Annotated in this window: 44 protein-coding genes (2 of these 44 only partly in view); 24 read left to right on the top strand and 20 right to left on the bottom strand. The window is 35.8% G+C overall.

The window, feature by feature from the left end:
- The 3 genes in view from SFA27_RS09360 to SFA27_RS09350 are tightly spaced (at most 36 nt apart) and all read left to right on the top strand, a layout consistent with a single transcriptional unit that may run on beyond the window.
- A protein-coding gene (locus SFA27_RS09360) for a Tex family protein (RefSeq protein ID WP_407297873.1) crosses the window boundary here: on the top strand, positions 1 to 1,060 show its end. 1,064 nt of this gene lie to the left of the window's left edge; only the last 1,060 of its 2,124 coding nucleotides appear in the window; its start codon lies beyond the left edge, outside the window; it ends in the stop codon at positions 1,058 to 1,060.
- Between the two features lie 2 nt (positions 1,061 to 1,062).
- Entirely contained in the window at positions 1,063 to 2,337 is a 1,275-nt protein-coding gene (locus SFA27_RS09355) for a PD-(D/E)XK nuclease family protein (RefSeq protein WP_407297871.1), read from the top strand.
- 36 nt (positions 2,338 to 2,373) lie between these two features.
- Complete coding sequence (locus tag SFA27_RS09350; RefSeq protein ID WP_407297869.1) at positions 2,374 to 3,012, top strand: HAD family hydrolase; 639 nt, start codon at positions 2,374 to 2,376, stop codon at positions 3,010 to 3,012.
- A gap of 108 nt (positions 3,013 to 3,120) precedes the next feature.
- On the opposite strand, the gene SFA27_RS09345 is transcribed toward SFA27_RS09350, so the two are convergent.
- The 3 genes from SFA27_RS09345 to SFA27_RS09335 form a co-directional block, all read right to left on the bottom strand.
- Complete coding sequence (locus tag SFA27_RS09345) at positions 3,121 to 4,692, bottom strand: M20/M25/M40 family metallo-hydrolase (RefSeq protein ID WP_047377483.1); 1,572 nt, start codon at positions 4,690 to 4,692, stop codon at positions 3,121 to 3,123.
- Positions 4,693 to 4,859: 167 nt separating this feature from the next.
- Entirely contained in the window at positions 4,860 to 6,008 is a 1,149-nt protein-coding gene (locus SFA27_RS09340) for a carboxypeptidase-like regulatory domain-containing protein (protein ID WP_407297867.1), read from the bottom strand.
- Positions 6,009 to 6,213: 205 nt separating this feature from the next.
- Positions 6,214 to 6,390, bottom strand: coding sequence for a histone H1 (locus SFA27_RS09335; RefSeq protein ID WP_047377485.1), 177 nt, complete (start codon positions 6,388 to 6,390; stop codon positions 6,214 to 6,216).
- A gap of 380 nt (positions 6,391 to 6,770) precedes the next feature.
- Here SFA27_RS09335 and SFA27_RS09330 point away from each other — a divergent pair, with 380 nt between their 5' ends.
- Positions 6,771 to 8,255, top strand: coding sequence for a M1 family aminopeptidase (locus tag SFA27_RS09330; RefSeq protein ID WP_407297865.1), 1,485 nt, complete (start codon positions 6,771 to 6,773; stop codon positions 8,253 to 8,255).
- Between the two features lie 102 nt (positions 8,256 to 8,357).
- Here the strand turns inward: SFA27_RS09330 and SFA27_RS09325 are convergent, their stop codons facing one another.
- Positions 8,358 to 9,779: a PLP-dependent aminotransferase family protein gene (locus SFA27_RS09325; protein ID WP_407297863.1), complete on the bottom strand. Its 1,422-nt coding sequence runs from the start codon at positions 9,777 to 9,779 to the stop codon at positions 8,358 to 8,360.
- A gap of 117 nt (positions 9,780 to 9,896) precedes the next feature.
- Between SFA27_RS09325 and SFA27_RS09320 the strand changes: the two genes are divergently transcribed.
- From SFA27_RS09320 to SFA27_RS09310, 3 genes are all read left to right on the top strand, one after another.
- Complete coding sequence (locus tag SFA27_RS09320; protein WP_407297861.1) at positions 9,897 to 10,412, top strand: hypothetical protein; 516 nt, start codon at positions 9,897 to 9,899, stop codon at positions 10,410 to 10,412.
- Between the two features lie 189 nt (positions 10,413 to 10,601).
- Entirely contained in the window at positions 10,602 to 11,519 is a 918-nt protein-coding gene (locus tag SFA27_RS09315; RefSeq protein WP_047377488.1) for a helix-turn-helix domain-containing protein, read from the top strand.
- Between the two features lie 88 nt (positions 11,520 to 11,607).
- Positions 11,608 to 12,813 (top strand): MFS transporter, encoded by a 1,206-nt coding sequence (locus tag SFA27_RS09310; RefSeq protein ID WP_407297858.1) that lies wholly within the window; start codon positions 11,608 to 11,610, stop codon positions 12,811 to 12,813.
- 106 nt (positions 12,814 to 12,919) lie between these two features.
- On the opposite strand, the gene sph is transcribed toward SFA27_RS09310, so the two are convergent.
- Positions 12,920 to 14,494, bottom strand: a complete 1,575-nt coding sequence (gene sph, locus SFA27_RS09305) for a sphingomyelin phosphodiesterase (protein ID WP_407297856.1) — start codon at positions 14,492 to 14,494, stop codon at positions 12,920 to 12,922.
- 246 nt (positions 14,495 to 14,740) lie between these two features.
- Between sph and SFA27_RS09300 the strand changes: the two genes are divergently transcribed.
- Both SFA27_RS09300 and SFA27_RS09295 read left to right on the top strand, forming a co-directional pair.
- Positions 14,741 to 15,217 carry a MarR family winged helix-turn-helix transcriptional regulator gene (locus SFA27_RS09300; protein WP_264517704.1) on the top strand — a complete coding sequence of 159 codons (477 nt, stop codon included), beginning with the start codon at positions 14,741 to 14,743 and terminating at the stop codon, positions 15,215 to 15,217.
- Complete coding sequence (locus tag SFA27_RS09295; RefSeq protein WP_264517703.1) at positions 15,214 to 16,056, top strand: universal stress protein; 843 nt, start codon at positions 15,214 to 15,216, stop codon at positions 16,054 to 16,056. The genes SFA27_RS09300 and SFA27_RS09295 overlap by 4 nt, the downstream gene beginning before the upstream one ends.
- A gap of 29 nt (positions 16,057 to 16,085) precedes the next feature.
- Here SFA27_RS09295 and SFA27_RS09290 read toward each other — a convergent pair whose 3' ends face one another.
- Together SFA27_RS09290 and SFA27_RS09285 are read right to left on the bottom strand one after the other, a co-directional pair.
- Positions 16,086 to 16,682 (bottom strand): Crp/Fnr family transcriptional regulator, encoded by a 597-nt coding sequence (locus SFA27_RS09290; RefSeq protein ID WP_047377492.1) that lies wholly within the window; start codon positions 16,680 to 16,682, stop codon positions 16,086 to 16,088.
- A 105-nt stretch (positions 16,683 to 16,787) separates the two neighbouring features.
- A complete protein-coding gene (locus tag SFA27_RS09285) occupies positions 16,788 to 17,096 on the bottom strand; it encodes a winged helix-turn-helix transcriptional regulator (protein ID WP_407297853.1) in 309 nt (102 codons plus the stop codon).
- Positions 17,097 to 17,262: 166 nt separating this feature from the next.
- Between SFA27_RS09285 and SFA27_RS09280 the strand changes: the two genes are divergently transcribed.
- Both SFA27_RS09280 and SFA27_RS09275 read left to right on the top strand, forming a co-directional pair.
- Positions 17,263 to 17,865, top strand: a complete 603-nt coding sequence (locus SFA27_RS09280) for an FMN-dependent NADH-azoreductase (protein ID WP_047377494.1) — start codon at positions 17,263 to 17,265, stop codon at positions 17,863 to 17,865.
- A 155-nt stretch (positions 17,866 to 18,020) separates the two neighbouring features.
- Positions 18,021 to 18,437: a RidA family protein gene (locus SFA27_RS09275; RefSeq protein WP_407297850.1), complete on the top strand. Its 417-nt coding sequence runs from the start codon at positions 18,021 to 18,023 to the stop codon at positions 18,435 to 18,437.
- Here SFA27_RS09275 and SFA27_RS09270 read toward each other — a convergent pair.
- A complete protein-coding gene (locus SFA27_RS09270; RefSeq protein WP_407297848.1) occupies positions 18,434 to 19,753 on the bottom strand; it encodes a M20 family metallopeptidase in 1,320 nt (439 codons plus the stop codon). The two genes, SFA27_RS09275 and SFA27_RS09270, sit on opposite strands and share 4 nt — an antisense overlap.
- A 464-nt stretch (positions 19,754 to 20,217) precedes the next feature.
- Between SFA27_RS09270 and SFA27_RS09265 the strand changes: the two genes are divergently transcribed.
- The 4 genes from SFA27_RS09265 to SFA27_RS09250 are packed head-to-tail and all read left to right on the top strand — an operon-like array spanning position 20,218 to position 25,737.
- The gene (locus SFA27_RS09265) at positions 20,218 to 20,664 is read left to right on the top strand and encodes a hypothetical protein (RefSeq protein WP_407297846.1); all 447 of its coding nucleotides are present in this window, start codon (positions 20,218 to 20,220) and stop codon (positions 20,662 to 20,664) included.
- Positions 20,661 to 22,736 carry a GMC oxidoreductase gene (locus SFA27_RS09260; protein WP_407297844.1) on the top strand — a complete coding sequence of 692 codons (2,076 nt, stop codon included), beginning with the start codon at positions 20,661 to 20,663 and terminating at the stop codon, positions 22,734 to 22,736. The genes SFA27_RS09265 and SFA27_RS09260 overlap by 4 nt, the downstream gene beginning before the upstream one ends.
- A gap of 4 nt (positions 22,737 to 22,740) precedes the next feature.
- Positions 22,741 to 24,192, top strand: coding sequence for a ferritin-like domain-containing protein (locus SFA27_RS09255; RefSeq protein WP_407297842.1), 1,452 nt, complete (start codon positions 22,741 to 22,743; stop codon positions 24,190 to 24,192).
- 18 nt (positions 24,193 to 24,210) lie between these two features.
- Positions 24,211 to 25,737 (top strand): peroxidase, FMP-type, encoded by a 1,527-nt coding sequence (locus SFA27_RS09250; RefSeq protein WP_407297840.1) that lies wholly within the window; start codon positions 24,211 to 24,213, stop codon positions 25,735 to 25,737.
- Positions 25,738 to 25,806: 69 nt separating this feature from the next.
- On the opposite strand, the gene SFA27_RS09245 is transcribed toward SFA27_RS09250, so the two are convergent.
- The 5 genes from SFA27_RS09245 to gndA all read right to left on the bottom strand — a co-directional run bounded on the left by SFA27_RS09245 (position 25,807) and on the right by gndA (position 32,115).
- On the bottom strand, positions 25,807 to 26,445 hold the full coding sequence (locus SFA27_RS09245; RefSeq protein ID WP_047377500.1) for a TetR/AcrR family transcriptional regulator: 639 nt from the start codon (positions 26,443 to 26,445) through the stop codon (positions 25,807 to 25,809).
- 702 nt (positions 26,446 to 27,147) lie between these two features.
- On the bottom strand, positions 27,148 to 27,786 hold the full coding sequence (locus tag SFA27_RS09240; RefSeq protein ID WP_047377663.1) for a TetR/AcrR family transcriptional regulator: 639 nt from the start codon (positions 27,784 to 27,786) through the stop codon (positions 27,148 to 27,150).
- A gap of 679 nt (positions 27,787 to 28,465) precedes the next feature.
- Positions 28,466 to 29,176, bottom strand: coding sequence for a 6-phosphogluconolactonase (gene pgl / locus SFA27_RS09235; RefSeq protein WP_264517696.1), 711 nt, complete (start codon positions 29,174 to 29,176; stop codon positions 28,466 to 28,468).
- Positions 29,177 to 29,203: 27 nt separating this feature from the next.
- Complete coding sequence (gene zwf / locus SFA27_RS09230) at positions 29,204 to 30,685, bottom strand: glucose-6-phosphate dehydrogenase (protein ID WP_047377664.1); 1,482 nt, start codon at positions 30,683 to 30,685, stop codon at positions 29,204 to 29,206.
- A gap of 11 nt (positions 30,686 to 30,696) precedes the next feature.
- Positions 30,697 to 32,115, bottom strand: coding sequence for an NADP-dependent phosphogluconate dehydrogenase (gndA, locus tag SFA27_RS09225; protein ID WP_407297836.1), 1,419 nt, complete (start codon positions 32,113 to 32,115; stop codon positions 30,697 to 30,699).
- A gap of 249 nt (positions 32,116 to 32,364) precedes the next feature.
- On the opposite strand from gndA, the gene SFA27_RS09220 reads away from it, so the two are divergent.
- The gene (locus SFA27_RS09220) at positions 32,365 to 32,724 is read left to right on the top strand and encodes a hypothetical protein (RefSeq protein ID WP_047377503.1); all 360 of its coding nucleotides are present in this window, start codon (positions 32,365 to 32,367) and stop codon (positions 32,722 to 32,724) included.
- A 165-nt stretch (positions 32,725 to 32,889) separates the two neighbouring features.
- Here SFA27_RS09220 and SFA27_RS09215 read toward each other — a convergent pair whose 3' ends face one another.
- Positions 32,890 to 33,645, bottom strand: coding sequence for a response regulator transcription factor (locus SFA27_RS09215; RefSeq protein ID WP_407297834.1), 756 nt, complete (start codon positions 33,643 to 33,645; stop codon positions 32,890 to 32,892).
- 796 nt (positions 33,646 to 34,441) lie between these two features.
- On the opposite strand from SFA27_RS09215, the gene SFA27_RS09210 reads away from it, so the two are divergent.
- From SFA27_RS09210 to SFA27_RS09200, 3 genes are read left to right on the top strand one after another with little or no spacing between them, the layout of a single operon-like run.
- A complete protein-coding gene (locus tag SFA27_RS09210) occupies positions 34,442 to 38,953 on the top strand; it encodes a fibronectin type III domain-containing protein (RefSeq protein WP_407297832.1) in 4,512 nt (1,503 codons plus the stop codon).
- Between the two features lie 51 nt (positions 38,954 to 39,004).
- Positions 39,005 to 41,827, top strand: a complete 2,823-nt coding sequence (locus SFA27_RS09205) for a T9SS type B sorting domain-containing protein (protein ID WP_407297830.1) — start codon at positions 39,005 to 39,007, stop codon at positions 41,825 to 41,827.
- A gap of 49 nt (positions 41,828 to 41,876) precedes the next feature.
- Positions 41,877 to 42,314 carry a hypothetical protein gene (locus tag SFA27_RS09200; RefSeq protein WP_047377506.1) on the top strand — a complete coding sequence of 146 codons (438 nt, stop codon included), beginning with the start codon at positions 41,877 to 41,879 and terminating at the stop codon, positions 42,312 to 42,314.
- A gap of 85 nt (positions 42,315 to 42,399) precedes the next feature.
- Here SFA27_RS09200 and SFA27_RS09195 read toward each other — a convergent pair whose 3' ends face one another.
- Both SFA27_RS09195 and SFA27_RS09190 read right to left on the bottom strand, forming a co-directional pair.
- The gene (locus SFA27_RS09195; RefSeq protein WP_407297828.1) at positions 42,400 to 43,680 is read right to left on the bottom strand and encodes a helix-turn-helix transcriptional regulator; all 1,281 of its coding nucleotides are present in this window, start codon (positions 43,678 to 43,680) and stop codon (positions 42,400 to 42,402) included.
- A gap of 837 nt (positions 43,681 to 44,517) precedes the next feature.
- Entirely contained in the window at positions 44,518 to 45,885 is a 1,368-nt protein-coding gene (locus tag SFA27_RS09190) for a helix-turn-helix transcriptional regulator (protein ID WP_407297825.1), read from the bottom strand.
- Between the two features lie 267 nt (positions 45,886 to 46,152).
- Between SFA27_RS09190 and SFA27_RS09185 the strand changes: the two genes are divergently transcribed.
- The 3 genes from SFA27_RS09185 to SFA27_RS09175 all read left to right on the top strand — a co-directional run bounded on the left by SFA27_RS09185 (position 46,153) and on the right by SFA27_RS09175 (position 51,375).
- Complete coding sequence (locus SFA27_RS09185) at positions 46,153 to 49,158, top strand: reprolysin-like metallopeptidase (RefSeq protein ID WP_407297823.1); 3,006 nt, start codon at positions 46,153 to 46,155, stop codon at positions 49,156 to 49,158.
- Between the two features lie 361 nt (positions 49,159 to 49,519).
- Complete coding sequence (locus SFA27_RS09180) at positions 49,520 to 50,755, top strand: PKD domain-containing protein (RefSeq protein ID WP_407297821.1); 1,236 nt, start codon at positions 49,520 to 49,522, stop codon at positions 50,753 to 50,755.
- A 212-nt stretch (positions 50,756 to 50,967) separates the two neighbouring features.
- Positions 50,968 to 51,375 (top strand): lipocalin family protein, encoded by a 408-nt coding sequence (locus tag SFA27_RS09175; RefSeq protein WP_407297819.1) that lies wholly within the window; start codon positions 50,968 to 50,970, stop codon positions 51,373 to 51,375.
- A 183-nt stretch (positions 51,376 to 51,558) separates the two neighbouring features.
- Here SFA27_RS09175 and SFA27_RS09170 read toward each other — a convergent pair whose 3' ends face one another.
- The 4 genes from SFA27_RS09170 to SFA27_RS09155 all read right to left on the bottom strand — a co-directional run bounded on the left by SFA27_RS09170 (position 51,559) and on the right by SFA27_RS09155 (position 55,802).
- Positions 51,559 to 52,725: an iron-containing alcohol dehydrogenase gene (locus tag SFA27_RS09170; protein ID WP_047377510.1), complete on the bottom strand. Its 1,167-nt coding sequence runs from the start codon at positions 52,723 to 52,725 to the stop codon at positions 51,559 to 51,561.
- A gap of 67 nt (positions 52,726 to 52,792) precedes the next feature.
- Positions 52,793 to 53,668: an AraC family transcriptional regulator gene (locus SFA27_RS09165; RefSeq protein WP_407297816.1), complete on the bottom strand. Its 876-nt coding sequence runs from the start codon at positions 53,666 to 53,668 to the stop codon at positions 52,793 to 52,795.
- A gap of 109 nt (positions 53,669 to 53,777) precedes the next feature.
- Entirely contained in the window at positions 53,778 to 54,107 is a 330-nt protein-coding gene (locus SFA27_RS09160; protein WP_264517683.1) for a helix-turn-helix domain-containing protein, read from the bottom strand.
- A gap of 267 nt (positions 54,108 to 54,374) precedes the next feature.
- Positions 54,375 to 55,802: a helix-turn-helix transcriptional regulator gene (locus SFA27_RS09155; protein ID WP_407297814.1), complete on the bottom strand. Its 1,428-nt coding sequence runs from the start codon at positions 55,800 to 55,802 to the stop codon at positions 54,375 to 54,377.
- A 651-nt stretch (positions 55,803 to 56,453) separates the two neighbouring features.
- Between SFA27_RS09155 and SFA27_RS09150 the strand changes: the two genes are divergently transcribed.
- Positions 56,454 to 57,233 carry a hypothetical protein gene (locus SFA27_RS09150; RefSeq protein WP_264517681.1) on the top strand — a complete coding sequence of 260 codons (780 nt, stop codon included), beginning with the start codon at positions 56,454 to 56,456 and terminating at the stop codon, positions 57,231 to 57,233.
- Between the two features lie 67 nt (positions 57,234 to 57,300).
- Positions 57,301 to 57,671: the 5' portion of a transposase gene (locus SFA27_RS09145; protein WP_264517680.1), read on the top strand. The gene runs 52 nt beyond the window's last position; 371 of the gene's 423 nt are visible here — the first part of the coding sequence; it begins with the start codon at positions 57,301 to 57,303; its stop codon lies off the right edge, out of view.

The following is a 57,671-nucleotide window of genomic DNA, read 5'->3' as shown; positions in this document are numbered from 1 at the left end:
GGCAATGAAAAAGATTCGTTCTATGGTGAATGCTTATAATATTGAAGCGATCTCTATCGGGAACGGAACAGCAAGCCGTGAAACAGAATTTTTCATCAAAAAGATTGCTTTCGATAAGCCGCTGCAGGTTTTTGTAGTTTCAGAAGCCGGAGCTTCAGTATATTCTGCCAGTAAAATTGCACGAGAAGAGTTTCCAACATATGATGTAACAGTGCGTGGAGCTGTTTCTATAGGAAGAAGGCTTTCTGATCCGTTAGCTGAATTGGTAAAGATTGATGCTAAATCTATTGGGGTTGGACAGTACCAACATGATGTAGATCAGACTCAACTGAAAAATGAACTGGATTCTACTGTGATGAAATGTGTAAATTCTGTGGGAATTAATTTAAATACAGCAAGTAAGTCGCTTTTAAGCTATGTTTCAGGAATTGGAGAGAAAATGGCTGAAAACATTGTCAATTACCGCGCTGAAAACGGAGCATTTGAAGACAGAAAACAGCTTAAAAAAGTTCCGAGACTTGGAGAAAAAGCCTTTCAGCAGGCGGCCGCTTTTGTAAGAATTGCAAATGCTAAAAACCCATTGGATAATTCCGCTGTACATCCCGAAGCTTATGGAATTGTAGAAAAAATAGCCAAAGACTTAGGCATTAAAACTCATGAACTGATCGCCAATAAAGAAAAAATAGCTCTGGTAAAACCGGAAAGTTATATCACAGGTGAAATCGGGATCCTAGGGATCAAAGATATTTTAAAAGAGCTTGAAAAACCGGGTCTGGATCCAAGAAAGGCTGCCAAAGTATTTGAGTTTGATCCTACTGTTAAAAGCATTAAAGATTTAAAGGCAGGCATGATTCTTCCCGGCATCGTCAATAATATTACGGCTTTCGGATGTTTTGTAGATCTTGGAATCAAAGAAAGCGGATTGGTTCATATTTCCCAGCTGAAAGACGGTTTTGTATCGGATGTCAACGAAGTGGTAAAACTTCACCAGCATGTCCGTGTAAAGGTAACAGAAGTAGATGAAGCGAGAAAAAGAGTACAACTGAGCATGATTCTGTAATTATGGAGAATATACAGCTTTCAACGATAAAACATCTACTGACAAACATTTCTATTATCTCAAAGAAATATAATGATATTGCCCAAGTTACTGGCGAAAATTTTAACCTTTTCTCAATTATGAGAATGGAAACCAATGAAAGATATACTCATTCTGCAATAATAGGTGAACTTTTAAATATCAAAGGAACTCACGGACAAGGTAATATTTTTCTAAAATTGTTTTTCAATGAAATAAAATGTTTACACTCTATTAAGGATTTCAATTTTGAAAATGCCAATATAACTCTTGAAAAATATTTAGGAACTGTAGACATAGAAGGAAAAACAGGAGGATTTATAGATATTATTATCGAGGATGGAAAACATACCATTATCATAGAAAATAAAATTTATGCATCTGATCAGGAAGCCCAACTTGAAAGGTATAAAAATCATTATAGACAAGCCGTTTTAATTTATTTGAATTTATTCGGGACTGAGCCTTCTGATGAAAGTAAAGGGACACTAAAGTCTAATATAGATTTTCATTTAATTACTTATAAAGACCATATTAAAAAATGGCTTGAGAAATGCCATAAAGAATCTGTAGAGCAACCTGTTTTAAGAGAATCAATTAAACAATATCTGCATCTCATAAAGAAACTAACCAACCAAACAGTAAATAATGACATGGGTGAGGAAATAAAAAATCTACTCCTGCAAGATTTGAAAAGCGCTAAAGAAATAGCAGACAATTTTCAAGCAGCTAAGGCTATTATTTTAAATAAAATCAGAAGTGAATTAAAAAGAGAGCTAGAAAAAATTTATAACGAAAAATACTATTTCTTTGAAAATCATAATGCAGCAGAAGAGAAAAATTCTCATATCTGGTTTAGTTTAAAAGAGTTCAAAGAAGACAGTAAACAAATCAGTTGTTTCGGATTAGAGCCTTTTAGCGGATGGGGAAATAATCAAAATAATCTCTTTATTGGAATGTTAGATTTTGAGAACCAAGATCTTCCACTATTCAAAAAGCATATTCCAAATATAAAAATCAATGGCTGGTGGAGAGGTATAGAAGATTTTGGGATTTTCGAATCTTACCCCATAGATTTTTCTGATGTTGAATTCCTGCAGCTTTTACACAGTAATCCTATCAAATTACAAGCACTTATTCAATTTATTATTGAAAAAACGAAGAATTATGTAAGCCGCTATGAAAATACATTCATGATAATTCATTCAGAAAGAAAGGAAAATCTTTCGCAACTCTTCTTAGAAACTGAAAATTCATAATAAATTGAAACTATCAAAAAATAAATATTAACATATTTGAACACAAAGAATTTAATTTTCGATCTTGACGGCACATTATGGGATTCCAGAGCGACCATCATTACAATATGGAATGAAGTTTTGGGCAGACATCAGCTGCTCCAAAGAGAACTTAAGCCTGAAGATATGAATCAATATATGGGATTATTGGCTCATGATATTGTAAAAGATATTATTCCGGGCATTTCAGACCTGCAGGTACAAGAACTTCTTTCTGAAATTGTAGCCGAAGAAAATAAAATACTGCATATACAAGGTGGGATTTTATATGAAGGTGCAGAAGAAACTTTAAAGAGTCTTGCCAGCACTCACTCTCTTTTCATTGTAAGTAACTGCCAGGACGGTTATATTGAATCATTTTTAGACTATTATCAGTTCAATGATCTGTTTGTTGATTTTGAATCTCATGGAAGAACTCAAAAACCAAAATCTGAAAATATACAGCTCCTCATGGAAAGAAATCAGCTATCTATCGAAGATTCCATCTACATTGGAGATACTCAGACCGATCATGACTCCGCACATGAAAACGGATTGCCATTTATTTTCTGTAAGTATGGATTTGGAAAACTGGCTGATTCACTTTATGAACCAACAATTCTTACTTTTTCAGACCTATCTGGTATTATAAAATAATGAAGATTTATGCTTAGAACAAAATAAAAAAACAGGAATCGCTTCAACACGAAACTAAAAAGGCTGCCCATTAAGACAGCCTTTTTACTCTTATACAGTAGAAATCCTTTATTTATAATCCTTAGAACTTCTTCTGGGTTCTTTTACTTCCGGCCATTTTACAGTTTCTCCTTTATCATCCTGAGGCATTGCTCTCTTTTCTCTGTTGGTAAATTCCGGATCTTCAGATGCCATATAAGCTAGTGCAGCTGTTAAAATCACGTTATTTTTCACCTCATCAAAAACAATTTTGTCATAGGTATCTTTTGTCGTATGCCATGTATACCCGAAATAACCCCAGTTCAGAGAACCTAAAGAAAATCCTGGCACTCCGGCTGCCACAAATGAAGCATGGTCAGAACCTCCTCCACCAGGCATTCCAGGAAAATCAGTTTTGATATGACTCTTTACCGCTTTCGGAACTCCATCAAGCCACTTTCCGATATAATCATAAGCTTTTACAAATCCCTGACCGCTGATATTCACAACACGCCCTGTTCCATTATCCTGATTAAAAGCAGCCTGAACCCCTTTTATAATCTGGGGATTATCCGCCACAAAACCTCTGGAACCATTTAATCCCTGCTCTTCACTTCCCCAAAGTCCGATTACGATAGTTCTCTTGTTATTAGGATAATATTTCTTCAGGATCCTCATGGTTTCAAGCATGGTGATCGTTCCCGTTCCATTATCTGTAGCACCCTGAGCTCCGTCCCATGAATCAAGGTGAGCAGAAAGAATTACATATTCATCCGGTTTTTCTTTTCCTTTGATCATGCCAATGGTGTTAAAACTTTTGGCTTCAGGAAGTATTTTAGACTGGGCATCAATTTTTATTTTAGGAAGTGTTCCTTTTTCTGCCATTCTGTAGAGCATTCCGTAATCTTCCACATCAATATCAATCATAGGAATTTTGGTTGTTTTTGCTCCGAATATTCTGTTAGCTCCCATAATTCCTGTCCAGTTTGAAATAGCAATTCCTGCTGCACCTGCTTTTTCCAAAGCCTCCGGAAGACTGTTGTTGTCATATCCGATATTCTTCACATAAGCAGTGAAATCTTTAGCTGCCTGTTCTTTTTCTGCTTTAAGCTTTTCATACAGCTCAGGAGTAGCAAATTCCTTGATTTGTTCATCAGAACGCCCAATTTTCTGATACTGTGCCATTAGCACTATTTTTCCTTTCACAGAAGGAAGCCATTGATCAAATTCTGCTTTGGATGATACTTTTGGAAGAATAATGACTTCTGCCTCAACCGCTTTCTTAGTAGCAGGGCTCCATGCAAGCTGTGTAGCAGCCAGAGATTTTACACGCGGATACGTCATATCCACATGGGTGGTACCTCTCTGCCACCCTTTCCATGTTCCAAACTGCTGAAGATTGGCATCTACTCCCCATGAACGAAGTTTGCCAGCACTCCATTCGTTGGCTGCAAGCATTTCGGGAGTTCCTACAAGACGCGGCCCAATACCGTCTAACAACTCATACGCCAGGTTTTCCAGTTGGGAATTGTTATTTACTTCATCTACAAAACTTTTTACGATAGGGTTTAGCCTTTCTTTTGGGTCAACCTTTACCTGAGCCCAGGAAAACTGAGCAGCCAGCATTACTGCAGGCACTGCAAAAAATCTATTTATCCTCATAATATATATTGATTGGTTTAAAGATAAAGGAAATTAAGGAGATGATGAAAAATTGAACTTAAAAAAGCTCTTTTTTAGGCCTGTTATTAATTTTTTCAATTCATAACTATAATTCATAAAAAAAACCATCGTATTGATGGTCTTTTAATTTTACAGAAACGATACTCTTATTTCCCATTGAGAAATGCCTGTTCTTCCTGCGAGAGCAGTGTTGTTCCTGCTTTTTCTTCTTTTACAGGAACATTATCCCAAATACTGATATTGAAATTAACTTTAGGATTAAGCCCTTTCTTATCAGCTTTGGTAAAGGTATTATAAATAATCTCACGACTGAATTTTCTTACATGGGTTTCATCTTTATAAAAAACGGTAAAACCATCCCCTTCCAATCTCGTGAGTGCGGGAACATAGACTCCATCTTTCTTATAAAAATCAAAAATAAGCGTAGCATCTCCTAACTTATACTGAAATTCTCTTCCATCAGTCGCTGTTTTCTTCATGGTGGGAAAATCTGTCTGATAATAATTGGTTTCAAAGTAAGTAATCACTTTATCCACCTTATTATATTTAAATTCTCCTTTCATCTGGATTCCTCTTCCTGATTCAATTTTAAAGGTAATCAGCTGTTCATCTCCTTCTTCAAAAATGAGTCTCCCATTATATTTACAGTCTTTCATCCTCAAATGCTGAAGTACCCTGTACAGTTCATAGTTGAGAAAGAAATTACCCAGATATTCATGATTAAATTCATCGGTTTTTGCATTGAAAATGCTGTCGGACTTTACCCTTTTCAGGTATTTAACGTTGTTCAGCTGCATCTGGAGAATGTCATCGTATTTTTTCCGGTATCCATCTTTGAAATTATAATGGTTATTCTTACTCCAAAACTTGGCTTCTGCAATAACCAGAAAATAGAGTTTATTATTATCAAACCCTTTTTCCTTGTAGACAATGTCATAAAGAGAAGGTTCATCATAATATCTCTTATCATAATTTTTACTGACATCTTCAAAGATTTTTTTGATGTCTACATTCACGATTTTGACTTCGCCAATATCTTTATAAATGGGTTTAAGTTTTACCTGAGCATTAAAAGTATGGAATTTCTCTTTCTGAAAACCTGAGGCAGAAATTTCAAAATCAGCAGCATCCGGATTCATGGGAGCAAAACCGTCTTCATTGGTATAAATAATCTGATCCTGAAGAATAATTCTGGCATTGGGAATTGGATTTCCATTTTCGGAATCTACTACCCTTATTTTCTGGGCAGAAAAAACACCAAAAAATAGAATAAATAACAAATAAAAGAACTTCATGGGTATTGTTGTATTAGTTTTAATAATAGTACAAATATATACTCAGAAGTGTAAAGAAAACTGGATTTTAATACAATTTAATAATATTTAACTTTAAAATATTAAATTTCAGCAAATAAACCCCTGAAACTGGGAGTTTTTAACACACATGAACTTTAAATTCGGAGCAAAAAAAAGCCGGCTTCAAAAGCCGGCTAAAAGTGAATTATTTTTTAGCTTCTTCTACAGAAACTTTTCTGAAGTCTTTGAACAATTTGCTTAGTTCTAAAGCTGCTTTACGAGCTCTTGTACCAGCTGCTTTGTTACCTTTTTCTGCTTGTTGGTTTGCCTCAGTTGTGAACGCTTCAAATTCTGCGTTGATTTTTTCAATTAGTTCTTTCATTTATTTAAAAATTTAGGCTGCAAATATAGGTTTTATGGTGATTCCAGCCTAGCTGGAGTGAAAAAAGTTTAAGCTAAATAATTAAAAACATTCACTTCCAGCCCCATAAAAGTGTATTTTTAGATAATTTAACCTCTTAAAATGCTCATAGACCAAGGTTCCAATCATTATCTGAAAATTTCTTAAAGGAATTTATTTTGTTATTTTTCTCATTATTTTGGTTTCTAAATCTTCATTTTACAAAAATAATTTACCGACAAAAATGACACTAGAATCTCTGGTTGTATTTTTATCATTTTTAAGTTTGCACATCGTATAAAAACATTAACTACACTGAAATTTTCGAATTTTATTATAAATTTGAAAAAAACGACCTATCCATGTTTAAAAAATTATTCATCCTGGCTTTATTATTACCCCTGCTCACCTATTCTCAGAACAAAATAAATTATAAAATCTATTATGATGCAGATCTTGAGCAAAACGGGCTAAAAGTTCAGGTTGATTACATCCTTAAAAAGCCGTCAGATACCATCTCCTTTTATTTTGCCAATGAAAACTGGGGTGAAAATAATCTCTTTAACAATCTTACAATATCAAAAGACGAAAATCCGGATATAACTTTTGAAGCCCTCCCTGAAAAGAGTAAGATAAAGATCAGGATGAAAACAGGAAATAGAATTTCTCTTATTTATCATATAAAACAGGATTTTAAAGATCCTGTTTATAAAATATTCAACCGTCCCAGGATTAACAATACATTCTTCCACGTCTTGGGTAAAAATCTATTCATCGTACCCATATCATTTACAAAGATTCCAGAAGACAGGGAATTTGAATTTTCCCTTGAATGGATAAACTTCCCTATGAAATTCAGACTCCACAATAATTTTGCTACACAAGCTAGGGCTCAGAACATCAAAACAACACTTTGGGAAGGATTTTACAACTCATTGTTTATAGGAGGTGACTACAGATTTTATTCTTTTAAAATACAAAACAAACCTGTTTATCTTGCATTAAGAGATCAGTGGCAAAACGGATTTACGGATGAGTTTCTATTTTCAAACCTCAAAAAAGCAATACAGTCACAAAGAGATTTCTGGAAAGATTATGAACAGGATTATTATACTGTTACCCTAACTCCTACCGTTTCACAAAAAGACAGTCTTTTCAAAGGATATAACTCAACAGGGTCTGCTATCAAAAATGCATTTATGATTCAGGGAACGAATAATCCTTTCAACAATAAAAATGCTTACCTTTATCTTCTTCATCATGAGTTGATGCACGAATGGATTGGAAATAAAATTCAAAATAAAAACGAAGAGCTTAATTATTGGTTTAGCGAAGGCTTTACCGATTATTATACTTATAAAAACAGACTACGGATCAAAGATATTTCTATAGATGAATGGCTTACCTTATTCAATATTGAAGTCTTTCAAAATCATTGGAAAAATCCACAGCGAAATATTCCGAATTATAAAATAAAAGATGATTTCTGGAAAAGCCGTGATGTAGAAAAGGTGCCCTACAGGAGGGGTGCTATTTTTGCTTTCTGGCTGGATAATCAGATTTTATTGAAAACCCGTTACAAAAAATCTCTGGATGTCCTGATGCGTGAATTATTGAAGATATGTACGGAAAAGAAACTCAAGTTTACAGATGAATTTTTTCTTGATATAGCTCAGCAATATCTGGATAAAGATATTACCTATTTCTTTCAGAAACATATCATTTCCGGTGAAGATATTGACCTTAGCAAAGAAAAATGGATTGACGGCTTTGATTTTAAAATGATTGATAATATCCCACAATTGGAAATTGACAAAAGTAAGAATGTGCAATATGGTCTCAATTAAACTTTATCTACAAAAGCCAATCCTTTATGTCCAACATTTCATAAAAACCTAGCTTTGTACATATCAATTGAAGTTCAAAATCTTTTACTTTGGATAAAGTTCTTATGTTCCAAGTAATAGTTCTCGAGCCTTTTCACCTGCATTTCCTAATAAAATTATGCTTTCGGGAGTGATTCTTTCTGAAAAAACCACCCGGAAATGGTAATGATATTTATCCGTGAACGAAAACGTATCTCCCGGAGTAAATAAAATCTGGTGCTTTTCACAATATTCATAGAACTTCCCCATATCCGTATGCTTCGGAAGCCGTCCCCAAATGCTGTAACCACCCTGAGGTCTATGAAAATAAGAACCTTCAGGAAAGGAAGTTCTTAAAGCTTCCAACACCTGTACCGCCTGCTGGCTGAGTTTCTTCCGGAATGCCCGAAGGTGTCTTTCATAGCTGTTTCCCTGCAGTAATTTCAAAACCAGTTCCTGATAGATGGGAGAAACCGTTCGTCCCAATGCAAACCTGACTCTTTCGGATTTTGAATAAAAATCTCCAGCATAAAGCCAGCCTAAACGTATTCCTGGTGCCAATGTTTTTGAAAATGATGAATAGGTCATCACGCTTCCGTTTTTATCGAAGCTTTTTATACAGCGGGGTCTTTGTTCGCCAAAATAAAGATCAGAATACATATCATTTTCAATGATACACAACTGATGGGTTTCCGCAATACCAAGGATTTCTTTTTTCGTTTCATCATCCATCACCATTCCTGTGGGATTATGAAAATTCGGAGTTATGATAAGGGCACGAATGTTATTTTCCTGACAGGCTGTTCTTAAATATTCCGTATCAAAACCGCTTCTGTAGTGCATGGGAATCTCTACCACTTTCAGTTCCAGATGGGCAATTACTTCCAGTACAGAAAAAACGCACGGACTGTCAACAGCGACTACATCTCCGGCTTTGGTAATGGATTTCAAAGCAATTGTGAGAGCCTGTAGTGCACCGTCAGTAATGATTATTTTATCAGGATTTAAAGTACAGCCATAAATTCCCATTTGTTTTGCAATCTGCTTCCTTAATGGTTCCAGACCGTTTGACGGATAATACCTGAGCAATGATGCTCCTTTTTCACGAATCACTTCCTGCATCGTCCTGAGGATGAGTTTTTGCGGAATGAGCAGATCTCCGGGCACGGCTGTATTGAAAGAACTGAACTCTGAAGTCCTTTTGGAAGTCAGCATTATATTTTTCATAAATCCTTCATCTCTTACTACCACAGGCAGTTTTGTTATGCTTTCCGGAATATTCTCTTCCTGAATTTCTGCAACAAAATATCCTGACCTTGGATAACTCTTGATCAAACCTTTAATCATAAGGTATTCAAAACCACTTTGCACCGAACTCGTACTGAGCTTATACTTTTCTTTAATTTCCCGAACGGAAGGAAGCCTGTCTTTTTCCTGCAAAATCCCACTGTGGATCTGTTCCTCAATGACTGCTGTAAAAATTTCATACTTATAAGATTTCGCCATAACACATCAACTGTACTGTACAAATTTACAAAAACACTCTTCTGTACCGATCATATTTTAGCAAACTGTATCCCTTTTGAACAGATTAATCTTATAATTTTGAATAAAAAAGATCCCATGGATATCATTTCAAAATTTACAGTAGGTTCTGAGGAGGGAATTTCTGATCTTATAACCATTATTGATTCTTCCGTTTATACACTGCATAAAGACTTTGTAAGTGAGGAAAACATTAAAAAATATATTCACAATGAAATAGATCCGAGAAAGATGATCAATGATCTGAATGATCTTTCCAACCAATTGATCATGGCGTATGCAGATCAGAAACCTGTTGGATACAGCATCATCAAAAGCGGTTCTCTGCATCCCGGAATTCCGGATGGAAAAAGAGCAACAGAAATCAGTTTTGTGATTCTTTCAGCATTTGATTCTCCTGAAACAAGACAGTCACTTTGGAAAAAATGCAGATCGGCAGTGAGCTTTACGGATATCGTATGGATCAATATGCTGGATCATGATCCGCTTTTGGAATTTTTAAAAGAGTCCGGGTTTATTGCTGCAGCTGGTTCAAAGGCAGGTCCTTTTCAGCTGCCATCACATATTTTGGAACTGGAAATTAATAAAAGTTAGTTTTAACCACAGATTGCACGGATTTTCACAGATGTTTGTGTATATTTTATAATACTTGCAATGCGTATATCTTATAATGGATCGTTTTTAATATTGAAGTAGACTATTATTCTTATTTTGATTATCTCACTTAAAATAATCTTAAGTAAGCAATAGTTTGCATATCTTTGATTTTTATAATTTTTACTTATGAGTGATCAGCTGGAAACCATAGAAGATTATTACAAACGTATTCGTAAGAACCAGATCAAGATGTTTGATTCTGAGGATTTTGAGATGGGCAAGTCTCATTTCAACATTTCAATGCGGAAGTACTGCAGTTTTAAGAGTCCTTACAACCGCCGCGATTATTATAAAATCAGTTTTATCATTGGAAAAGGAACCATTCATTATGGGGCACATCAGCTGTATATTGACCGTCCGGCATTATTCTTTCCTTCTCCAAGCATTCCATATTCCTGGGAGTGTGACAGTGATCTTCAGGAAGGGTATTTCTGTCTGTTCAATCAAGAGTTTTTTAATGGAAATTCAGAATTTAATCTGTTTAAAAAGACTTCAATGTTCAAAGAATGGAGCAAACCGGTCGTTTTTCTGACGGAAGAACAGACTCAGCTGGCCACCCTTTATTTTGACCAGATTTACAAAATGAATAATTATTCCGCCTATCCTTTCCGGTGCAGCAGTATCAAAAGCAATCTCGCATCCGTCATGCACCTTGCAATGGAAAACCGTGTGGAAGATATCAATCCTAATGAACTTCCCGCAAATGTACGTCTCTACAAACTATTTGATGAACTGCTCAACAAGCAGTTTCCGTTGGACTCTCCTGCTTATCCGCTGGCTTTAAAAACTCCTTCGGACTTTGCTGAGCATCTGAATGTACATGTCAATCATTTGAATTCTTCGGTAAAATCTGTAACCCATCTTACTACAACACAGATTATTAAAGAAAAGATGTTTGAAGAGTCTAAAAATCTGCTGAAGTACACCAATTGGGATATCGCCCAGATTGGCTATACATTAGGTTTTGAGCAGCCTGCTCATTTTAATAACTTCTTTAAAAAGCATGCCCGGACTTCACCATTAAAATTTAAGAACTTATCCTAATATTTGATTTTTGTAATTTTTACTTTGTCTTTTAAAATTCACTTTTCTGTTTCTTGACTTATTTTTGCATAGTAAAAAATGAATGAACATGTTGAGAGAAGCATCTGAAAAACGAATCAGATTAATTACCATTATGGCTTTCGTGTCTATCCCGCTTTCGGGGTTTGTCACAGATATATATTTACCATCGTTCCCTTCTATGGCCAAAGAAATGATGGTTTCAGAAAAAGATATCCAGATCACTCTGACTTCATATCTCCTTAGCTACGGAATTTCCCAGTTATTTGTGGGAGGAATCCTGGACAGCATCGGCCGCTACCGTCCCAAATTGATCGCATTGTTCCTGTTGATCCTGACCAGTATTTTAATTACGATGACCAACAGCATTTTATTGATCTGTCTGCTTCGTATTCTTCAGGGAGCCGCTGTTTCAGTACTTGTAGTGGCTACACGGGCTATTTTTGTTGATATTTATGATGCCGAAAAAGTAAAGCACTATTTGAGTTATTTCACAATTGTATGGTCTTGCGGACCTATTCTGGCACCTTTCCTCGGTGGTTATCTTGAGAAAATATTTAACTGGCATGCTAATTTTTATTTTCTGGCCATATACGCAGGATTCCTTTTCCTGTTTGAATGGTTCTTCAGTGGGGAAAGTCTTCCTCAGAAAAAGAAGCTGGACCTGTCAGAAAACATCAGCCTTTACAAAATGATGCTTAAGAACAGGATTTTCATGCTGGGAATTTTCATATTAGGACTAAGCTACTCTATTGTTATGTTATTTAATATTACCGGACCATTTATTATTGAAAACACTTTTCATTTTACGCCGGTAGTCATTGGATATTGTACACTCATCTTAGGATTTTCCTGGATGATCGGAGGCTTTATCGGAAAACGCAGACTGACTCTTGATTTTAAACCAAGAATTCTGCAGCCTATACTTTTACAATTAATTCTGATTGCAGGACTGATTATCATCAGCTATTTTGCAGAAAGTCTTTTCATTATGATTCCTTTTGCCTTTTTCATTCATATCTGTTCCGGAATTTTATTTACCTCATTTTTTACGACAAGTATGCTTTACTTTCCTAAAAATGCGGGAACTGCCGGAGGGCTGATGGGTGGATTAGTGTATGTGATTACTTCTGTGACGAGTTTTATCATTTCAGTAAGCGGAAATGTAAGTGAACAAAAGGATCTTTCCTGGCGTTACCTGATCATTGCCTGTTTGCTTTTAGGGATTATTCTTATTATGAATCAGGCCGTAAAAAAAGAAAAAGCAGAGAACTAGTCTCTGCTTTTTTATAGCTCTTTTATATTCTCGAGATATTATTTGAAAAGCGACCACCAAAGGACAGCCGCTTATTAAATAGATGAATGAATTTTGAATAAAAATTTTAAAAAGGTTCTGCAACCGTATTGTTCATTTTTACTTCAAACTGTACATCAGGAGTTAAACTTGTTCCATTCAGATAAATCCAGTCTGTTCCTGATTTATTATACACCTGCAGATAGTAGGTATTTCCTACACCTGTTGTATCCTTAAAAGCAACAATATCCCCATCTTCAACACTTGTTGAAAAATTCCCTGCCTTTTTCTTTACAATCTGAAGTCTTAGGTTGTAAGTAGTTTTCCCATATTTTGGATAAAAATAATAACTTCCACTGCCTGAGGAATACCAATACCAGAAATGATTGAGTCTTTCGCTGCTCTCTACCCTTACATATCCTTCTTTCAGATCAAAATAATTGTCAGAATCTCCGATATTTACAATATTAAACCAGGTTCTTGCATCACTTGGCAGTACAGAAGTGACAGTCAGCCAGTCATTAGGTGTAGACAGGTTTGTACTGATATATTTTCCCGTGGCTACAGATTTTAATGAAATACGGTCATATTTTCTGAATTTTAAACTTCTTGTAGGGGTTTTCTGATCCGAATAGATATTTGCTTCTACAGGATAATGATCTGAGTATTCTGTCCAGTGATATTTAATTCCAGTTATATTTGTATAAGTCATAAGGTTTGAAGCCACTGGATCGAATGCTATGTTCTGCCAGGTTGGAGGAACAAGATGATCATTAGACACCAGAATGTAATCAAGATATTCTCTTTTATTGGCCGGGTAAGGGTAATGATAAGAAGCCATAGTATTGGTTTTCGTATCCCATGAATATTTCAATCCTTTGTATGTAGGAGCATTTACATTCAGGGTTTGCAGCATACTGGAATATTCGGGAGTATCTTTTATAATGTTGAAATCTCCACCATAAATTACCATTTCATCTTCAGGAATATTCAAACGGTCAACAAATGATTTCATCATCCCCAGCTGCTGTTTACGGATTTCCACATCTTTTCCATTACAAGACGGCTGTGTAGACTGTGCATGAACTGCTATAAAGTGGATACGTTTACCGTCTTTTAATATTCTGGCATAAGCAAAACCTTTCAGACAGTATCCATCAAAATCACATCCTGCCGGAAAGATATACTGATCCATCCTTTCTATAGGATATTTACTGGCAATCATCACTCCTCCGTCTTCAAATCCGCCGGAAATGATCTCACGCCAATTGCCAAAAGTATTATTCCAACCATTTTTTGTCCGTCCTACTATAGGGGTCTGATAGGGAAAACTAGGAAGAAGTTTTTCACGCAATTTATCGGAAGCTGCATTATCAAAGCATTCCTGGAGCATCAGAACATCATAGTTTCTCAAAAAGGAGGCTTCACCAATTTTCTGAGCTCTTGTCTGCTGAGACCATTGAGTCATACCTGACACTGAAAGTTCTTTCAATAAAAATGTATTATAAGATAATACTTTAATATTCGGAAAAGCTCCTCTCATGGCATTTTCCTGTACATTAGGCAGTGTTTCATCTGGCTGAAACTGATCTGATCTACACGATAAAACAGTTAGAAGACATAGGACCGAAAAAATCCGGACCATTGAAAACATTTGATTCATAAGTTTTTGAGTTAAAATTGTTTTGTTTTTTCTGCGGCCAAAGTAGGATTTACCTCATAAACAAAAATGAACCGAATGTTATCTAAATAATAATTTTTCAGTTCCTTATTTAACTATTAAAAATTATAATAATCTAAGGGATTAATTAGTTTTAATTAAAACTAATTTTTCGTATATTTGTTAAGGTAAGCAGTGCTGAAATTCTTTCAAATCATCTCTTACCCTGCAATACCATTATTATATAATATGCCTGAAAAACAGAACAATATATCAGAACTGGCTCTGGAGCTTGGTCTGGCGATGAGTGAAATGAAAAGCCGGCTTCGACAAAGGATTCAGACCACGATTAATGAGTATGATCCAGATCTTTCTTTTGAGCTGATTGAGATTTTGGGACTGCTTTCACGCAATAGTGGTATCAACCAGCAGGAAATTGGAAATAAAGTAAGCAAAGACAAATCAAGCATAACCTATCTCATCAACAGTCTCGTAAAACGGGATCTTGTTGAACGGATAGCTGATAAAAACGACCGGAGAAATAAGCAGATTTTTTTAACTCCGAAGGGTGAACAGATCGTAGAAGTAGTTTATCCATGGGCATTGGACCTTTATAAAAAGGCAGCTGATGACATCCATGAAGAAGAAATCATCAAAGCACTGCTTTTAGTAAAAAAAATGACAGCAAACCTGGAAGAATCAGGACCAAAACATAATACAATATGAGAACAATCCTTGTACCTGTTGATTTTACATCAACTACGGAAAATGCAGTAAGAGTTGCCGCAGATTGGGCAAAAACCTACGAATATCAAAACATTATTCTACTGAAAACAGCAGGAGAATCTGAGTTTGATTATCTGCACATTGCAGAAGGACATTCATTTGTGAATGAAGAAAATGTCAATAATTTACTCCAGAAAACAGAATCACTATTTGATCAATTAAGCAGTATTATTACAGAAAAGTCACCTGAAATCAAAGTTTCCAGGATACTAAGTGACTGGGCTCTTACCAGAAGTATCAATGAACTTTTAAAAAACCAACCTTCTGTAGAGCTGATTATCCTGGGAAGTGATGACCAGACTTCTTCTACGGAGAGTTTTGTTTCCGACAATATTATCAGCATTGCAAGAACGAGTCCTGTGAAGACCTTAATTGTTCCCAACAGCTATCACTACACTCCTATCAAAAACATATTTATTCCTTGTGATATAAAGGGAATTAAAAGATTAGAAAGGTTGTTTCATCACAAATCTGTTATACATAAACAGGATGTGCGTCTGATGTTTTTGAATATCAATACCAGTGAAAAAGAGGATGAGGACAAAAAAAGAGAGCTGGAAGAATATATTCATGAGCATTTAACGGAAATTCCAAGTAGTATTCATTATTCCCATGATGAAAATGTTATTAAGGGGATTCTCACTTTTGCAGCCTCTAATGAAACCGATCTTATTATAGCTTTGCCAGGTCAGCATAGTTTTCTGTATTATCTGGCAAGCAGAAGTATTTCTGAGGGAATCTACCAGAACACCCATCAGCCCGTACTTATTCTTAAATAATAAGGTCTTTAAAAACAAATAAGTAAAAGCTAATAATAAATTTTAGTACTTTCAATTTTAACAAGTTTCTGTTCCTGCATTTTCTTGACATACCTGATCACCGTTTCTACCCGAAGACCGGTTAACGTAGCTATTTGCTGTCTGGTATAGGGAATCAGAAAGGAATAGGTTTCTTCAAATCCGAAATACTTCTTAATGTGATCAAAAAGCTTCATGAGCTTCACAATAGGATCTGAAATAGCAAGAAAGCTGGAAATCATAAACCTGAAATGCATTCTGTCTGCCATATATTTATTAATTTCCAACATTAAGGTTGGCTTTTCCAACAGTATCTGCAGAAATTTTGTCTTGGAAATCTTAATAATATCACAGTCGGTAATGGCAATCGCATTAACTGCATAATGATGATCTGTAAACAAATAGCTTTCACCAATGCAATGCCCATCAAAAGGCAGCCCGTGAACAAATTCTTTCCCGTCTTCCAAAAAAGTATTCAGTTTCACAGTACCGGACCTGATCTGGAAATAATATTTAGCTGCAGTTCCTTCTTTAAAAATAGAGTCAGTCGCATTATATTTTTCCAGAATGGCTCCGTGGGAAAATAATAAGTCTTCGCATATGATCATCTTGCCATTGTTAATTTGAGTAAAAATACTTAAGTACAGGGAATGTTGCAATTTATCAAATATCACAGGAAAAATGATTTTTTGATATCAACACTACCCTTTTTATTATGCAGTGATTTTCTTTTTATGTTTTGTGCCCCAATCTGCCAGAGCAGCAATCACATCTTTCAGGGACTCACTATATTCTGTAGGAACATACTCTACCAACACCGGTTTCTGATCGATAAGAACGGTTCTTTCAACTAAATGATTTACTTCCAGCTTTTTCAATTCGCTGGATAAGACTCTTGCCGAGATTCCATTGATGGTTCGCTGTAGTTCATTGAAGCGCGTATGTCCACCCAAAATAGCAATCATTACTCTAATGGTCCACCTGCCTCCTAGAACGTATAAAGCATCCTCAGTAGCGGCCAAATGCGTACTGCATTGCGGCCTTGAATACACTATTTTTTCTTCTTCCATTGTCTCTGGTTTATCTGGGTACTAACCTAAATGTTATTACTAACCTTTTAGTAACTACTATCTTTTTATTAGTAAATATAGATAATTTTGAAACATCAATTTTAAAAAAAATAAAAAAATGAAACGAGTACTTCATATTATTTCAAGCCCAAGAAGCGAATCTTCCATCAGTAAAAAACTGGGAAATGCAGTTGTAGAAAAAATCACAGCAAAATATCCAGACAGTGTTTTTAAAAAGCGTGATCTTGCCAACCCTCTTTTTCCTCATTTAGAAGAAGCCCATATCAATGCATTTTTCACTCCGGCTGAACACCGTACTTCTGAGCAATTGGAGACGGTAAAACTTTCTGATACGGTAATAGATGAACTTCATGAAGCGGATATTATCGTTATTGAAGCTCCTTTGTACAATTTCAGTATCACTTCTACGCTGAAATCATGGCTAGACCACATTGCCAGAGCAGGAAAAACGTTCAGTTACAGTGAGAACGGTCCTGAAGGTCTGGTGAAGAACAAGAAAGTATACCTTGCTTTTTCAAGTGGCGGAGTATATTCTGAAGGGGAAAGACAGGCTTACGATTTTGTAGTTCCTTACTTAAAACAAACTCTTGGATTTATGGGAATGACAGATATTTCTGTTGTGCGTGCAGAAGGACTTTCTGTTCCGGTTATTCAGGATACGGCCCTGCAAAAAGGGATTGAAAGTATTGTTGTAGAGTAAAAAAATTTAAAATGCTGTTCCTGATGGACAGCATTTTTTTGTTAAACTTTCATCATTTAAAAAAAGTTTACACAATTAAAAGAATATTTTTCTCAACATATGTAAAGACTTTCTCTGTTTTTATCTCTCAATTTTACCTGATTAAAATAAAAATTATGGAAAATAATAAAGAACCTCAGCTGATCAATCCTGCTGCATTATTCAATCCCAGTCCTTACGGATTTTCACATAGTATTTCTGTGGATTCTCCTTTCCGGATTTGTTTTATATCCGGACAGAGTGGCGGTGTAGGAGAAAATCATGTATTGGCGGAAGATTTTAAAACCCAGGTTCAGGATGCTTTGAAAAACTTAAAAATTGTTTTACAGAGCCATTCCATGACGATTGAGAATATTGTCAAAATCAGCCTTCTCATTGTAGACTATAACCAGGAAAAACTTGAGATATGGGCAGAAGAAGCTAAGAAAGTATGGAAGGGACCTTTCCTGCCTACCAGTACACTTATTCCGGTAAGTCAGCTGGCTTTACCCGGAATGTTATTTGAAATTGATGCGATTGCAGTGAAAAGTTAGTTTCTGTTGAGGCGTTCCATTATTAATGAAGAAAAACTTCTTACGCCGATTCTGATACTTTCTTCATCCACCTGAAAATTTGGCGAGTGATTCATGGCAATTACTCCTTTTTCAAAATTAGAACCACCCAGGAAAAAGTACACTCCTGGGATTTTTTGTTGAAAATAAGAAAAATCATCATTAAAAAACGGAACCTGCCCATAATCTGGAGCAATTACATTTTTACCGTACAGATTCTGCAGAATTTCTGTTGCTGAACGAGTTAGTTTTTCATCATTGATCACCGTTGGATTATCCTGGATAAATGAAACGGAAAGAAGCTTTTCTTTATATCCGCTATCCGCTATAATGTTCTGAACTCCCGGAATTATTTTATCTAAATTAGATGAATTCGTCTCATACAGATAGATTTCAAGAAAAGACTCGTTGTTTTTGGAGTAAGTATTGAATTTTCCGTCAGTGAACAGATAATCTTTAAAAACAGTATCAGGATTTGTCAATCCGATTTTAGGATCAACAATGGTTTGTATCTCCCAGGGCTTGGTTCCGGGCTGAATACGGGACAGAAAATTACTGATCTTTTTCGTTAGCCCTTCTATCTCTTCTTCAGATAATCCATTTTTTAGCTGAACTCTTATTTTCTTCTGATAGGCAAACATTTCATTAGATTTCACCATGATCTGCCCTGCAGGTATTGCTGCCACATGCAATCCGTAGATTTCATCAGGATTTATTACGGAAATCAACCCTTTATCCAGCATTTCTTTTGCCCCTTTGAACGTCTCTTCTTCAGGTTGAAATATGAAATAAACCGTTCCCCTTAAAGATTTTTTATTTTTTGAAAGAACTTCAGCAATTCCTAGCCCAACCGCCATATGGATATCGTGACCGCAGCCATGCTGAATACCTTTTATTTTCGATTTGAAAGTTTCAGGATCAGGATAATCATTCGGTAATGCATCCATATCTGACCTCCAGGCTATTTTTTTACCCTTTTGATCTCCTTTCAGAATCCCCACTACACCGTAACCATATATATCTGTCTTAACTTCCAATCCGAGATCAAGCAGATACTGTTTAATTTTTTCCTGAGTCTGTTTCTCCTTCCCTGCCAGCTCCGGATTTTCATGAAAATCCCTCCTGATATTAACCAGTTTATCAAATATCCTATCCGTTTCAAGTTGGATAGATTGATGGAGATTATGTTTCTGAATATTATTGGAAGAATGAGTTACTGTTTCTTTTTTGCTATTCAATCCTTGTGCAGATAAAAGAGCGGAAGCAAAGCATGATAAAGTTAATATAAGTCGTTTCATAGTCAGAGGTAATTAGTTTTATCCTGATAATTAAAAAGTTTACCTATGCAGATTAGACTATTACAACTTCCCCTTTGTTACATCCTGATCATCAATTTATTATTATTTTAAAATACGATTGAATCTTTTCTGCTTCCATATATTATTTCATATTCAATACCACATTATTTAAATTAATTCTAAACTATGTGAAAACAAAACCTCTTGAAACTACTTCACATAAAGGCTTTGTTACAAAAAATTAAAATATCATTATTATAAATTACGTAGAAATACTGAATCTTATCTGAGAGGATCTGATTAATTTCGGATAAACAAAAACTGACAACTATGGATAGCTTGAAAAGCATGCATTCATTTCTGAAAGAGAAATGGTATCTGAAAATCCGGCAGCTATAGATCAATCAGCATGATCACTTCCTGTTGAAAGGAGTTGAAGATATCTAACCCAAATTTTTAACGAAATGAATATTATTAACAAAATCCTCAACGTCGACGATTATTATTTCGACGTGTTTATGTCTATCTCGGAAGCGCTTGCCGGGTTTACTGTAAACGAATTACAGTCTACAGGTTTGGCAGAAACCTATTACACCTACGTTCTGAAAAGCTTAGAAGCAGCTACTTTCGTAGAATTCCTTACAGTTTCTAAAAATATTCTTGAAACTTCTTCCAATGAAGATCAACTGAAAAATGCCATTCAATCTGAGATCATCGCCAATCCCGGAATGAATGATATTGCCGGAAAAGTGATCACCATGTGGTATTTGGGAACCTGGGAAGGGACTTATATCAATGATCTTTCTTACAAAGAAGGTCTTGTCTGGAACCTGATGCACTCTCATCCGCCAGGAGCAAAACAGCCCGGCTACAAATCATGGAATATTAAACCCGTAAACAGCAACTCATGAATCCAGCAAATAACAAAAAAGATGTGATCATCGTAGGAACGGGGATTGCAGGATCATTAATCGCAAAATTACTGTCTGATCATGTATTTGATGTAACAAAAGGCAAAATGATCCACCGTGCAGATGCAGGAAAATCAGATAATATCAAGGAGATATCAATCCTTATGTATGAAGCCGGATTGGAAGCTGGTATTGAACTGGATTCTGTATCCTCAATGACCACTTACAATGAGTATATCCGTACTTTCTACAGAGAAGAAGCCAAAGTTCCCAATTCTCCTTATCCGAATTTGAAACAGGCACCTTCTCCCAATGTTCTGGATATGGAACACATCGTTCAGCCGTTTCCGGATAAAAAAGGGTATCTGGTACAGTTTGGGCCAATGCCTTTTGCAAGTGATGCCATCAGAGTGGGAGGCGGAACTACACTTCACTGGCTGGGAACTACCCCAAGAATGCTTCCTAATGATTTCAAACTCACAGAGAAATATGGGATTACGATTCCCCAGCCGGATTCCGATAAGCCAAGTCCGGTCAACTGGCCGATAGATTATGAAGAACTAAGGCCTTATTATGAAATGGCAGAATTTGAAATCGGGGTTTCCGGAGATGTTTCAAGACAGGAATATCCTATTTCTGAGAATATGGAAGAATATTATGGAGATTATGTATTTCCGATGGAAGAAATTCCGCAAAGTTATATGGATCATAAGATCATTGAAGGTCTTAAAGGTACGAGTGTAACGCTAAGTTCCGGAGAAATTCCGCTGATGATGGTACCTTCTCCTCAGGGAAGAAATTCTATCCCGAATCCAAAATACGGAAAAACAAAGATCATCAAAGCTGAACCCAAAGAATCGGGGTACAAACTGATTTTAGACAGTTCTGAAAAAGAAGAATACAAGGCTCTTGGTTCTGTCTGGAATCCTTATATGGGAGAGCGCTGTGAGGGAAATGCATCCTGCGTTCCGATCTGTCCTGTTCAGGCTAAATATAATGCTTTAAAAACATTGAAAAAAGCGTTGTATAAACTTAATGATAATGAAAACCTTAAGCGTAATCCATACATGCAGGTTCAGGCACAGAGCGTAGTTTACAGGTTAAGTGTTGACCAGAATGATCAGGAGAAAATCTCAAAGGTTCATCTGAGAAGATATACTTCAAAAGAGAAAACAGATTTCGTAGAAGAATCTATTGATACTTCAGATGCCATTGTGATTCTGGCTGCCAATGCTTTTGAAAATCCAAAAATCCTGCTGAATTCCAAATATACAGTTAATAATGTTGTAAAAACAGCTGCCAACAGCAGTGATCAGGTGGGAAGAAACCTGATGGATCATATGGTAATGCTTACCTGGGGACTTTTCCCTGAGCCGGTTTATCCATACAGAGGTCCTGGTTCTACTACCAATATATCGTCTTTCCGAGATGGAGACTTCAGAGGTGAATTTTCTGCGTGGATCTCTCCTCTTGACAACTGGGGCTGGGGCTGGCCGGCATTTTCTCCGGGATCCGATGTTGCCTATTTTATCAGCCAGAAGCTTTTCGGAGCAAAATTAAGACAAGAGCTTACGAACAGACTTTCAAAACAGGTTTTATTCCATTTTGAGATTGAGCAGTTACCTAATCCTAATAACAGAGTTACAATTAATGATCAGTATTTGGATGTTCTTGGAATTCCACGTCCTGTTATTCATTATGAACTAACGGAATATGAAATGAAGGCTATGGAACAGGCAAAGAATGCTTCTGATCAGATGTTCAAAAGATTAAATATTGACGATTTTACAAAATATACTGCGGAAGACAAGAATTCTGTGATCTACAATGGAACAAGATATTCTTACAACGGTGCCGGTCATATTGTGGGAACGCACAGAATGGGGTCTACAGCAGAAGATTCTGTAACCAACAGTTATTGTAAAGCCTGGGACCACCCGAATTTATATATTGTAGGAGCAGGAAACATGACCACATTGGGAACTTCAAACCCTACTTTAACATTATCAGCATTCACAATCCGTTCAGTAGAATCTATTCTTGCTGATCTTGAAACTCAACTTAAAAAATAACAACATGAGACAAAGACTTATCAATAAAACAACACAACCACAGGAAACATCAACAGCAGGAAGAATGGCAAGCAGAAGTACTGTCGTTGCAGATGCAGTTTCATTACCTTCTTTATTATTTGATTCAACTCTTAGCAAAGAAGATTGGATTGAAGGATTAAAACATCACAGCAAAACATTGACAGCTCTTTTACTGAATGATCAGATTGATAATTTTAATGCTTATCTGGAATCTCAGTTCGGTTCTGGAGCTTCGGAATTTAAAAAAGGATTGACAGAAATTGATTATAAACCTATTTTGCAGGATCTTTTACAGACGGCAATTCTTATCGAGCATTCTACTATTCCACCTTATCTTACCGCTTTGTATTCTATCAAGGATGGAACTAATGCTCTAGCTTCACAAATCATCCGAAGTGTTGCCGTGGAAGAAATGCTTCACCTGATCATGGTTTGTAATGTCCTGAATGCAATTGATATCCAGCCATCTGTCAACAAACAGGAGAACTATCCTACTTATCCGATGAAATTACCGATGAACGTTGATTTCTATATAGGCCTGGAAACGTTCTCAAGTAACAGCATTGCAACTTTTATTGCCATTGAAAGCCCAAGCAAACCACTGGTAAAAGCTCCGAAATATGACCATGAAACAGATTCTCCGGCATTATATTCTCAGAGAGCTGCCGTACAGGATACCAACTTATGGACCCTTGAAAATATGAAAGGTTTCATTATGGAAAATGTCCATACCATTGGTGAATATTACGATGTTTTATTCTTCTATATTGTTATTTTCCAAATCATTGCTTATTACAAAGAACATGGAACTCTTCCGAAGAATTTTGAAGAATTAAATACCGGAGGAATTTTCACAGGAAATCCAGCCAAACAAATCCGTCCTGAGCAATACTATGGAAGTGGCGGAAAGTTACACTCTGTAGAAGCATTAGCTGGAGTAATTGCTGTTTTCCAGGAAATCAAAGGACAGGGTGAGGGTGCTGACGATTCTATTTTCGATGTGGATCCGTCTCAATTTGAAGAAGGAATGGAACTGGCTCATTATTTCAGATTTAAAGAAGTATTCCATGAGCATTTCTATCTTGGTGGAAACTACGAACCTTTTATGGATGAAAACGGAATGATGCCTGTTTCTACTCCACCAAACGGAAAAGAATTACCTGTAGACTGGAATGAGGCATATCCTATGAAGCCTAATCCTAAAGTGGAAGATTATAGTAAAAACAAAGAGCTCCATGCACAAGGCGTAGAATTCAATAAAACCTACAAACGTTTATTAGACGCTATACAAAGTGCCGTGGAAGGAAACCAAAGAGAATTGGAAAAATCCATTATGTACATGTATGCATTGAAGGAACAGGCTGTCAACCTGATGAAACAACCATTGGATGCTCAAACTAATGCAGGGCCAACTTTCGAATACACCGATTTATAACCATAAAAACGATATATCATGCTTAAAAGAAAAAAAGTAAGTCCCGAAGCGGGAGGAGAACAGTTATTCCGTAAAATGCCAGGCCAGAATGAAGTTAATCTGGCTGAGCTAATGGATGGATATTCAAAACTTCTTATCGATGATCCTGTAAGACCATTCAGAGAAGACAATCTGCAGGCGATAGAGAATAATGTAGATTATGGAATTCTGGCAGCATTGTCTGGCACATGGGTAAGTTATAATGTTAATTACAATAAAGATATCACTAAGCCCTCATTGGCAAGCGGAGTGCATACTACAATTATGCCTTCCCCGGGAACCAATTCAGGAACGATACCCGGAAAATTTGCTTTCGACAGTGAAGAATATATTGAAAAGTTAACATTTTCAATTGTCCCGGGCGGAGTCCGTAACCGCGGTGGTGCCAGTGAACTCTTCTGCGGAGCTGTTAAATATGAGCAAAGCATTAAGAGTGTTAATACCATACCAGGCCAGGATGCCCTGAAATATACTCCTATCCACGAAGAAAACGGAATGTATTTATGGCTGAGTGATGTCTACAACCATGCAGCAACTAAAGAATCTATTGAAAGAGACCGTGGTATTCATGCCGTTTCAACAGAAGATGCGAAGTATGGATATACCGGCGAATACAGAGACGAACCTCTGCTAAGAATAACACCAGACGGAGAGCAGAACCCTCAATATATTCTTCAAAGCCAGCTGCAGCCGGGCCAGCCTTATTACGAGATTATTCCGGCACAGGAAATAAAACCGGGAGCAGGACTGGATGGGCCTTATTTTATTCCGGACTACTCTATCTCGAGAAGCGGTGTTATTCCTCATGGAAGTACCATTACTTTATTAGGAGATATTATTCCTCAAAATAAAGATAAGAAAACGTTCTATTTAATTGAAGGTTCTCCTAGTTTCCCTTATGGTAAAGAGGCATGGGATACCAATCATCTTTCCATTTCACGAACGATGGGAAATGCAGGAGTAACACCTGAAGAAATTATTGATCTTGACAAACCTGCACCAGATTGGGTTCATGAAACACTTAATGACGATAATGATCCGGGTTCAAATAAGATCTACACCCAGAGAATACTTGCAGATGATTTATATCCTTATTCTGTAAGACCTGATCTGAGGCTCAGAGATACATTAAGAGGTCAGAAGGTCAGCAATTACGTACATGTGAGAATGTCTTCCAAAATGAAAACCGGTGCGCAGGGCGGTATTTTAAATGTTCCTTTTGTCAACCGTTTTGTTCCAACTGTTGAAGTGGATATGGATATGTGGATTGAAACCATTATTGAAGATGGGAAAGAAATTCTTCAGCTGCAATATGAGCAAATTGTATTCTTTGAATTTGATTTTGGAAATGATGGAGGTACCACAAGCTGGCCTCACATCCAGGTCAATACACTTCGTAAATTAGAAGATATTCCTGAGGATCAAAGAAAAGTGATTGAAGAACAATTTTTTAATACTGCCGGAAATTCCGGTGCAGCTTCAGGATGTCCTTATCATAAAGGATAAAATTACTCATCAACAGGATACAAAAAAGAGGCAGTAATCTGCCTCTTTTTTTATGTTTTCTAAAATCTATTAAAGGTTCTCATAGGTCTGATCCACCATAAAGGAGATTGCTTTTTTGATTTTTTCACGCCCTTCAGGTGTATTGGTGTCTATCCCACAGAAAATACTGCCATTCAGAGAGGCAAACATATTGAGGTAATAAAGCCCTGAAACCATAATTGCCATAATAGAGCGATAGGTATCCATTTTATCTTTGAAACGGGATTCCATTAATAATTTGAAAATATATTCCCCGTTTTCTTCCTGAGTATCAATCAGTTTTTTTAATGATTTTCTAGGTTCAGATATGGTCCACAGCAATAGTTTTTGAGCCTCTTTGTTAGTATACACATAATCAAATTGTGAAAGCAGCATGTGCTCGATAAATTCTCTTCCTCCATCTTCCAGGTTCGGTTTCATCTTTTCTACCTCTTCACTCGTTGCTTTTATCCAAAAATCTTGTGTACGAACATATTCGTCCATCAGACCATCCATACCGCCAAAATAGGTGTAGATCATTTTCTTATCTACTCCGGCAGTTGCAGCGATATCATTTATTTTCAATCCTGCATGCCCTTTCGTTTTCAGAATTTTCCCAACTGCATCTAAAAATTTTTTCTTACTGCGTTCTTTATTTCTAATACTCCCTGATGCTGACTTTCTTTCCATGACTAAACATTCAATATACAAGTTTAAGAAAATTTTTTATCATTTTAGACACCAGCAGGTGTCTAATTTCAACTATTTGTATATATTTGTACAAACTAAAACCATTTATTATATAAAAACACGATCGAGATTGAAAAAATAAAAACTATTCAGATTGTATCGTTAGTTCCCTCAGTTTAAAATATTTCAAACATAAGCAACTGAGGTAAAACCCAACCAAACAGCATCATTTTTCGATAATGATGCTGTTTTTATACTCAAAGAGCTGCTATGACATTAAATAAAATACTTTTCAAATGTTGGAATATATTTCTTTATTTTGAAAACGATTTTCTGCCTTTTGAAGCATAATTAAATTGGAATGTCAGCACCACTCAAAGAGTAATTTCTTTTATGAAAAAAATTAATAAGCTGAAATTCAAAACATTAAATTAAATTAGAAAAAATTTCATCATTTTAAACACTTTGTAGTGTCTTATTTTATATATTTGTACAAACTAAAACCATCTATATATCTTAAAACACTTTTAGGTTGAAAAATAAGACAATTCAGACTGTTTTATTTATGTTCCCTTACTTTAAGACAATTTCGAACGCGAAACAGCTAAGGTAGAAACACAACAACACAACTGACCATTAGAGATTTCTAATGGTTTTGTTTTTTATCAAAATACAATCCCTAAGCCTATAAAAAACTTAATATTACAGATTCTCATAAGTTTGGTTCAATAAAAAGGAGATTGCTTTTTTGATTTTTTCCCGCCCTTTAGAAGTGTCTACGTCTATTCCACAGAAGATACTGCCATTCATCGCAGAGTACATATTCAGATAATAAAGTCCTGAAACCAGGATAGCCATTATCGAACGTACTTCATCAGCATTTTCTTTGAAATGACGATCCATCAGCAGTTTAAAAATATACTCTCCGTTTTTTTCCTGAGTATCCGTCAGCTTTCTTAGTGATTTTCTTGATTCTGAAATGCGCCACAGAAGTAATTTTTGCGCTTCTTTGCTTTTGTAAACATAGTCAAATTGTGATAGAAGCATTTCTTCCATGAAAGACTTTCCTCCGTCATTCAATTTCGGTTTTATCTTTTCTACTTCATCAATAGTTACTTTGCTCCAGTAGTCCTGAGACCGGATATACTCATCTATAAGTCCGTCTATCCCTCCAAAATAAGTATAGATCATTTTTTTATCTACCCCGGCTGTAGCAGCAATACCAGTCACTTTCAAAGCAGTATGTCCTTTTGTTCTCAGTATTTTTCCCACTGCATCCAAAAATTTCTTTTTACTGCGTTCCTTGTTCCGGATACTTCCTGCCACTGACTTTCTTTCCATGGTAAACTTTTCAATCATACAAGTTTATGAATTTTTTTTCATTTTAGACACTTTTTAGTGTCTAAATGTATATATTTGCATAAACTAATAACCATTTTATATAAACGAACGATCAAAGTTGTGGGATTGAGTGAGATCAGATTGTACCGTTAGTTCCCTCAGTTTAAATGTTTTGAACATTCCATGACTGAGGTAAAACATTACTCACAGCACTATTTTTATAGTGCTGTTTTTATTTAACAGAGGTATTTTCTCTCATTTAGCAGCCATAAATACCTGTTCTGTTAATATTTTAAAAATTCATTTTCACTGGAAACACCTTCTATCAAAGGGGGTTTATTAATTTAATCATAGATTTAATAAAAATATTTTTACTTTTTTTTATTTTTAGACACTTAGAAGTGTCTTATTTTGTATATTTGCTTCAAACTAATAACCATTTTATATAGAAACACTATTGAGTTGGGAAAAATTAAAAAGTTTCGAACACAAGCAACTAAGGTAAAAACACTAAATGCAACAGTATCATTAGCTCTTTAATGATGCTGTTTTTAAATTTAAAGTTCAGATTTTTGATTTTGAAATACAGAAAATTGTATATACCGGCTTCGGTATAGAATAGTTGATATGAAGAGAGACTGTCCTAGGACAGTCTCATGTTTTTAAAGATCATATTTTATTAACCTTTTGCTTTTTTGTCTGTGAAAAAATGATATCCGTCCTTTTTTTCAATAAGCTGTAATGGATATAATGATGGATTATACGTTCCGTTCAGCACTTCATTCAATGCATGTTTTTTTGATTCACCAAATGCAATAACCAGAATATTTTCAGCATTATTGATTACCGGAGCAGTCAAAGTAATTCTGAACATTTCCTGAGGCTTCAGATAATAGGCAGAAACCCACTTTTCTTTTTCATTTAAAACCTCCTCACCAGGAAATAAAGAAGCGGTATGACCGTCATCTCCCATTCCTAAAAGGATAAAATCAAAAACACCTTCACTCCCAAGAACACTTCTAATTTGTTCTTCATAGGTCCTTGCATAGTCTTCAGGAGTAACTCCTTCAGCATACATAGGAAAAATATGGTTTTTATCAACGGGAACCTGGCTAAGAAGAGCTTCATCCGTCATTCTGAAGTTGCTTTTATCATCATGTAAAGGAACCCAACGTTCATCAACCCAGAAAAAGTAGACTTTATTCCATTCAATCTGTTCTTTATATTCCGGCGTTGCCAATAGTTTGAAAATGGCTTTTGGAGAAGAACCGCCACTCAGTGCCACTACAAAACGTCCATTTTCTTGAATAGATTTTTTTGAAAGGTCAACAAATGCATCTGCTGCCTCTGTGTACAGTTTTTCCAGATCGTCAAATACTGTAATATTCATTTTTTGTCTGTTTAAATTTTTATTGTTTTATACCCAGCTATGTCCTTGTCTCTCCACCAAAGCATTGCAGTCTTCCGGTCCCCAGCTTCCTGCTTTATAATTCGGGAAGGATAAGTCTTTGTTATTTTCCCATGCTTCCTGTATTGTTGTAACAACATCCCAAGCTTCTTCTACCTGATCAGAACGCATAAATAAAGTAAGATCTCCTAAAAGGGCATCCTGCAACAAGGTCTCATAAGCTTCCGGCGTATCATCCTGACAGGCAAAATTATCAAAAATCATTTCTGCTGGTTTCAAATCCAAAGTCAGTCCCGGTTTTTTTGTCATAAACTGCAATCTGATATCCATCATCGGCTGAATATTAATAATCAACCTGTTAGCTGATAAAAGATGTGGACTGTCTGAGAATGTGGAATGAGGAAGCGGCTTAAACTGAATGGTGATATAAGAATGTTTTTCTTTCATTTTCTTTCCTGTACGAACGTAGAAAGGAACATCCTGCCATCTTTCGTTATCCAGATAAAATTTTATCGCAGCAAAAGTTTCCGTATTGGAATCCCCGGCAATGCCGTTCTCCTGGCGGTAGCCTTTCACATCCACCCCGTTTATTGTACTTTTTCCGTACTGGCCTCTTACTGCATAATGCTCAACCTGATCCGGAGAAATTCTGCGAATTGATTTCAGAACGTCAACTTTACGGTCTCTTATTTCGCCTGATTTCAATGAAGCCGGAGGTTCCATAGCCACCATACACAGGATCTGCAACAAATGGTTCTGAATCATATCTCTCAATGCTCCTGTCTGTTCATAAAAAGCACCTCGTGTCTCCACTCCTACTTCTTCTGCTACTGTAATCTGTACTGATTCTATATATTTATGCTTCCATAAAGGCTCAAAAATTGAATTTCCGAATCTAAATGCCAATATATTCTGCACTGTTTCTTTTCCCAGATAATGATCAATACGATAGATCTGTTCTTCTTCAAATGTTTTTGCCAGAAGAGTGTTCAGTTCAATCGCCGACTGTTTATTATGACCAAAAGGTTTTTCAATAATAATACGGTCTTTTTTCGGATCGGAAGCTAATGCTGTCGTTTTAATATGATTGGAAATAGTGGAAATGAAATTAGGTCCTATTGACAGGTAAAATAACCTGTTGGCTCTCATTCCGTAAACTGTGTCAAAATCCAGCAACTTCTGCTGCAGATTCTGATACGAACTTTCTTCATCCAACTGATGCTGAAAGTAAGTAATATGGGCCTGAAAACCTGCCCAGTCCTCAGAAGTTACTTTTTTTCTGGAGAAACTTTCCAGGTTTTCTTTAATATAATTTCTAAAGAGTTCATCTGTATTTTCGGCTCTTCCCAATGCAACAATATTGAAGCCTTTGGGCATTCTGCCGTCGATATATAAGTTATAAAATGCCGGAAAAAGTTTTCTTTTTGCCAGATCTCCTGTAGCACCAAAAATAACGATAGTTGTTGGCTGCAAGATTCTATTTTGATTCATTTTTCCGAGTTTTAATTGTTTGCTGTTTGCCAAGAGGTATGGAACACTCCTTCCCTGTCAGTACGCTGATAAGTATGAGCGCCGAAATAATCACGTTGAGCCTGGATCAGATTCACAGGAAGAGATTCTGTAGTGTAGGCATCAAAATATCCCAAAGCAGTCTGAATTCCCAAACTTGAAATACCGTTTGCAGCAGCATATCCGGCAGTTTTTCTTAAAGATTTTATTTTTGATTTTACCAATTTGGAAATATCATGATCAAGCAGAATATTAGAAAGATCAGGGTTTTGAGTGTAAGCCGAATAGAATTTCTCCAGCAATACGGAACGAATGATACATCCTCCTCTCCAGATTTTCACAACATCTTTCAGTGGAATTTCAAAACCGTATTCCGCAGATGCTTTTACCAGTAAAGACAAGCCTTGTGCATAGCTTATTAGCGTCGAAAGAAAAAGGGCATCTCCTACTTCCTGAATAAACAATTCTGTGTTTTCCGGCTTTGTGATTTCTTTTTCACCATATATCTTGGAAGCCTGAACTCTCTCTTCTTTATAGGCGGATAAAATTCTTGAAGTTACCGCAATATCAATGGTAGGAATAGAAACTCCGATTTCCATGGCCTGTTCAGAAGTCCATTTTCCGGTTCCTTTTGCTCCTGCTTTATCTAAAATCTGATCAACAAGATAATTTTCTGTAAATGAATCTTTCTGAGTAAAAATATCTCTGGTAATCTCAATAAGGAATGAATTCATTTCTCCATTATTCCAGTCTCTGAAAATCTCATACAGCTGTTCGTTATTCAAACCAGCCCCTCTTTTAAGGAGATCATAAGCTTCACTGATAAGCTGCATAATAGCATATTCAATACCGTTGTGTACCATTTTTACGTAGTTCCCGGCAGATCCTTTCCCCATATATGCTGTACATGCTTCGTTATCTACTTTTGCAGCAATAGCTTCAAGCATTGGCTTAAGAAGTTTGAAAGCTTCCAGATCACCTCCGGGCATTATACTTGGACCTCTTCTGGCTCCTTTTTCTCCACCAGACACTCCCATTCCCATAAAATGCAGTTTTTTAGATGCCAGATCAGCAACACGTCTGTTGGTATCTTCAAAATAAGAATTCCCTGCATCAATTACGATATCACCTTCATTCAAAAGCGGGGTAATGTTTTCCAGCACTGCATCTACAGGTTTTCCTGCAGGAACCATAAGAATAATTTTCCTTGGGACTTCTAATGCAGATACAAAATCTTCTAAAGAGCCTGTACCTTTTACTTTCATTTCTGAAGCAGCACCATTCTCTAATTCTTTTACTTTCTCCTGATCAAGGTCAAATCCTGCGATTGAAAACCCGTTGTCAGCGATATTATAAAGAAGATTCCGCCCCATCACTCCAAGGCCAACTATTCCATAACTATATCTTTCCATTATATTGGTATTAATATGAATTTAATTACAGAGAATAAAATTACGTAAATGCCTATAAGGAAAAAAATAAAGGAAGAAAAAAAATTGTAATACTTCCGTTTTCCCCTCATTTATAAGCTACTAATATTCACATTTTCACATGTTTTTCTTTTTATAGAATAAAATTCAATCATTATTATGGTAATGATCTATTAAAACAGTCTGTTTTTTGGCATAATTAAACTTATATTTGCCAAAATTTATAAAGTAATGAACTATAAACTTGAACTCAACACTCAGGAACCTAATTCTAAAATCGTTTTTAATACCATCAAATTTGATTCGTTCAAGATTAATATAGTTGAAAGATATATCGGGTCAATGAAGGCTCGTCCTACATTATGTGAAGTTTTATTTAAAGTAAGAACTTTGGATGATGTAATTATCAACAGAAGAGATGGTAATATAAGAGTAAAGATTAAGGGTGATGATTTTGAAACATATCAGAAATTATCCAGAGATCTGAATTCTTATGAGTATAAAAACAAATTGATCAACAGAAAAGAGGTAGAAGAAAATTATGTTCATTTCATCCTGAGTTTAGTGATCACAAATTATCAGCTTAATTAAGCTGTTTCCGGGAATTATCCCTCTGTAAAAATATAGAGGGATAATTCTCAAAAACATATGCATAAAGAGCAAACAGTTCTTAGTATTTAAAAACTGTAAAATACCCGGAAAAGATATTTGTTTTTCAGCACTTTCGGTCTGAAATACATTTAGAAAAAATAAAGTTTAAATCAAATTATTTGTTATTACGTAGGATATTGCTTCGATAATATTTTTTACACCAATTCTTTCAAACAATTTGCTCCTGTGAAACTTTATGGTACTGGGTGACACAAACAATTGCTCTGCAATTTCTTCTATTTTTAATCCCTGAAGATAGAGTCTTATAATTTCAATTTCCCTTATTTTTAAGGTAATTTTACATTCTTCCGTCCATTTTCCCGTAAAGAGATTATATTTCCAATAGCTTTCTGCGGTATTGGATATGATCCGGATATTTCCTGCAGTCCGATTAAGTGAATAGGACACTACACAAACAATTTTAGAGATTTCTCCATCATCATCAAGCTCTATAGGTGTAATCCTATGATTAACAAGCACATCTATGCTATTGGTATATTTAAGATGGAAATCATAGGTAATGGTGTGTACTTTTTTCTCTTCCGGTGAAAGACAATCAAAGAATTTAAGTCCATAAATGCTCACTTTTTTTAATATTTCCAGATCTTCCTTCTTGGTGTGTTTACGAAAAAAATTATACCCCATTTTTTCAATTTCAGCAGACCGCAAACCTGAAAAAAGAAGAGGGTTTTCTGAAATAAACTCTAATTTTCTGGTTTTAAGATCTGCAATGTAAACACTCCCCAAACTGGTTCCTGATACTGCTTTGAGCACATTAAAGTATTTGTTTCTACTTTTTTCTTCAAAAACTGATACCCCGGATCCTTTCCTGGGATACAATGAATTTATTTTATCACTCATATTTTTAATATATAATAGGGGTGAAAAACTATTTTTTATAAGATTTACTTTTTGCAAACATATTCATAATTAATTTAAATAAAAAAAATCTATCAAAAATTAATTATAATTAAATCTAAATCTATGAAACATTTACTTTGATAACAAAAAAATCTAAAATTTACCATTTTACTACATTTTCCATATTACGGATGTTTTTTTTCTGTGTTACATACGTATAGAAACCGGATTAAGAGCAAAAAATCAAAAACAAGCTTTGGGATAAAACTTTATTCTTAAAAGAAAACAAAGGGATTCTCTTTTCTGAAAGCACTTTAGAAAAAATACATTTCCACTTAACTCATTAAACTTTGATTTAAAACTATACGAAAGTATAGTCACTTTATATTTTTATTCAATTATTTTTACCCTAACCATAAAATAAAAATTAATCATAAAAATTTCATGTAATAATGAAAGAAAAACCAATCCATTAAAAACTATTACAACTCATGAGTACCCAAGTGAACGTTTTTATATCTGAAGATATCAAAACGGCACTGAACGGCCTCTGAAACCATTCCCACCTACTTACTATCCTACTATTTTTCCTATTTATTATTAATCACTTTTTATAAAAGAAGTGATAAGGAAATACAGTGATCTATTTTAACCAACTTATCGTCTCTGTGGATAAAAATACAGGAGTTTTTCAGGAATTTCTGCATCAAATTCTATAGAAGTGCTCCTTGTATCTTCTCAAAAGAATCCTTAAGCGAATTAAATAACAGACTGACTCTAACTAAAACGAAACTATATGAGAAAAATTCTACCCATAGTCTTATTTTTATTGACTTTTACATTCAAAGTCCAGGGGCAGGCCTGTGGTCCCGTTCCCGTTCCATTTTTACAGTCATTCAGTACCGGGGCGCTTCCTGCATGCTGGACCAGCCAGAATCCCACTTCAACCTCTACGAATGCTAACGTTAAGTGGAAATTTTCAGGATCAGCCGGATATGGAGCCACCGGAAACGGAGGGAAACCTGCAGGAACTTTTGCCTGGGTTGACGCATCTACACCCTATACCGGTGAGCATACTGTGGAACTTATAAGTCCACAGATAAACCTGGCGGGATTAACGAATCCTTATGTCAAATTTGAATGGTTTAAAGACCATTTAACAGCACTTAACGGCACAGTACCCAATGCCGACAACAATGAGCTGAAACTCGCTGTCAATAATGGTTCCGGATGGGTACAGATCTGGTCCAGCGACACCAATTCCCCAGAATGGAGAACAGTAGGTGTAGCTCTGGCAGCGAGCTATGCAGGAGCTACGATCCAACTTAGATTTACCGTTGATAAAGATGTAGCGGGAAATGCTAATTTCTATGATGATGTCTTACTGGATGAAGTTCAGGTAATGCAGGCCCCAACATGTTTTGAACCTACTACTTCCCCTGCAACCAATATTGCACCTACCTCAGCTACACTTAACTGGACCGCTCCACTTTCTCCAGCTCCGGCTCCCGCCAATGGCTATGAATATTATTACAGTACAAACAATACTCCACCTACAGCAGCAACTATCGGCACTCCGAATCCGGGAACAAGTGCTAATATCAGTTCACTTACTTCCGGAGCGGCTTATTACTGGTGGGTAAGATCTGTTTGTTCAGCTACAGACAAATCGCCATGGGTGGAAGGTAATTCTTTTACACCCGGACAGATTGGAGGAGGTACGGCAACTCATGCCTTTTTACCCGTTTATTCGTGTTCAGGATTTAATTATTCTCAGCAGATTTATATGGCTTCAGAAGTTGGAGCAGCCGTTGGAACGAATAATTATATAACAGCGATCAGGTTCTTTGTTTCCACAACTGCAGCTACTCAGGCTAATTATAATCAATGGGTAGTCTATATGGGAAATACGGCACAGACAGATTTTGCAACTACAACAAGCTGGATACCTTCTTCTTCTTTGACGCAGGTATACTCTGGTACTTTACCGGCAATGACTGCAGGTGCCTGGATAGAAATTCCTTTAAGCACTCCGTTCTTGTGGGATGGAGTAAGCAATGTAGTAATAGGTGTTGACGAAAATTCTACAGGTACATCATGTACCGCAAACTGGGGAAGCTATTCTGCCGGAAACAACCGTGGTATGATTTATTATAATACCACCACGAATCCGGATCCCGCGAACCCTCCTACTGCTACAAGCCGATACGCAGTCCTTCCGAGAGTACAGCTAACAGGAACAACATTACCAAGTTGTACCAATACATCACCTGCCAATATTACAGTGAATAATATTACGGCAACTTCAGCAAATGTTACCTGGACAGCAACAGCGAATGCTACTTATGTTGTAAGATACAGAATACCGCCTTCGCTTACCTGGCAAACCATCAATATCACAACTCCTTTTACCAATAGCGTAACTCTTACTTCTCTTACTGAGCAGACTCCATATGAAGTAGAAGTTGCAACAATTTGCGGAACACAGGGAGCATTTTCTACACCGGTCAATTTTACAACACCTGCATTGACTTATTGTAATTCTGGAACGGCAACGGTTACAAATGGTTACATCAACAATGTTACCATGATTGGCACCAATGTTCCTTTAACCAGTAATAATTCAGGACCAACAACTTATACGGATTATTCTTCTGATCCTACAAAAACGGTTACTCTTCTTAGAAACTCAACCAATAATACATTATCTGTAGGAAGATCTATTATATCAGGAACCTATTCTACCAATGCATGGATAGATTTTAACGGCGACGGTATTTTTGATAATAATCCGTCTACAACTCCTGGCGGGGAAAGGATTATGAATCTTGGATATTCCAGCACTACTCCTGTTACTGCAGTTTTTTCAGTTCCTGCTAATGCTTATACAGGCACGAGTAAAGTAAAAATGCGTGTTATTGTGTATTCTTTAACTCCGGCCAATGCCTGTGCATCGCTAACTAGTAATGGAGAAGTTGAAGATTATTATGTGAAATTTATCGATCTTCAGCCTTGTACCACCGCCCCTCCTACCAATATTGCAGTCAATAATCTTACCCATAATTCTGCATATGTATCATGGATTCCTACGTCTAATGCAACTTATGTTATCAGATGGAGACAGGGAACCACGGGAGCATGGCTTCCAAATCCGGCAGGACAGACTCTTCCGGCAGGACAAAGTTTTTATACGATTAACGGACTTACTGAGCAGACGGCTTACCAGGTACAAATTTCAACAATCTGTAATGGTACGCAGGGAGCTTTCTCTCCAAGTATAAGTTTTACTACTCCACCGTTAACGTATTGCAGCATGACCGGAACAGGCACCAATGATTTTATTTCTAATGTGAAAGTTACTCCTGTCAACTTTCCGATAATGGATAATACTTCGGTTCAAACCAATTATATCAGTTATACTACACCAGCAACTCTTATCAATCTTGAAATTGGTTCTCAGGGAAATCAATTATCGGTTTCCAAAGAATGGGTTGGCACTCAGTACGCTGATGCCATCAATGCATGGATTGACTGGGACAGAGATGGGGTTTTCACTGATGCTGAAAAAGTAATGACTTCTGCTGCCAGCACAACTACTCCCATAACAGCAACTTTTGATGTTCCTACAACAGGAGTTTATATAGGTCCGTTAACTACCACCATGAGAGTTGTTATGAAAAGAACCAGTGCTCCGGTAATGTGTTCTGATGCAGCTAATGGCGAAGTGGAAGATTATGCTGTAAAGTTAAGACCCTGCAGTAATATGACACCCGGGAATCCCGTATTCACCAATGTTACACATAATTCAGTGAATATAAACTGGACTTCAGCTACTAACAACAATGCTTTTATCCTGGAATACAGACCTGTTACGATTCCGGCTTCTGCCTGGACAACTTTAAATCTTTCTGTTTTAGGGGGAAATCCACCTATAACGATCAATGCTTTAACACCAGCTACAGTTTATGAAGTAAGAATTGCAGCTGTTTGCGGAGGTACAGGAATCGGAACGTATACTCCTATAAAAACATTTACAACACGATGTGATCCTACCCCGCCGTTTGTGACAATAAGCAATGTAACATCCACTTCAGCAGTGATCACCTGGAATCCTGTGGTTCCGAGTGCTTCCTATATTTTAAGATGGAGAGAGGTAGGCAGTATTCCATGGAATACACCAACGGTTCCTCAACCGCCGGCAAATTCATATACGATTCAAAACCTTGATTCATTCAAAACTTATGAAGTACAGGTTGCCAATATCTGTATCGGAGAAACAGCTGCCAATCCGTGGTCTAATCCAAAAACATTTACCACAGAAAGAATTTGTGAAATCCCTCCTCCCGGACTTACCATTACTCAAATCACCCCAACGACCGCTGAGGTCCTGTGGGATTCTTTTCCGGGAGCTACTTATCTATTGAAATACAGAAAAGTCGGAATCCCAAGCTGGACTGATGTTGTGGTATCTACCAATACCTACACCATCACCGGTTTACTGGAGCTTACAAAATATGAAATGCAGGTTTCCAATATCTGTAACGGAATGCCCGGAAATTTCACAAAACTGTATTTTTTCACTACTCCTACTGTAATCTACTGCCCGATGTCGGCAGCTAACTCTACAACGGAATTCATTTCAAAAGTTACGGTAAAGCCTAGTGGCAATAAGGAAATGGTCAATGAATCTCTTGCGTCCAGTTATTCAGATTTCACAGGAAATCCTTTGAAGTTTATTGATTTGATTCAAGGGTCAACGGGTAACCATATTACAATTGATAAGACTTTAAGTACCGGTACTAATGCTGGTGTTGTCATCTGGATTGATTTCAACAGGAATGGAGAATTTGACATCAGTGAAAGAATTCTCGCAGACGGACCTAATGGAAATCCAACAGCAAGTACTACTTTTTCTGTTCCTCAGGATGCTTTTATAAGCCTGACAGACCAGAAATATGTAGTAATGAGAGTCGCATTACAGAAAGACGGGATTCCTGTAAACTGTATGAGTTTCAAAGATGGTGAAGTGGAAGATTACACGGTACGAATCTCAAAAACCACGGTTCCTAATTCTCTTAATCAAACGGACATTCATATTTATCCTAATCCGGTAAGCTCGGTATTGTATGTGAAAAATATAAGTGCAAAAGCTAAATATAAAATCTACAGTGCTGTTGGAAGACTTATATCTACAGGAATAATTCTGAACAATGCTATTGATGTGAGCAACCTTATCAACGGTATATATATAATAGAGATCGAAGATGGAAACACAACCGTTCATAAAAAATTAATAAAAGAATCATAATTGATTTTTAAAAAAGAATTCGTAATTTTTAAGATCAAAATTCAGCAATGCATGAAAAGCTTTATATTTAGTCTATTATTCTTATTATTAGGCATCCCAACCTGTGCTCAAAGAGATACAGATCACTGGTTTGCACCTTATTACGCCTCTGTAAGTTATACGCAGGCATTATATCTTTCTACCGATTCTGCAACTCCTTTTGTTGTTACCATTAACAGCAACAATGTTCCGATTGGTAATGTAACCATCAGTAAGGGCGCTCCTCAGACATTTGTGGTACCTATTGGCAATATAGCCGCCAATGTTACAACAGATGCATTTACTACTATTAATAAAGGTTTATATGTACAAGGTGCCAAGCCATTCTACTGTTCATTAAGAATGGTAAGCAGTACTACACACGCTGAAATTATAACAAGTAAAGGAAAGGCCGGGATTGGCAAAGAATTTTATGTAGCCGGAACTCCTACTACCGCAACACTTACCTTGTATAACTTCACGGCAGGGATATTGGCAACAGAAAACAATACGGTAGTAACCGTTACATGGAATGGAAATGTAACATTTTTTGGAGGAACACCAACCACCCATTCGCAAACCATTACTCTCAACAAAGGGCAATCATTTATTTTTGCCGGAGGTCCTGGACTCAATGGTCAAAACCTATCAGCTTTTATTGGAGCTAAAATTGTTGCTGATAAACCTATTACCCTTACCAACGGAAATGTTAATGGAAATTTTGGAAGCAACACCAGTACGGGATCAGATGCAATTCTTGATCAGGCTGTACCTACAGATAGACTTGGAAGCACTTTTGCCATGGTTAGAACCAGATCTACCAATGCCGATTTGGAAGGTGGTATTGTTGTAGGAACAGAAAACAATACCCAAATATTCATCAATGGTTCTAACACTCCTATTGCGACTATCAATAGTGGTGAATTTTACAGAATTTCAGGGAGCAATTATGTTCAGCAGGGAAATTCCGGGCATTTTAATATGTTTATTACGACTTCAAAAAATGTCTATTTATATCAGATGGTTTCTGTGAATAACAGCAGTGCAACCTGTGGTTTCAATTATATCCCGCCATTAAACTGTTTTCTTCCCCGAAAAATTGAAGAAATCGGGAAGATCAATGAAATGCCAACGGGACCGGGGGTAACAAGTACTGTTCCAACCGGAGCCATTGTAAAACTGAATATTTTAACGGAAACCGGAGCCAATGTAACGGTAAACGGAAATACTCCCACTGCTGCAGAAGGACCTTTCGCCTTGACGGGGAATAGCGGCTGGGTAACCTATGCTATCCCATCTATCACCGGAAATGTAACAGTAGTTTCTGATAAGGCTGTAACAGCGGGTATTAACGGTGGATACAGTACATCCGGATATGGTGGATACTTCGCTGGCTTCTCTTCTATACCATTGATTTCCAAAAAGACAGGAGAATGTATTCCTGGTATTGTACTGGAAGTAAGTGACAGTTATGATACCTACCAATGGTTCCTTAACGGAAACCCTATTACCGGAGCTAATGCCAATACTTATACCCCACTGATTGCAGGGAATTATACGGTAAAAATTTCAGTGAGCTCTTGTAATCCGGCAACTACTCCGGTTTATAAGGTCTACACCTGTCTTGAAGAGTCTACCAAAGCGATAACTGTTTGTGAAGGATACCAGACTATAGTACCTGAATTTACCAATTCTACCCAAACCTATGTTCCAAGTACAGTAACTATTATTACCCCTCCGGCAAATGGCACTGTTACTATTGATACAGCAGGAGTGATTAATTACGTTCCAAACTTCGGTTATCTGGGTACTGACACTATTGTTTATAAGTTTTGTGGAAACAACCCGGATTTTACAGATTGTGAACAGGTAACTTTAACATTAACGGTTTCTGAAAGCCCAATCGTGAAAGATGCGGCCTTAAGATCATGCTTCCAGCCTTCTAATCCGGCACTTGGGGTATTTAATTTAACATCAGCAGGAGTTAATGTGCAACCTGGAACTATTAAGCAGTATTATCCGTCTCCTACTGATGCACACAACGGAACAAACGAAATCCCGACTCCAGCCAATTATATTGCCCCTACTGGTGTGGTTTACGTTAAGGTAAGCAATGCCAACGGATGTTACAGAATTGCAGAAATAACTCTTACAGTTATTCCTCCTCTGTACTCAGAAGTATTGAAGGATAAGATTATCTGTATAGAAAACACCACTACATTAGATGCAGGGCCAGGTTTTACTTCTTATGAATGGAGTACGGGAGCGACAACCCAGTCCATCAAAAATATAGGAGTTGGAACCTATTGGGTAGATCTGAAAACCAGAGAATGTACCACAAGACAAACGGTGAAGGTGTATGCTTCTGAAAATCCTGTTATTTCGGATATTACTATTAACAATAATACGGTTACTTTAAACGTAATTGCAGGAACAGCACCTTATCAGTATTCGATGGACAATATCAACTGGCAGGATGAAAATATATTTACCAATATATCTCGTGGAAGCCATACTTTCTACGTAAGGGATTCATACAAATGTGTTCCTCTGCAGGTAGAAATCACGGTTCCTAATCTGATCAACATTATCACTCCTAACGGTGATGGAATCAATGACGTCCTTGATTATTCTGCTTTGGCAAATAAAAATAATTTCACGTTCAGCATCTATGACAGATATGGAAGTAAGCTTCATGTAGGAAGTAAATTAAACGGATTTAAATGGGACGGAGCCATGGATGGCAAAAAAGTACCTACCGGAACCTACTGGTTTGATATGGGCTGGAATGAGAACAATACAAAACAAACTCCAATAAAATATACGGGATGGGTTGTAGTAAAAAACAGGAATTAGTCCCAACCCTCTACAGTAAATCGTTGGAAATTTAAACATCTATTTTATTATGAAAAAGTTATTATATATATTCCTCATTATTTCTTCAGGTTTACTTTGGGCCCAGAAAAACAGCAACGTACGGTTTGCTGTTTACAATGATGCCATCGGAACTGCCAGCATGTTTGATCTTTACAAAAGCGGTATTGAAAAAGTAAACGTTTATAAAACCAAGGCCAATCTGCCTTCTCATTTAAAGAAGTTTGATTATCTCGCTGACAACGGCTTAATAGAGATCAAGTTTAAAAAAAATGAAGGTTATCCTGATAGTTTATCGTTGGAAATGCTCAATGAACAAAGTAATCTTCCTAAAGACAGACCCGTGTTTATTGAAGGATATCAATTTAATGATACTACTACCCGGGTTTACAATGATATGATCACCAACATTGAACTTGCAGATTTCAACGGACAAAAATGCATCCATATTTCCACCATAAAAAATTAATGACTGGCATTAGCTGGATATTAATTTAAAAACAGAGGCTATTTCGTGAATGAAGTAGTCTCTTTTTATTTTGAAACCTATTGCTTTACTTCAATAGCTTGGAAAACCATACATAAATATCCATATCACCAGGAATATTCAGTTTTTTTCGCAGATTGTATTTCTTGGTCTGAACTGTTCTTACTGAAGTGTGGGTATATCCGGCAATATCTTTTGTAGAAAAGTTCAGATAAATGTAGGCACTGAATCTTATTTCCGAGATTTTTAAAGGAGAAATCTTAAGAAGTTCTTCTGAAAAACGTGGACAGTACTCATGGAAACGGGTTAAGAATTCAGAATTATTTTCTTTGGCAAGCTGTATAACCTCATCAAAAATACACTGCTGTACAGGCGACTGATAAGATACATTAATTTCATCCAGGTTTCTGGTTTTATATTTTCTATAGTAAGACAAAAAAAGAAATATGAAAAAAATACATATTACAATACTCCCCAATAATATTATCACAAGCTCTTCTGTAATTTTTTTTTCATTTTTAACTTCAAAATCATCTCTCTTATCAATATGATCTTTTAAATCATAGTTCTGCTGTTCTCCGGCAGCCTGAATATCCAATAACTGATCCGCATAAAAAGCAGTGCTATCTTTATCTTTTAATTCTTCATACAGTGTCTTCAGCTCATTGATCACTGATTTTTGATGATATTCATCCTTAAAATGATGGTTAGCAATTTTTTTACATATCCATAGATAATGCTTTACATTTTCAAAGTCTTTTATTGCCCTATAATATTTGGCTGCATGAAACGAGGTAAAATACAACAACCCTTTATCATCTGTTTTTTGAAGGTCGGTAAGGGATTCCTGCACATATATTTTTGCTGAATCCAGTTTTCCCAGATCAACATATACCGCAGCCAGATAAGGGGTTGTCATATAGCTCCATGCTATTTTGGTCTTGTGTATTTTATATCGGCTATTTTTATTTTCTCTGTATATCTTGGAATATGTATAGGCAGTTTTAATTTTTCTCAATGCTTTTTTACTCTCATTCATTTCATTATAAAAGCCAGCATACTGCCAATTGATCAGATAAGTATAATAAGCATTTTTCTGCTCTACAGTCTTTTCATAAATTTCATCCATCTGCCGTAACGCAGCAACCCTTTCCCCTAAATTATAATAAAGCAGGGATTTTAAAAGATTGAGATATAGAACAACTTCAAAATCTGTTTCTTCACTGATTAGATTTTCTTTCTCCACTTTTTCGATATAATAAAATGCTTTTTTTATATCATTGTTCTTATTGTAAATATTGGCAATCTTAAGATACCCTAATGCAATACAATCCTGGTAGGAATTCATTCGGCAAATCGTGATAATATTTTCAATTTTCTCTATTTCTTTTGGGCCCGAGGTACAAAATTCAATATCAAAAAGAATATTCTTCAGCTCTTCTTCAGTTTGTTGCGCGTAAAAAAGTGAAGAAATTAAAAAAAGTAGAAAACTTAGATTTTTTATCATTATTACTACATACAGTTTCATGCAATATTAATACTATAACAATTCAATAACAGACAAAATACCTACGTATCATATACACAAAACACAAATTCAACAATTAAAGACCACTTACATTACACAATTAACAATTATTTTTGACCGAAAATTATTTCACGATTTAACTCCACAATAGAAATTAACAACAATACATGACGAACTTACAATATCTTAATTCAGTATATACCACATAAATTCTATGAAAAAATTACTCCCTTATTTGTTTTTGTTCATTGCAATCTTTGTAAAACCACAGAATGATAATTGCTCTGGAACTAATCAAATCACTGTGGAAACAAATATTGCATCAGCAGCAATTACTTTCTATTACTGATACATTAAAAAACAGGTTAAAACAATTGAAAAACCGTAATCTCAATTGTATCTGAATGATGTAAAAGCAGGATTATACCTGATTATTTTAAAAATGACAGACGGAACTACAAAAACAATTAAAAAATAACAGCTTTTCAGAATCAGAAAATAGTTTTTAATATTTAGGATATCTTCAGCCTGCAGGTTTGTGTTATTTTTCTGCAGGTTTTTTAAAAAATTTGAAAGTTCAAAACACATTATACTTTTTCACATTTGCACAGAGGCTATTTCATGAATGAGACAGCCTTTGTTTTTTTATAGATAATTTTATTTCAATAATTTGGAAAACCAAACATAGATATCCATATCACCGGGAATATTCAGTTTTTTTCGCAGATTGTATTTCCTGGTCTGTACAGTTCGTACTGAGGTAAATGTATAGTCTGCAATTTCTTTGGTAGAAAAATTCAGGTATATGTAAGCACAAAATCTTATTTCTGATATTTTTAAAGGAGAAACTTTAAGCAGTTCTTCTGAAAAACGTGGACAGTATTCATTAAAACGGGTCAAAAATTCAGGATTATTTTCTTTGGCAAGCTGTATAACTTCCTTAAAAATACTCTCCTGAACGGGTGAATGATGAGGTACATCAATCTTATCCAAATTTTTGCTTTTGTGCTTTCTGTAGTAATACAGGAAAAGAATAATAAAAAGAATACATATGGTAATACTTACTGATAAGATGAAGAAGAGACTTTTTGTTTCTTTTTTTCTTTTAGTGATTTCCAATTCGTTCTGTTTATCTACAGTATCATTTAAAGTCCGGTATTGTTCACTGCTTGAAGACTCTATATCCAGCAGCCAGTTAGAATAATAACCAATACTGTCTTTTTGCCCCACACTCTCGTATAAAGCTTTAAGTTCATCAGCTACAGCTATTTGATAATTTTCGCTTTTATAGTAATTCTTAGCAATATTTTTACATATCCATAAATAATGTTGAGCCTGCGAGATATTTTTAACGGCTTTGAAATATCTTCCGGCATAGAAAGCGGTAATATATTTTATCCCGATATCATCTATCTTTTTTTCATTCTGAATAGCTTCATCAATATAAATTTTTGCTGAGTCCAATTGATTGAGATCTGTATATATACCGCCAAGGTAGGCTGAGGTTTTATAACTGTTACTCAATCTGTTTTTATCTATCCGGTAACGGTTCCCTTTATTTTCTCTGTAAATTTTCGAATATTTATAAGCTGTTTTATTATACTTTAATGCCAGGTCTTTTTTATTGACTTCATCATATTTACTGGCATACTGCCGGTTAATTAAATAAATAAAATAAGCATTATTGGTTTTCATTGCGTCATCATAAATCTCATCCAACTGCTTAAAAGAAGCAACCCTCTCCCCTAATTTCTGGTATAAAAAAGATTTCTGTAAATGAAGATAAAATATAACTTCAAAGTCTGTATTAGAATTGATGAGGTTTTCATTCTCTACTTTATTGATATAATAGAAAGACTTTTTTGTATCATTAAGCTTATCATAGATATTGGCAATCTTAAGATACCCTAGTGCAACACAATTATTATAGGACTCTTTTCTACATACCCTAATAAAGCTGTCAATTTTTTCTATTTCTTTAGGACCAGCAGTAGAATAATCTATATCAAAAAGAACATTCTTCATTTCTACCTCTGTACGCTGTGAATACAAAAAGGAAGAAATCAAAAAAAGTAAAACAGTCAGTCTTTTTACCATAATCCTAATAAAACCTAAATATAATATTAATACTATACCAATGCAGCACTACCGAAAAACACATACGTATTACATACTCTATGTGACAAAACCGCAAACAAACATCGTTTGAATTACAAAATTAGCAATTACTTTTGAATACTCGAATTTTATATTCAATCTTCAAATACCATTGTTAAATACCTAATTTTTAAAATGAGAAAAACTCTATTATCATTATTTTTGATATCAGGCTTCTGTCTTTCCAATGCCCAAAGATGGGAACCCGCTTCACAGAAAACATCTGATATCAGAAGAGAGGTTAAAATCAAGTTTGCTTACAAAACTGATATTAATGCATTGATACAGTTATTAAAAAATGCTGAAGAAACCGGAGCTAATGCAAAAGGTGTCACTATCCAGCTGCCAACAGCAGAGGGAACCATAGAAAGATTTGCCGTATACAGCAATCCTGTAATGGAAAAATCACTGGCTGAAAAATATGGATTGGGATCTTATGTAGGAGTCGGGATTGATGATCCTTCCAAATATGTAAGGTTCAGTACATCCCCTACAGAAATACAGTCTATGATCATCAAAGACGGTATCTTTCAGTTTATAGAACCTATTACGACGGATAAAAAGACCTATGGTGTATTCTATAAAACCGAAAGAACAGATTCTGAACATGGCTTTAGCTGCAGCATGGAAGGGAAAAAGGAATTAGACATCAAATCTTTAAAAAAATCCGGAAAAAACAAACTGGCCGGAATCAATATTACCGGAAGACCCGCCGCATCAATGTACAGAACCTACAGACTGGCTTTGTCTGCAACTGGTGAATATACAACACTTTTCGGAGGGGTTGCAGGTGCTCTTGCCCAAATGAATAATACCATGACCCGTGTAAACGGTGTTTTTGAAAAAGAATTTGCTATTCATCTTACTATACAGAATCTTCCTAATATCATCTACGCTAATGCCGCTAACGATCCTTATACCAATGATTTAAATGGGCAACTGCAACAAACCTTAACCGCTCAGGTAGGTGATGCCAATTATGATATCGGACATGTCTTTAATGCGGCCGGAGGAAATGGAAATGCAGGCTGTATAGGCTGTATATGTACCGATCCAACCGCAGCGGAGCCGTTGGGTAAAGGTTCTGCGTTTACACAAAACCAGAATCCTGTGGGAGATACATTTGATATTGATTATGTAGCCCATGAAATGGGGCATCAGCTTGGTGGCAACCATACCTTTTCTACCAATACGGAAGGTTCAGATGTCAATGTAGAACCTGGAGGAGGTACAACAATTATGGGATATGCCGGAATCACGGCCAATAATGTTCAGATGAACAGTGATGCCTATTTCCATTATTCATCAATCAATCAAATCCTTACGAACCTTGAAAGTAAAGTTGGATGCGGCGTAGCTCAAAATATTGCCAACAATAATGCACCAGCCATTACACCACTTGTTTCCTATAATATTCCCAAGGGAACAGCTTATTACCTGGATGCCAATGCTGTTGATGCCAACGGGGATCAGTTGACGTATAACTGGGAACAATATGACAGCGTAGGTTCTACCAACTCAATTTCAGGAGATAGCGGCTGGGGGTTCAATCCTGAAGGCTCTCTTACGCGTTCTTATCCTGCAGTAGCCACCGGAAGAAGATATTTTCCGAGTCTGCCTATTGTAATGAGTGGTAAATTAACCAATAAGGACACCTGGGAAACGGTTTCATATATCCCAAGAGTATTACACTATGCTGTATCTGTACGTGATAATAATGCGAACCGACCACTAACTATTTCTGCTGAAAATACAGTTACAGTTGGAAATGACGGGCCTTTCAAATTTAAAGGACTAAGCACTTCTTCTACCCTGTATAATAATGCTTCCAATACCATTTCCTGGGATGTTGCCAATACAAACCAGGCTCCTTATAACGTTGCCAATGTAAAGATTGAATATACAACTGATCTAAATAATGGATCAGCATGGACAGAACTGGCAGCCTCCACACCTAATGACGGCAGCTTTGAAATACAGATGCCTGCCACACTACAGGGAAACATTAAGCTGAGAATTTCAGCTGTAGGAAATATATTTTATGCTGTTTCTCCGGCAATTACCGTAGGAAGTGCTCCTGCTTCTTTAAATAATCCTCCAACGGGACTTGCGGCTTTTGAAAATGATATATTAAAAACTTCAGCAACCGTTTCATGGAATCATGTCCCGGGAGCAACCTATTCTGTAAATTACAGGAAAACAGGAACAGCAAACTGGTCCAATGCTGTCAGTCCGATTAATTCAGTATTGCTGAATAATCTTGAGGATGAAACTTCTTATGAAGTTCGTGTTGCATCGGTGATCAATAATGTTCCCGGAGCATTTTCAACTGTTTATAATTTTAAAACAAAAGGATTACGTACAGGATATGACTACTGTCTGATGACTACAGGAGGAAATACACTTAATTCTGGAAATTTCAGTGGAATCCTGAGAGTAACTTTGGCTAATGTAAATTTAGCTGGTAACAGTACTACCGTCCAGCACGCCTATAAAGATTATTCGGAAGATCCTACAAAACTGATTCAGCTTACTCAGGGTGCCCAGTATAATTTGAACTACGTTGTTTATGCCAATCGCGCAGGAGGAGCATTTCAGGATTGGGTACAGGCATGGATTGATTACAATAGAAACGGAGTGTTTGAAAACTCAGAAAGAATAGGGATTGATGGAGCATTACCAAATGCCAATAATGGACATGTGGGTAGTTTTGCATTTGCGGTTCCAGCTAATGCCTACAATGGTGATAAAACATTAAGAATGAGAGTAGCCAGTGGTTTTTTCAATGCTTCAGCTGATGCATGTGCAAGTCCTTTCGTAAATGTAAATGGTGGTGGTGTTTTCTCCAGTGGCTCAGTATGGGATTTCTCTGTAAAGATCAGTGCTGCACTTGGTGTTAAGGAATCTGTTCAGTCATCATCCGATCTTGAAATCTATCCTAATCCGGCAGATACATTTGTAGAGGTGAAAAACCTTAAAGGTAAAGCCGATTACAAAATCTACAGTGCAGACGGAAGACTCGTTCAGGAAGGAAAACTGGACGGACAAAGAATCAACGTTGCTTCACTGATAAAAGGAATGTATGTGATTACTGTAAAGGATGATAAGACTACTTACAATACGAAACTAATCAAGAAATAGTTGTAATAATTAGTGTACCGTGTACCTGTAGGTGATTGATAATGTCTGCAGGTACTTTTCCAGACATCTTTTAAAACAATACAGCCCAATCAATAACTCATTATAAATCAAAGAAATCTCTAACAAAGTAAATAAATTAACATTTTCATTTAAACACCTTTTAATGTTGTACCTGCAGTATAGATTGGGTTTCCTGCAGGTGCTTTTTAAGAGAATTATACTTTAAAAACGGATAAAGAAAAGTATATAACTTCATATTTATAAAAAACATTTTTTAATCATCGTTTGTATTGCGTACCTGCATTAGAAGTGGTTTTCGGCAGGTACCTTTTTTTAAAATCATCATTCAAAAATATAATATATGCTGAAAAAATTACTCTTTCTGATATGCACCGGATTTTCAGTCTTATCATTCTGTCAGTCCGATGAGGTTCTGTTTATAGGAAACAGTGTCACTTATTTTAATGATATGCCTGAAATTTTCAAAAATCTAGCCGTTTCAAAAGGAAAAAATGTTTCCATAACGACACATACTCCGGGCGGAACAGGCTTTGTAAATCACGTAGATGATCCGTCACTGTATCAAAAAATAAGGTCTAAAAACTATAAATATGTTATCATGCAGCCCGGAACCGGCGAATCTGCAGGTCAGTCTTACCCTGTTTCAGTAACAGCTGAACGCGGTCGTAAAATCAGAGACTCTATCCGTAAATACAGTCCTTGTTCTAAAATATTTCTTTACGAAATTCCTTATGGAGTACCATCAGCCAATGAATACAACACTTATTTTGCTTTTCAGCAGAAAATAAAGGATTCCATCACTAAGATGTCTAATCTTATGCAGGTGGAAATGGTTCCTGCCGGTGAGTCTGCAAGGAATTATTACAATGCTACTCAGGATCTTGCCCTTCACGGATCATACAATGACATTCATCCAGGGCCGAAAGGCAGCTATCTTGTGGCAGCTTCTATGTATTCTGCAGTTTTTCAGGATCATATATTTCCATCCGCTTTTTATAATGGATTACCTCAGAACACTGCCGAAAATTTTCAGAATATAGCAGATCAGGTTTTTTTTAATAATCCTGCACAATGGAACAGTAATGTATTCCATCTTCATTCGGATTTTATAGCAGCCATTAATGGAACAACGGTGAACTTTACCAATCATTCCGCAAATTACACTTCAATACTATGGAATTTTGGAGATGGTACAACAGATTCTTCATTAAATCCGGTTCATCAATATACATCTCCAGGAACTTATACCGTTTTCCTGACTGTACATAAAAACTCCTGTTCTGAAACCTATAATAAAATAATTACTCTTGGCTCTCTGGGAACTATGGATCCAAAGGTAAGGCCTGAACTCACGTTTTACCCCAATCCTGTTACAAATTTTTGTTATATCAGGAGTAAAGAAAAATTAAAGAATATTATTGTTTATGATATGACACAAAGAAAACTTAATGACTTGAAAAACCTTGATGTATATGATATAAAAATAGATTTTTCAACTTACAGTAAAGGCGCTTATATGATCAGTATTCTTTATGAAAATGATCTTAGAGAAAGCATTAAGATTATGGTTAAATAATTAAGCAGCTGAAAAAAACTTAATTATCGCTAAATTCAAAAACGTGTAATCATAAATCTACAAAAACCACGCTCAAAAACTACATTTTATCTTAGTTTATAAGAAAATATATGACTTAAGTTTGCAATCCAAGATAAAATTAATAATTACAATATAATAAGACATTAGAATACTTAAAGACAGAATAAACAAACTTATTATTTTTTGATATTATGAAAAAAGCTATTTCATTAGTTATCCTCGGGGTTTTAGCATCATGCAATCCTTCAACTCAGAACAAAAATTTAAAAGAGAGCACGGAGACCTCTTCAGATCCTAACTCCCAAAAAACTAAACTTATAGGAAAATGGTTACAACCTATTCCTGGTCAGGAAAAAGAGAAGCAAGGTTTCGAACTTAATGAAAACGGTGTTGCAGCTTCAGTAAATATTCACACTTTATTGTATGATAAATGGAAAGTTTCTGATGATACACTTTTTTTGTGGTACCACACTGCAGGAGTTCGTCAGGTTTCAAACGATATTGATACATTACTTATTAAAAAACTTAGTGATGATCAGCTCATCATCTCCTATTTAAGAAACCCGAACTTTGAACTCGTTTATAATAAAGGAAAATAAATATTTCCCGTTCAATCAACAGTTACTTTTATTGGTTTTCTTCATATGATGTGTATCGTAAAGAATCCATTAAAATGATGATTAAATAATTAAATAACTGAAAAAAGAGAACTCATCTGAGTTCTCTTTTTATTATATTCCTAATACCTCATTGGATATCATTTCATTGATGATTGCAAAAGATTATCCTGCAACAACTTCTTCCGCATATACAACACCCTCATAACAAGCATTATAAATAGCTCTCAACTCTTCCAACGCAGGAACCCTCGGGTTGAAACCTGTACATGGATCTGCCAAAGCATTGGCTGTAATATAATCAAGATTTTTATCCCAATCTTCTCTTGAAATTCCAAAATCTTTGATTGCTGACTGATTGTTGACTTCAGAGCGTAATGTCTCAATAGCCTGAGCCAGTTCTTCTGTAGTTTCTTTCCCGATTACTCTTGCCAGATCAGGATAGCGTTCTGTAGCCAGAGCATTGTAACGGATCACATTTGGAAGAAAGATAGCGTTTGAAGCTCCATGAGGAATTCCATACAAAGCTCCTACCTGATGAGACAGAGAATGAACAATTCCCAACCATGCATTGTTGAAGGCTAAACCAGCCATAAATGATGCATCATGCATATTCTGACGGGCCTGAATATTACCCGGGTTTTCTACAGCTTCTTTAAGGTTATTAAAAACAATCTCTAATCCTCCTTTGGACAAAGCGTCTGCAATATTGTTATCAATATTTGAAACATAAGCTTCCACACAGTGCGTTAAAGCATCAAGCCCTGTATTGGACGTCACATGAGCCGGCATTGAAGCACAGATTTCTCCATCAATAATAGCTATATCCGGTGTCAATTCATAAGAAACAACAGGATATTTCACTCCTTTCTCTCTGTCGGTAATTACCGCAAGTCCTGTAGTTTCAGTTCCTGTACCGCTTGTAGAAGGAATGGCAATAAATTTAGCTTTATTTCTCAGAACCGGAACTGTGAAAGGCTTGATTAAGGCATCAAATTCCACCTCAGGATATTCGTAAAATACCCACATGATTTTTGCAGCATCAATTGCAGAACATCCTCCCAAACCGATAATCCAGTCGGGCTGGAAAGTATTCATTACCTCTGCACCTTTCAGACATGTTGCCGATGAAGGATCTTCTTCTACCCCTTCAAAAATTTGTGTTTCAATTCCTGCTTCGTTAAGATAAGCCACCGCTTTATCAAGGGTTCCGCTTTTTCTCATGGAGCTCCCTCCTGTTACAATGACTACTTTTTTACCTTGAATATTTTTTAATTCATCAAGACTTCCTGCTCCATGGAAGACTTCGCCTGCAATAAATAATTTGCTCATTTTCTTATCTGATTTTTAATGAGACAAAATTAGACAAGCCTTCACAGACCCTGTTATACAAACGGGACTATGCGTTATACATTTGCGCCAGCTCCTGCTGAAGTTCAGTGGGGGTTTCTTTGAGTTTTGCTTTTACAAATTTATTAAGGGCAGAAGGAGAATTAAAACCCAGATCGAAAGCAATTTCTTTATGAGAAAAATCTGAAAACATCAGCTGTCGTTTAATCTCCGTTAAAATACGGTTGTGTATTACCTGAATAGCTGTCTCTCCGCAATGCTTTTTAGTAATGGAGTTCAGCTTTTTGGTTGTAATAGCCAATTCTTCTGCATAATACTGAACGGTCCTGTATTGTTTGTAATGCTCATTCAGCAGCTTTTTAAACCTTACATAGATAGGTTTGTCCGCTGTTTTCTCATGCAAAACCGGATGTAAACCATGAATGGACTCAATAAGCCCCAGAAGAACAATTTTGATATAAAACCTGGCCTGTTCTTTCTTTATAAGAGTTGGCTGCTCATAAATTTCTTTAATGATTGAAGTGTTGCGTAAGCTTTGTTCAAAATCCTCACGAGAAAGTATTGTACAGTTGAGCTGTGTAGAAAGATTGACATTATAAGTACTCAACTCATTTTTCAGAATATCGGAACAAAACAGTATTTCCTCAAACAGAATAATCTTCCCGATCAGGTCTTCACTTGAATCCCCAATAAAATGTACCTGTTCCGGAAATATCACGGAAATTTTTCCGGCTTTTATCCAGTGAATTTTATCTTCAATATAAACCTGAAGTTTTCCCTGTTCTACAATGAAAATGCAAAAATGGTCTTTTTTGTGGGGTTTTGCATAGTAATCCAAATGATCTTTATTCAAATCAAAAACCCGGAAAGACAGGTTTTTATCCTCCGGTTTCTGAATATTTTTTTTAATCTCCAATTTCTTCATAATTCCTTTTACCAAAACAAATGTAGGGTTAAAAAGGGATATAAACCATTACCTGAAATAACATCTCTCTAAATAATCTGGTGTATCATTTTCTTAAATACACAAGGCATTACAGCAAAAAATGTCTTCTCCATTTGGCAACAGTATTCCGGCTCAATTTAAAACGTCTTGCTAATTCGGAATTATTTAACCTGTTGTTTTTCTGATAATCAAGAATTTCAAGAATCGTTGATTCATCATAAGAACGATGTCTTTGATTATCAAACTCGGTCTTCTTATCCGCTTTCGGGAAAATAATATCATTGATGGTAATAACATCTTTTACTGAAAATCTGCTTTTGGATAATATGGATTCACATTGTTCTTTTTTGGTGGGATGCTTCAATCGTAAGATATCTTCGTATATTCTTTTATAATCAGGTGATTCAGTTTTTTGCATAGATTCTTTATATTTTAATCAAATAATATCCCGGAAAGGGGGCCGAAGTGTGGCTGGTCTCCGGCCAATAATAACTAAACTCTTAGCCACAAAAAATAAATTTATCCTTAAAAAATTCCACTTATGACAATTTTCCTATTTTTACTGGAACACAAATTTGATTAATCTCTAGTATTTTTCCAAAAAAACATATATCACATAGATGTTACAACACGGTGAAACACTCAATTATAAGCAGTAAAATAACGATGATGATATAATAAGCATCTATTTAATTTTTTTCATCCACAGATAAATATCTTCATCCGATGGAATCCCCAATCTTTTACGCAAGCGGTTTTTTCTGGTCTGTACAGATTGAGGCTGCACAAAAGTATACGCAGCAATATCTTTGGTAGAAAAATTAAGAAATAACAGTGCACAAAATTTTAATTCCGTACTCTGCAGTTCAGGTTCTATTTTCAATAATCCTGGGATAAAATCAGGGTAAACCTCCTGAAAACGGGCCAGAAATTGGGGATCATTATTTTTTGCCAACCGAATAACTTCTTCAAAGGCAAAATTCAATTTTTGATTAAGTTCCTGAGCTTCTTTTTCTCTTAAATTCAACACTCTATCTTTATTTTTTATTCTGGTATATACAACAAAAATGACAATACCTGTGCTCACAATTCCTATAAGAATAATATATAATAAAAGGTTGGTTTTATGCTCCAAAGGTTTCTGTTTTTCCTCTACAAGCAGGCCTACAGTATCTTTAAGATTCTCCTCATCTATCCTTTTTAAGCTGTCACTAAGACTAGTATATTTAAGCTCATACTTATTTCCGATATCAATCTGGCCGGTTTTTTCATATGATCTCGCTATTAAACCGTATAGCTCTGATAATTTTCTAAAATTCTTTGCTTTTTTAGCAAGCTTTATTGCTTTTTCATAATCTACAATTGCCGAATCATATTGTTTTCTTACATCGTGAATTTGTCCCAAAAGCTTAAATGTTGCAAAATCATTATTTCCCCACTTAATGGGCACAGATTGAGCAGATTTAATATAAAACTCTGCAGAATCAATTTTGTTTTCGTGGAGCTTTGCTTCTGCTAAAAGTAACATTGCTGCTTTCAAGCTTGAATTCATGCCATCATCCATTCTTTTAGGTTTCTTCAACTCATCAATAATCATCTTTCCATAATAAGCAACAGAGTCATATTGCTTTTTCTCAAGATAGTTTCGCCCTATCTGGACAAGGATCAACCCCTTTATTGCATATCTGGTAGAATCATTTTTTAAATCATTCGCCATCAAAAGATTATTTTTCAGCTTTTTCAGAGCTTCGTCATACATTTTAATTCCTCTGTAATTGATACTATACAATATATTCATGGAAATTTCCTGATCTTCAGCATCCGAATTTTTAAATTCAGGTTCCATCATCTTTAAGAAGTAATTGCTTCTATTATACTTGTATTGCATTGAAAAAGCAAGGGCCAGATTATAATAGGCAGACAATTTACCTTCGGCATAATTAATATGTTTAGCATCATCAAGTATCGAAAGATTTAGTGCTACCATTTCATCCGTATGTCCTTCAATAAGAAGAGCATTAGATTTCGCCAGTCTCTTATCAATAGTTGTTGTGGTAATTTTAGACTGTGCAAACAACAAAAAAGAGAAAAACAAAAAGAAAAATTTCATCATGTAGTAAGTATGTGTAAATAATTTATATAACAAATATAATTGTAAAAAAATATTCAAATTAATACAAATCAAGTATTTAATTATTAAAAAATCATCAATAATAAAAAAAAACAATATCCAACTCAGCATTCTACAAGAGTACATCCTATTGTAAGGACAATGATAAAATATTTAAAGAAAAAAAGAACCGATATAGGTATGACATAGATATGACCTGAGGAATTTTTGTTGCTTTTCTCTTATTTTCTTAATGAATAAAATCCCATTATTATTCAGATCATTTTTCTTCCTCTTACAAGAATCAAATACTACAACTTCTTGATCTAATAGTAAAAAGAATAAGTTTCAGTTTTATCAATTAAAACCATTACACCTTGTGAAATACAAGCTCTATTCTAAGGTTAGCACTGCTCTCTATTCAAAAAATAACAAGTGAATATTTTCAATAGCTTATACCTTGTTTATTAAAAAAAAATAAAACAATGATAACCAGAATGTTAAATCCATGTCATAGCTATGTCATAGATGAAATTTTGCATGGCATAAAGTCTGAAAGTAATATTGCAGAAACAAAATGTATCCTCTTGATTTACAGCACACACACTTATGTTTCTATAAATCTCAGGTAAAAAAATAAAAATCTTTACATCTATGAAAAAATTATTATTACCCATTGTACTATTGACCTCATTGAACGTGTATTCACAGGTTGGTATTCAAACCTCAACTCCTCAGAAGACATTACATGTAAATGGTTCATTACAAGTAGTCAACGAAGTGAATGTAGGTGGAACCGCTACTACAGCCGGCTCACCCGGAATCTCAGGCCAGATTCTTACTTCTCAGGGACCGGGTACTGCGCCTGCTTGGCAGACTTTGAATACGGTAAGCGGAAGTGTTAATGGTGCAATGTATGTTCAAGGGCTTAGTGAAGCCACAGCTACAGCAGGACAAACAATTGATGTACCAGGAGTAACTCTTAATGTAACGGTTCCTCCCGGCAGAACTCAAACCTTACTGTTTACTATTTTAGGATATGCATTAGATATCACCACAGGATCAACATCCCAGGGTGTTTTTACACTTCTACAAAATGGAACTAAAATTTCCTCAGCATATGTATCTAAAGCAGGGTTCTTTCCTAATAGTACTCAAGCAAATTCATCTGTTACTGTTAATATTCATGCTCTTGATACTAATTATTCTTTTCCTGTTCCGTATTCCGGCACCGCAGGATTAGTCAATATGCCTGTTCCTGTAACCTTTCTTAAATCAGTGGTTTTGAATGAAGGAACATACACATTTAAGGTTCAGTATTCTTCATGGGCGGGAACAGCAAGAGTTAATGTAAATCCTACTACTTTCTCCGGATACAATCTAGATAAAGAATGCATGCTTACTAAAATGCAGGTTTTAATATACAACAATTAATTCCGTTAATTTATTCAAAAACATCTTTTGCCTCTTGCAAAAGATGTTTTATTCCAATTCTTTTATTATGCTTTTTAAAGACATCCATATTGGTGAATTGATACAAAAACGGGTAGAAGAAACCGGATTTTCTCCAGACAGACTGCTGAACTTTATGCAATGCAGCGATAAGGAACTTGCAGAGATGTACAAAAGCAAATCTTTGGACGCAGAGATACTTCTTAAATGGAGCAAGCTTTTAACTTATGATTTCTTCAGGATTTACTCTCAGCATCTTTTACTGTATTCACCTCCTCTATCATCAGATTATTATCAAAAATTAAAACACAGAAAAACACAGCTTCCGAAGTTCAGGAAAAATATTTATACCATTGAAATGATTGATTTTATCCTCAATCTCTTAAAAACAAATGAAAAAACCAAACAACAAATAATAGA

It is taken from the genome of Chryseobacterium sp. HR92 (genome assembly GCF_045689405.1).
GTDB lineage: Bacteria > Bacteroidota > Bacteroidia > Flavobacteriales > Weeksellaceae > Chryseobacterium > Chryseobacterium viscerum_A.
The sequence above is the reverse complement of the archived record's forward strand: the minus strand, read 5'-3'. Positions and strand labels throughout refer to the sequence as shown.

Coding starts and splice junctions, on each gene's coding strand:
- SFA27_RS09355 (WP_407297871.1), top strand. CDS start 1,063: ATGGAGAATATACAGCTTTCAACGATAAAACATCTACTGACAAACATT.
- SFA27_RS09345 (WP_047377483.1), bottom strand. CDS start 4,692: ATGAGGATAAATAGATTTTTTGCAGTGCCTGCAGTAATGCTGGCTGCT.
- SFA27_RS09340 (WP_407297867.1), bottom strand. CDS start 6,008: ATGAAGTTCTTTTATTTGTTATTTATTCTATTTTTTGGTGTTTTTTCT.
- SFA27_RS09335 (WP_047377485.1), bottom strand. CDS start 6,390: ATGAAAGAACTAATTGAAAAAATCAACGCAGAATTTGAAGCGTTCACA.
- SFA27_RS09330 (WP_407297865.1), top strand. CDS start 6,771: ATGTTTAAAAAATTATTCATCCTGGCTTTATTATTACCCCTGCTCACC.
- SFA27_RS09325 (WP_407297863.1), bottom strand. CDS start 9,779: ATGGCGAAATCTTATAAGTATGAAATTTTTACAGCAGTCATTGAGGAA.
- SFA27_RS09320 (WP_407297861.1), top strand. CDS start 9,897: ATGGATATCATTTCAAAATTTACAGTAGGTTCTGAGGAGGGAATTTCT.
- SFA27_RS09315 (WP_047377488.1), top strand. CDS start 10,602: ATGAGTGATCAGCTGGAAACCATAGAAGATTATTACAAACGTATTCGT.
- SFA27_RS09310 (WP_407297858.1), top strand. CDS start 11,608: ATGTTGAGAGAAGCATCTGAAAAACGAATCAGATTAATTACCATTATG.
- sph (WP_407297856.1), bottom strand. CDS start 14,494: ATGAATCAAATGTTTTCAATGGTCCGGATTTTTTCGGTCCTATGTCTT.
- SFA27_RS09300 (WP_264517704.1), top strand. CDS start 14,741: ATGCCTGAAAAACAGAACAATATATCAGAACTGGCTCTGGAGCTTGGT.
- SFA27_RS09295 (WP_264517703.1), top strand. CDS start 15,214: ATGAGAACAATCCTTGTACCTGTTGATTTTACATCAACTACGGAAAAT.
- SFA27_RS09290 (WP_047377492.1), bottom strand. CDS start 16,682: ATGATCATATGCGAAGACTTATTATTTTCCCACGGAGCCATTCTGGAA.
- SFA27_RS09280 (WP_047377494.1), top strand. CDS start 17,263: ATGAAACGAGTACTTCATATTATTTCAAGCCCAAGAAGCGAATCTTCC.
- SFA27_RS09275 (WP_407297850.1), top strand. CDS start 18,021: ATGGAAAATAATAAAGAACCTCAGCTGATCAATCCTGCTGCATTATTC.
- SFA27_RS09270 (WP_407297848.1), bottom strand. CDS start 19,753: ATGAAACGACTTATATTAACTTTATCATGCTTTGCTTCCGCTCTTTTA.
- SFA27_RS09265 (WP_407297846.1), top strand. CDS start 20,218: ATGAATATTATTAACAAAATCCTCAACGTCGACGATTATTATTTCGAC.
- SFA27_RS09260 (WP_407297844.1), top strand. CDS start 20,661: ATGAATCCAGCAAATAACAAAAAAGATGTGATCATCGTAGGAACGGGG.
- SFA27_RS09255 (WP_407297842.1), top strand. CDS start 22,741: ATGAGACAAAGACTTATCAATAAAACAACACAACCACAGGAAACATCA.
- SFA27_RS09250 (WP_407297840.1), top strand. CDS start 24,211: ATGCTTAAAAGAAAAAAAGTAAGTCCCGAAGCGGGAGGAGAACAGTTA.
- SFA27_RS09245 (WP_047377500.1), bottom strand. CDS start 26,445: ATGGAAAGAAAGTCAGCATCAGGGAGTATTAGAAATAAAGAACGCAGT.
- SFA27_RS09240 (WP_047377663.1), bottom strand. CDS start 27,786: ATGGAAAGAAAGTCAGTGGCAGGAAGTATCCGGAACAAGGAACGCAGT.
- pgl (WP_264517696.1), bottom strand. CDS start 29,176: ATGAATATTACAGTATTTGACGATCTGGAAAAACTGTACACAGAGGCA.
- zwf (WP_047377664.1), bottom strand. CDS start 30,685: ATGAATCAAAATAGAATCTTGCAGCCAACAACTATCGTTATTTTTGGT.
- gndA (WP_407297836.1), bottom strand. CDS start 32,115: ATGGAAAGATATAGTTATGGAATAGTTGGCCTTGGAGTGATGGGGCGG.
- SFA27_RS09220 (WP_047377503.1), top strand. CDS start 32,365: ATGAACTATAAACTTGAACTCAACACTCAGGAACCTAATTCTAAAATC.
- SFA27_RS09215 (WP_407297834.1), bottom strand. CDS start 33,645: ATGAGTGATAAAATAAATTCATTGTATCCCAGGAAAGGATCCGGGGTA.
- SFA27_RS09210 (WP_407297832.1), top strand. CDS start 34,442: ATGAGAAAAATTCTACCCATAGTCTTATTTTTATTGACTTTTACATTC.
- SFA27_RS09205 (WP_407297830.1), top strand. CDS start 39,005: ATGAAAAGCTTTATATTTAGTCTATTATTCTTATTATTAGGCATCCCA.
- SFA27_RS09200 (WP_047377506.1), top strand. CDS start 41,877: ATGAAAAAGTTATTATATATATTCCTCATTATTTCTTCAGGTTTACTT.
- SFA27_RS09195 (WP_407297828.1), bottom strand. CDS start 43,680: ATGAATTCCTACCAGGATTGTATTGCATTAGGGTATCTTAAGATTGCC.
- SFA27_RS09190 (WP_407297825.1), bottom strand. CDS start 45,885: ATGAAGAATGTTCTTTTTGATATAGATTATTCTACTGCTGGTCCTAAA.
- SFA27_RS09185 (WP_407297823.1), top strand. CDS start 46,153: ATGAGAAAAACTCTATTATCATTATTTTTGATATCAGGCTTCTGTCTT.
- SFA27_RS09180 (WP_407297821.1), top strand. CDS start 49,520: ATGCTGAAAAAATTACTCTTTCTGATATGCACCGGATTTTCAGTCTTA.
- SFA27_RS09175 (WP_407297819.1), top strand. CDS start 50,968: ATGAAAAAAGCTATTTCATTAGTTATCCTCGGGGTTTTAGCATCATGC.
- SFA27_RS09170 (WP_047377510.1), bottom strand. CDS start 52,725: ATGAGCAAATTATTTATTGCAGGCGAAGTCTTCCATGGAGCAGGAAGT.
- SFA27_RS09165 (WP_407297816.1), bottom strand. CDS start 53,668: ATGAAGAAATTGGAGATTAAAAAAAATATTCAGAAACCGGAGGATAAA.
- SFA27_RS09160 (WP_264517683.1), bottom strand. CDS start 54,107: ATGCAAAAAACTGAATCACCTGATTATAAAAGAATATACGAAGATATC.
- SFA27_RS09155 (WP_407297814.1), bottom strand. CDS start 55,802: ATGATGAAATTTTTCTTTTTGTTTTTCTCTTTTTTGTTGTTTGCACAG.
- SFA27_RS09150 (WP_264517681.1), top strand. CDS start 56,454: ATGAAAAAATTATTATTACCCATTGTACTATTGACCTCATTGAACGTG.